The 55952-nt window shown below is 63.5% G+C and carries 54 protein-coding genes, 3 tRNA genes and 1 pseudogene (1 of these 58 running past the window's edge); 27 read left to right on the top strand and 31 right to left on the bottom strand.

Going from position 1 to position 55952, the window contains the following annotated elements:
• Together NFJ07_RS21710 and NFJ07_RS21705 are read left to right on the top strand one after the other, a co-directional pair.
• Positions 1 to 346 carry the final stretch of a GTP pyrophosphokinase gene (locus NFJ07_RS21710; RefSeq protein WP_269997737.1) on the top strand. Its footprint begins 758 nt before the window's first position, so only the last 346 of its 1104 coding nucleotides appear in the window; the start codon falls outside the window, past its left edge; the stop codon is at positions 344 to 346.
• A 6-nt stretch (positions 347 to 352) separates the two neighbouring features.
• Positions 353 to 1852 (top strand): SulP family inorganic anion transporter, encoded by a 1500-nt coding sequence (locus tag NFJ07_RS21705; protein ID WP_269997735.1) that lies wholly within the window; start codon positions 353 to 355, stop codon positions 1850 to 1852.
• 96 nt (positions 1853 to 1948) lie between these two features.
• On the opposite strand, the gene NFJ07_RS21700 is transcribed toward NFJ07_RS21705, so the two are convergent.
• From NFJ07_RS21700 to NFJ07_RS21685, 4 genes are all read right to left on the bottom strand, one after another.
• The gene (locus NFJ07_RS21700) at positions 1949 to 2569 is read right to left on the bottom strand and encodes a LacI family DNA-binding transcriptional regulator (RefSeq protein ID WP_269997733.1); all 621 of its coding nucleotides are present in this window, start codon (positions 2567 to 2569) and stop codon (positions 1949 to 1951) included.
• A 3-nt stretch (positions 2570 to 2572) separates the two neighbouring features.
• Positions 2573 to 3307, bottom strand: coding sequence for a LysR family transcriptional regulator substrate-binding protein (locus NFJ07_RS21695; protein WP_442865383.1), 735 nt, complete (start codon positions 3305 to 3307; stop codon positions 2573 to 2575).
• Positions 3308 to 3376: 69 nt separating this feature from the next.
• Positions 3377 to 4441, bottom strand: coding sequence for a sulfate/molybdate ABC transporter ATP-binding protein (locus NFJ07_RS21690; RefSeq protein ID WP_269997731.1), 1065 nt, complete (start codon positions 4439 to 4441; stop codon positions 3377 to 3379).
• Positions 4438 to 5241, bottom strand: coding sequence for an ABC transporter permease (locus tag NFJ07_RS21685; protein ID WP_269997729.1), 804 nt, complete (start codon positions 5239 to 5241; stop codon positions 4438 to 4440). Before NFJ07_RS21685 ends, NFJ07_RS21690 begins: the two co-directional genes overlap by 4 nt.
• 133 nt (positions 5242 to 5374) lie before the next feature.
• Between NFJ07_RS21685 and NFJ07_RS21680 the strand changes: the two genes are divergently transcribed.
• Positions 5375 to 5824, top strand: coding sequence for a DUF5997 family protein (locus NFJ07_RS21680; RefSeq protein ID WP_269997728.1), 450 nt, complete (start codon positions 5375 to 5377; stop codon positions 5822 to 5824).
• 151 nt (positions 5825 to 5975) lie between these two features.
• Positions 5976 to 6593 carry a hypothetical protein gene (locus NFJ07_RS21675; protein ID WP_269997727.1) on the top strand — a complete coding sequence of 206 codons (618 nt, stop codon included), beginning with the start codon at positions 5976 to 5978 and terminating at the stop codon, positions 6591 to 6593.
• A 45-nt stretch (positions 6594 to 6638) separates the two neighbouring features.
• Here the strand turns inward: NFJ07_RS21675 and NFJ07_RS21670 are convergent, their stop codons facing one another.
• From NFJ07_RS21670 to NFJ07_RS21650, 5 genes are all read right to left on the bottom strand, one after another.
• The gene (locus NFJ07_RS21670; protein ID WP_269997725.1) at positions 6639 to 7325 is read right to left on the bottom strand and encodes a GntR family transcriptional regulator; all 687 of its coding nucleotides are present in this window, start codon (positions 7323 to 7325) and stop codon (positions 6639 to 6641) included.
• Between the two features lie 34 nt (positions 7326 to 7359).
• On the bottom strand, positions 7360 to 9093 hold the full coding sequence (locus tag NFJ07_RS21665) for an acetyl/propionyl/methylcrotonyl-CoA carboxylase subunit alpha (protein WP_269997723.1): 1734 nt from the start codon (positions 9091 to 9093) through the stop codon (positions 7360 to 7362).
• Positions 9090 to 10718: a 5-oxoprolinase/urea amidolyase family protein gene (locus NFJ07_RS21660; protein WP_269997722.1), complete on the bottom strand. Its 1629-nt coding sequence runs from the start codon at positions 10716 to 10718 to the stop codon at positions 9090 to 9092. Before NFJ07_RS21660 ends, NFJ07_RS21665 begins: the two co-directional genes overlap by 4 nt.
• Positions 10715 to 11473 (bottom strand): LamB/YcsF family protein, encoded by a 759-nt coding sequence (locus NFJ07_RS21655; RefSeq protein WP_269997721.1) that lies wholly within the window; start codon positions 11471 to 11473, stop codon positions 10715 to 10717. Before NFJ07_RS21655 ends, NFJ07_RS21660 begins: the two co-directional genes overlap by 4 nt.
• 177 nt (positions 11474 to 11650) lie before the next feature.
• A complete protein-coding gene (locus NFJ07_RS21650; RefSeq protein ID WP_269997720.1) occupies positions 11651 to 13042 on the bottom strand; it encodes a flavin monoamine oxidase family protein in 1392 nt (463 codons plus the stop codon).
• A gap of 139 nt (positions 13043 to 13181) precedes the next feature.
• Here NFJ07_RS21650 and NFJ07_RS21645 point away from each other — a divergent pair, with 139 nt between their 5' ends.
• Positions 13182 to 13865 carry a TetR/AcrR family transcriptional regulator gene (locus NFJ07_RS21645; RefSeq protein WP_269997719.1) on the top strand — a complete coding sequence of 228 codons (684 nt, stop codon included), beginning with the start codon at positions 13182 to 13184 and terminating at the stop codon, positions 13863 to 13865.
• A 124-nt stretch (positions 13866 to 13989) separates the two neighbouring features.
• Here the strand turns inward: NFJ07_RS21645 and NFJ07_RS21640 are convergent.
• A tRNA-Leu gene (locus NFJ07_RS21640) sits at positions 13990 to 14072 on the bottom strand.
• Between the two features lie 362 nt (positions 14073 to 14434).
• On the opposite strand from NFJ07_RS21640, the gene NFJ07_RS21635 reads away from it, so the two are divergent.
• Genes NFJ07_RS21635 through pknB form a run of 7 tightly spaced genes read left to right on the top strand, consistent with a single transcriptional unit; the run spans position 14435 to position 23970 of the window.
• Entirely contained in the window at positions 14435 to 15178 is a 744-nt protein-coding gene (locus NFJ07_RS21635; RefSeq protein WP_269997717.1) for an FhaA domain-containing protein, read from the top strand.
• 5 nt (positions 15179 to 15183) lie between these two features.
• A complete protein-coding gene (locus NFJ07_RS21630; protein WP_269997758.1) occupies positions 15184 to 15666 on the top strand; it encodes an FHA domain-containing protein FhaB/FipA in 483 nt (160 codons plus the stop codon).
• 3 nt (positions 15667 to 15669) lie between these two features.
• Positions 15670 to 17373 (top strand): PP2C family protein-serine/threonine phosphatase, encoded by a 1704-nt coding sequence (locus NFJ07_RS21625; RefSeq protein WP_269997716.1) that lies wholly within the window; start codon positions 15670 to 15672, stop codon positions 17371 to 17373.
• Positions 17370 to 18737 (top strand): FtsW/RodA/SpoVE family cell cycle protein, encoded by a 1368-nt coding sequence (locus tag NFJ07_RS21620; protein WP_269997714.1) that lies wholly within the window; start codon positions 17370 to 17372, stop codon positions 18735 to 18737. Before NFJ07_RS21625 ends, NFJ07_RS21620 begins: the two co-directional genes overlap by 4 nt.
• Complete coding sequence (locus tag NFJ07_RS21615) at positions 18734 to 20191, top strand: penicillin-binding transpeptidase domain-containing protein (protein ID WP_269997712.1); 1458 nt, start codon at positions 18734 to 18736, stop codon at positions 20189 to 20191. The genes NFJ07_RS21620 and NFJ07_RS21615 overlap by 4 nt, the downstream gene beginning before the upstream one ends.
• Positions 20188 to 21990: a protein kinase domain-containing protein gene (locus NFJ07_RS21610; RefSeq protein WP_269997711.1), complete on the top strand. Its 1803-nt coding sequence runs from the start codon at positions 20188 to 20190 to the stop codon at positions 21988 to 21990. Before NFJ07_RS21615 ends, NFJ07_RS21610 begins: the two co-directional genes overlap by 4 nt.
• Positions 21991 to 22044: 54 nt before the next feature.
• Positions 22045 to 23970, top strand: a complete 1926-nt coding sequence (pknB, locus tag NFJ07_RS21605) for a Stk1 family PASTA domain-containing Ser/Thr kinase (protein WP_269997709.1) — start codon at positions 22045 to 22047, stop codon at positions 23968 to 23970.
• Here pknB and NFJ07_RS21600 read toward each other — a convergent pair.
• The 3 genes from NFJ07_RS21600 to NFJ07_RS21590 are packed head-to-tail and all read right to left on the bottom strand — an operon-like array spanning position 23967 to position 25507.
• Entirely contained in the window at positions 23967 to 24608 is a 642-nt protein-coding gene (locus NFJ07_RS21600; RefSeq protein WP_269997708.1) for an aminodeoxychorismate/anthranilate synthase component II, read from the bottom strand. The genes pknB and NFJ07_RS21600 overlap by 4 nt on opposite strands.
• Positions 24605 to 24775 (bottom strand): hypothetical protein, encoded by a 171-nt coding sequence (locus NFJ07_RS21595; RefSeq protein WP_269997707.1) that lies wholly within the window; start codon positions 24773 to 24775, stop codon positions 24605 to 24607. The genes NFJ07_RS21600 and NFJ07_RS21595 overlap by 4 nt, the downstream gene beginning before the upstream one ends.
• A 3-nt stretch (positions 24776 to 24778) precedes the next feature.
• On the bottom strand, positions 24779 to 25507 hold the full coding sequence (locus NFJ07_RS21590; RefSeq protein WP_269997757.1) for a class E sortase: 729 nt from the start codon (positions 25505 to 25507) through the stop codon (positions 24779 to 24781).
• Positions 25508 to 25816: 309 nt separating this feature from the next.
• Here NFJ07_RS21590 and NFJ07_RS21585 point away from each other — a divergent pair, with 309 nt between their 5' ends.
• The 9 genes from NFJ07_RS21585 to NFJ07_RS21545 all read left to right on the top strand — a co-directional run bounded on the left by NFJ07_RS21585 (position 25817) and on the right by NFJ07_RS21545 (position 32338).
• Positions 25817 to 26068 (top strand): cell division protein CrgA, encoded by a 252-nt coding sequence (locus tag NFJ07_RS21585; RefSeq protein WP_078107039.1) that lies wholly within the window; start codon positions 25817 to 25819, stop codon positions 26066 to 26068.
• 42 nt (positions 26069 to 26110) lie between these two features.
• Positions 26111 to 26620 (top strand): methylated-DNA--[protein]-cysteine S-methyltransferase, encoded by a 510-nt coding sequence (locus tag NFJ07_RS21580; RefSeq protein ID WP_269997706.1) that lies wholly within the window; start codon positions 26111 to 26113, stop codon positions 26618 to 26620.
• Positions 26620 to 27126 carry an RNA polymerase sigma factor gene (locus NFJ07_RS21575; protein ID WP_269997704.1) on the top strand — a complete coding sequence of 169 codons (507 nt, stop codon included), beginning with the start codon at positions 26620 to 26622 and terminating at the stop codon, positions 27124 to 27126. The genes NFJ07_RS21580 and NFJ07_RS21575 overlap by 1 nt, the downstream gene beginning before the upstream one ends.
• A complete protein-coding gene (locus NFJ07_RS21570; protein ID WP_269997702.1) occupies positions 27123 to 27743 on the top strand; it encodes a methylated-DNA--[protein]-cysteine S-methyltransferase in 621 nt (206 codons plus the stop codon). Before NFJ07_RS21575 ends, NFJ07_RS21570 begins: the two co-directional genes overlap by 4 nt.
• Entirely contained in the window at positions 27740 to 28435 is a 696-nt protein-coding gene (locus tag NFJ07_RS21565) for an alpha-ketoglutarate-dependent dioxygenase AlkB family protein (protein ID WP_269997701.1), read from the top strand. The genes NFJ07_RS21570 and NFJ07_RS21565 overlap by 4 nt, the downstream gene beginning before the upstream one ends.
• Positions 28436 to 28491: 56 nt before the next feature.
• Complete coding sequence (locus NFJ07_RS21560) at positions 28492 to 29094, top strand: DNA-3-methyladenine glycosylase I (RefSeq protein ID WP_269997699.1); 603 nt, start codon at positions 28492 to 28494, stop codon at positions 29092 to 29094.
• 308 nt (positions 29095 to 29402) lie between these two features.
• The gene (locus NFJ07_RS21555; RefSeq protein WP_269997697.1) at positions 29403 to 29765 is read left to right on the top strand and encodes an ArsR/SmtB family transcription factor; all 363 of its coding nucleotides are present in this window, start codon (positions 29403 to 29405) and stop codon (positions 29763 to 29765) included.
• Positions 29762 to 30841, top strand: a complete 1080-nt coding sequence (locus NFJ07_RS21550) for a cation diffusion facilitator family transporter (RefSeq protein WP_269997696.1) — start codon at positions 29762 to 29764, stop codon at positions 30839 to 30841. Before NFJ07_RS21555 ends, NFJ07_RS21550 begins: the two co-directional genes overlap by 4 nt.
• 141 nt (positions 30842 to 30982) lie before the next feature.
• A complete protein-coding gene (locus tag NFJ07_RS21545) occupies positions 30983 to 32338 on the top strand; it encodes an FtsW/RodA/SpoVE family cell cycle protein (protein WP_269997695.1) in 1356 nt (451 codons plus the stop codon).
• A gap of 42 nt (positions 32339 to 32380) precedes the next feature.
• Here NFJ07_RS21545 and NFJ07_RS21540 read toward each other — a convergent pair whose 3' ends face one another.
• Genes NFJ07_RS21540 through NFJ07_RS21515 form a run of 6 tightly spaced genes read right to left on the bottom strand, consistent with a single transcriptional unit; the run spans position 32381 to position 38996 of the window.
• Positions 32381 to 33124 carry a GolD/DthD family dehydrogenase gene (locus tag NFJ07_RS21540; RefSeq protein WP_269997694.1) on the bottom strand — a complete coding sequence of 248 codons (744 nt, stop codon included), beginning with the start codon at positions 33122 to 33124 and terminating at the stop codon, positions 32381 to 32383.
• A 5-nt stretch (positions 33125 to 33129) separates the two neighbouring features.
• Positions 33130 to 33591, bottom strand: coding sequence for a ribose-5-phosphate isomerase (locus tag NFJ07_RS21535; protein WP_269997692.1), 462 nt, complete (start codon positions 33589 to 33591; stop codon positions 33130 to 33132).
• Between the two features lie 27 nt (positions 33592 to 33618).
• Complete coding sequence (locus tag NFJ07_RS21530) at positions 33619 to 35316, bottom strand: dihydroxyacetone kinase family protein (protein WP_269997690.1); 1698 nt, start codon at positions 35314 to 35316, stop codon at positions 33619 to 33621.
• Positions 35317 to 35332: 16 nt separating this feature from the next.
• Positions 35333 to 36394, bottom strand: coding sequence for a substrate-binding domain-containing protein (locus tag NFJ07_RS21525; protein WP_269997687.1), 1062 nt, complete (start codon positions 36392 to 36394; stop codon positions 35333 to 35335).
• A gap of 47 nt (positions 36395 to 36441) precedes the next feature.
• Entirely contained in the window at positions 36442 to 37434 is a 993-nt protein-coding gene (locus NFJ07_RS21520) for an ABC transporter permease (RefSeq protein ID WP_269997685.1), read from the bottom strand.
• The gene (locus tag NFJ07_RS21515; protein ID WP_269997684.1) at positions 37431 to 38996 is read right to left on the bottom strand and encodes a sugar ABC transporter ATP-binding protein; all 1566 of its coding nucleotides are present in this window, start codon (positions 38994 to 38996) and stop codon (positions 37431 to 37433) included. Before NFJ07_RS21515 ends, NFJ07_RS21520 begins: the two co-directional genes overlap by 4 nt.
• 188 nt (positions 38997 to 39184) lie before the next feature.
• On the opposite strand from NFJ07_RS21515, the gene NFJ07_RS21510 reads away from it, so the two are divergent.
• The 4 genes from NFJ07_RS21510 to NFJ07_RS21495 all read left to right on the top strand — a co-directional run bounded on the left by NFJ07_RS21510 (position 39185) and on the right by NFJ07_RS21495 (position 42928).
• A complete protein-coding gene (locus NFJ07_RS21510; protein WP_269997683.1) occupies positions 39185 to 40126 on the top strand; it encodes a sugar-binding transcriptional regulator in 942 nt (313 codons plus the stop codon).
• A 1-nt stretch (position 40127) separates the two neighbouring features.
• Entirely contained in the window at positions 40128 to 41531 is a 1404-nt protein-coding gene (locus NFJ07_RS21505; RefSeq protein WP_269997682.1) for a xylulokinase, read from the top strand.
• A 547-nt stretch (positions 41532 to 42078) separates the two neighbouring features.
• Positions 42079 to 42483, top strand: a complete 405-nt coding sequence (locus NFJ07_RS21500; protein WP_269997681.1) for an ArsR/SmtB family transcription factor — start codon at positions 42079 to 42081, stop codon at positions 42481 to 42483.
• Positions 42458 to 42928 (top strand): SRPBCC family protein, encoded by a 471-nt coding sequence (locus NFJ07_RS21495; RefSeq protein ID WP_269997680.1) that lies wholly within the window; start codon positions 42458 to 42460, stop codon positions 42926 to 42928. The genes NFJ07_RS21500 and NFJ07_RS21495 overlap by 26 nt, the downstream gene beginning before the upstream one ends.
• A gap of 15 nt (positions 42929 to 42943) precedes the next feature.
• Here NFJ07_RS21495 and NFJ07_RS21490 read toward each other — a convergent pair whose 3' ends face one another.
• Together NFJ07_RS21490 and NFJ07_RS21485 are read right to left on the bottom strand one after the other, a co-directional pair.
• On the bottom strand, positions 42944 to 43813 hold the full coding sequence (locus tag NFJ07_RS21490) for a rhomboid family intramembrane serine protease (RefSeq protein WP_269997678.1): 870 nt from the start codon (positions 43811 to 43813) through the stop codon (positions 42944 to 42946).
• A 21-nt stretch (positions 43814 to 43834) separates the two neighbouring features.
• Positions 43835 to 44377 carry a peptidylprolyl isomerase gene (locus NFJ07_RS21485; protein WP_269997677.1) on the bottom strand — a complete coding sequence of 181 codons (543 nt, stop codon included), beginning with the start codon at positions 44375 to 44377 and terminating at the stop codon, positions 43835 to 43837.
• A 153-nt stretch (positions 44378 to 44530) separates the two neighbouring features.
• Here NFJ07_RS21485 and NFJ07_RS21480 point away from each other — a divergent pair, with 153 nt between their 5' ends.
• Both NFJ07_RS21480 and NFJ07_RS21475 read left to right on the top strand, forming a co-directional pair.
• Positions 44531 to 45511, top strand: a complete 981-nt coding sequence (locus NFJ07_RS21480) for a hypothetical protein (RefSeq protein ID WP_269997675.1) — start codon at positions 44531 to 44533, stop codon at positions 45509 to 45511.
• Positions 45512 to 45633: 122 nt separating this feature from the next.
• Positions 45634 to 46518: a glycosyltransferase gene (locus tag NFJ07_RS21475; protein WP_269997673.1), complete on the top strand. Its 885-nt coding sequence runs from the start codon at positions 45634 to 45636 to the stop codon at positions 46516 to 46518.
• Positions 46519 to 46557: 39 nt separating this feature from the next.
• Here the strand turns inward: NFJ07_RS21475 and NFJ07_RS21470 are convergent, their stop codons facing one another.
• The 10 genes and pseudogenes from NFJ07_RS21470 to NFJ07_RS21425 form a co-directional block, all read right to left on the bottom strand.
• Positions 46558 to 47466 (bottom strand): DMT family transporter, encoded by a 909-nt coding sequence (locus NFJ07_RS21470; RefSeq protein WP_269997671.1) that lies wholly within the window; start codon positions 47464 to 47466, stop codon positions 46558 to 46560.
• Between the two features lie 67 nt (positions 47467 to 47533).
• Positions 47534 to 47609, bottom strand: a tRNA-Ala gene (locus NFJ07_RS21465).
• Between the two features lie 72 nt (positions 47610 to 47681).
• Positions 47682 to 47798 (bottom strand): DLW-39 family protein, encoded by a 117-nt coding sequence (locus NFJ07_RS21460; protein ID WP_269997669.1) that lies wholly within the window; start codon positions 47796 to 47798, stop codon positions 47682 to 47684.
• Positions 47799 to 47855: 57 nt separating this feature from the next.
• A tRNA-Ile gene (locus tag NFJ07_RS21455) sits at positions 47856 to 47929 on the bottom strand.
• A 113-nt stretch (positions 47930 to 48042) separates the two neighbouring features.
• Positions 48043 to 48717, bottom strand: a complete 675-nt coding sequence (locus tag NFJ07_RS21450; protein WP_269997667.1) for a DUF3566 domain-containing protein — start codon at positions 48715 to 48717, stop codon at positions 48043 to 48045.
• Positions 48714 to 51455: a DNA gyrase subunit A gene (gene gyrA, locus NFJ07_RS21445; RefSeq protein WP_269997665.1), complete on the bottom strand. Its 2742-nt coding sequence runs from the start codon at positions 51453 to 51455 to the stop codon at positions 48714 to 48716. Before gyrA ends, NFJ07_RS21450 begins: the two co-directional genes overlap by 4 nt.
• A gap of 62 nt (positions 51456 to 51517) precedes the next feature.
• Positions 51518 to 53593, bottom strand: coding sequence for a DNA topoisomerase (ATP-hydrolyzing) subunit B (gene gyrB / locus NFJ07_RS21440; protein WP_269997663.1), 2076 nt, complete (start codon positions 53591 to 53593; stop codon positions 51518 to 51520).
• A 397-nt stretch (positions 53594 to 53990) separates the two neighbouring features.
• Positions 53991 to 54545 carry a DUF721 domain-containing protein gene (locus NFJ07_RS21435; protein WP_269997661.1) on the bottom strand — a complete coding sequence of 185 codons (555 nt, stop codon included), beginning with the start codon at positions 54543 to 54545 and terminating at the stop codon, positions 53991 to 53993.
• On the bottom strand, positions 54532 to 55725 hold the full coding sequence (gene recF / locus NFJ07_RS21430; RefSeq protein WP_269997660.1) for a DNA replication/repair protein RecF: 1194 nt from the start codon (positions 55723 to 55725) through the stop codon (positions 54532 to 54534). Before recF ends, NFJ07_RS21435 begins: the two co-directional genes overlap by 14 nt.
• 23 nt (positions 55726 to 55748) lie before the next feature.
• A pseudogene (locus tag NFJ07_RS21425) lies at positions 55749 to 55952 on the bottom strand (6-phosphogluconate dehydrogenase); the annotation flags it as partial.

Below are 55952 nucleotides of genomic sequence, written 5' to 3'. Positions count from 1 at the left end.
CAACCGTGTGCGGGACGTTTGGAGGACGCTGCTTCCGCATGTTGACCGTAAAGTTGATGACGACTGGGGTTGGGCTGCGGAGCTCCTTGCGGCCCACGGACTGAACAAGACCGTGGAACTCGCCGGACTCCTCAGCGCCAACCGGATCACCGAGGTCCGCAAAGCCCTGGACCACCGTTACTCCCCCGGACCGGACCGCCTCCTGGATGACCTCCTGCTATGGCAGTACGGCACTGAACACATCGACCTCACCGCTGAGGCGCCCGACGTCGTCCCCCACCCCCGGCGGGACAGCCTCCAGCGGCGTCTCAAGCAGATTGAGCGGTACCGCCTGACCAACAGCTAAGGACCCATGACACCCGAGCAGCTCCAGTCCCTCCGTTTCACCCTGCGCTCGCCCCGCAGGCTAAAGACGGAAGCGTTGGCTGGCTTGGTGGTGGCGCTTGCGCTCATTCCAGAGGCCATCGCGTTCTCCGTGATTGCCGGCGTGGATCCACGGATCGGGCTCTTCGCGTCCTTCACGATGGGAGTCACCACCGCGATCGTAGGTGGCCGGCCCGCCATGATTTCCGCAGCCACGGGCGCCGTCGCGCTCGTGATTGCCCCCGTCATGAAGGATCACGGGCTCAACTACTTGATTGCCACGGTCATCCTGGCTGGGGTCTTCCAGATCGTTCTGGCGGTCCTGGGCGTCACGCGGCTCATGCGCTTTATTCCGCGTTCGGTGATGATCGGATTCGTGAATGCCTTGGCCATTCTGGTGTTCACGGCGCAGTTGCCTGAGCTCATCGGCGTTCCGTGGATGGTCTACCCGATTGTGGCCGTGGGGCTCTTGATCGTCTTCGGGTTACCCAGAATCACGACGGCGGTGCCCGCGCCATTGGTGGCGGTCGTCGCCCTCACCGTCTTCACGGTGCTGGCCGGGATCAATGTTCCTACGGTGCATGACAAGGGCGAACTCCCCAACAGTCTTCCCGGTTTCTTCCTGCCCAACGTGCCTTTGACCTGGGAGACCTTCCAGACGATTGCCCCGTTCGCCCTGTCTATGGCGCTCGTGGGCCTGCTCGAGTCGCTCATGACGGCCAAGCTCGTGGACGACATCACGGACACCCGCTCCAACAAGACCCGGGTCTCATGGGGCCAGGGCATTGCCAACATCATCACCGGTTTCCTGGGTGGCTTGGGCGGCTGCGCCGTGATTGGCCAGACGATGATCAATGTGAAGGGTTCGGGTGCCCGCAGCCGGCTGTCGACGTTCCTGGCCGGAGCGTTCCTACTGGTCCTTGTAGTGGCGCTCGGGGACGTGGTGGGCATGATTCCCATGGCCGCTTTGGTGGCTGTGATGATCTTCGTTTCCCTCATCACCTTTGACTGGCATTCGATCCGGCCCACCACGCTCAAGCGACTCCCGAAGTCCGAGACCGGCGTCATGCTCGTGACGGTGGCCGTGGTGGTGGCGACGCACAACCTGGCCATCGGGGTAGGAGCCGGCGTCCTCACGGCCATGGTGCTGTTTGCCCGTCGAGTGGCCCATTTCGCCACGGTGGAGCGGAGCGAACTCGAGCTCAACGGCCGGACCGTGGCCAGCTACGCGGTGGATGGCGAGTTGTTCTTCGCCTCCTCCAATGACCTCTACACTCAGTTCGACTATGCGAAGGATTCCTCGGAGGGAATCGACCATGTGGTCATCGACCTTCACGCCTCGCACATCTGGGATGCTTCCACCGTCGCCGTACTGGATTCCGTAACCGAGAAATACCGCAGACACGGCCGAGAGGTGCAGCTGGTTGGCCTCAACGCGGCGAGCGTTCGGATGCGCGAACGGCTGGCAGGCAAGCTCAACGGAGGCTAACGTCGCCGGCTCACCCAACCAGCACGGCCCCAACTGACTCGCATTAGATGTCGTTAAGAGCCGCCAAAACGACAACAACTGCGAGTCAGTTGGGCCCTACGGAGCCTTGAACTCCCAAGGCGCGGCCTTGGTGGTTCCCGCGCCAATGGTACGCCCGGCGAGCCGGTCCAGAAGCAGGGTGATGGCGCCTTCGAGGGCTTCCGGTTCCGGAGTCCCGCCCGCGGAACCAGGTGCCAGGACATCGAAGCCGGCAGGCTGCATGGTGTCCGAAATGATGACTTGGGCTACTCCACGCCGGGCCAGCTCGCCCACCGTGAGGTCAAGAAGCGTGCCGGGCGGTAGTGCCCCGATGATGGCGCCGTCGGCACCGCCGGAGAGCATGAACCGCCGCCACCCTTCTCCGATGAGGATCACGGGCAGGTAGCCGTGCTGGGGCAGAATGCGTGCCGCGGCCGTTGCCAAGGCCCGGTCCCACGGCCATTCCAGGTCGCCAATGGCAATCGCCACCAGGTCGGTCTTGCCTCGGCGCATTCCGCGGGCCGCCTGGTTCGGTACGTAACCCAGTTCCTTGGCCGCGGTTTGGACACGCTCTTGTGTCGCTTCGCTTATGCGGGTGGTGCCACCGAGGCGCCCGGACAAGACATAGGACACCGTGGTGAGGGAAACGCCGGCGCTCTTGGCGACGTCCCGGATGGTCGGCTTCGCTCCAAGTCCCATGGCCTAGCGCTTTCCTTTCTTGCGGGAGCCCTTGCCCCGGCCCTTGTCCGGGTTCGGCGCATAGCGCTGGGCCACCGCTGGCTTTTTGGCGCCGGTGCCGCGCCGGTCCGGCTTGGGCGCCTTCTTAGGCTTCTCTAGCTGCGCCGAAGGCTGCCGCGAGCTCTGCGCGGTCCGGCCACGGACAATGCCAATGAATTCCTCGATGACCTCGCTGGTGGAGTCACTCGGCCAGGCAAGGGCGATCTGCGTACCTTCGGCCCCGGTCAGGCGACGGGCCACTGTGTCCTTGACGTTGAAATGCCGGGCCACGGACATCGGCAGGATCACGAGACCGGCACCCGAGGCCACCACCTGCATGGCCATCTCCGGCCCGCCCATCTCGGCGACATCCAGGAAGTTCTCCTCCGCGAGATCCGCCAGCGCCACCTCTTCGAACACCGAGATTTCGTGTCCTTTCGGGGCCACCACCATGGGCTGCTCTTCGTAGAGCGGAATGACGTGGAGTCCATCGCGATCCACTGGCAAGCGCACAAAGCTGAGATCCGCCGAACCATCGCGCAGAACCTCCAACTGCGCGCCGTCGTCGGACATGAACGAGTGCAGCGGAACATCGGGCATGCGCTCTTCCCAGCGCCGGATCCATTTCCCGGGCGTCACGCCGGCGACGTAAGCGAAAGTAAGCCCCTGGGGGCCGCTTGTTTCAGCGTCGGAAGCGTCGGGGACGCCGACGGTGGGCACGGATTCTTGATCGGATGGCACCAGTTCACAGTACCGCGCACGCGGTAGCCAACGTAGCGCCGGCCAAAGCTACGCCGCGTACACCTGGACCGCCGTGGCCTTGACCACAAAGTGGACGCGCGAGCCGGGTTCCAGTCCCAGCTCGGCGGACGCAGAGGGCGTGATGTCCGCTGCCAAATCGCCGGCCCGGACCCTGATGTGGTCCCCATGCGGTTCAAGATCCGTGATTGCAACCGGGAAAGAGTTGCGCGGGCTGCCGTGGGCGGCGTCCAGGAAGATGGAAACGGCCGACGGCGGGAAGGCGGCGACGCCGGGCTGGCCCGGTTCCGCTTCGTCATCGAGGTGTCCCGCGACATGCAGGCTGGGAAGCTCGGCGGTAACGAACGTCCTGAGTCCGTCCTCCGTGACTGTGCCCGCCATGAGGTTCACCCCGGCCAGGCCCGCGGCGAATTGGCTTCGTGGACGCCTGAAGACCTCACGGGTGGCGCCCTCCTCCACAATCCTGCCCCTTTCCATGACGATCACGCGGTCCGCGAGCATGAGGGCGTCCAGGACGTCGTGGGTAATGATCAGGGCGCGACGCCCGGACAGGACGCGTTTGAGGAGCCGGCGCAAGTGCGGAGCGGCGTGGATGTCCAGGGCGGACATCGGCTCGTCAAGGAGCAGCAACTCGGGACTGGCCGCCAGCGCACGGGCCACCGCAACACGCTGGGCTTGTCCCCCGGACAACTGCCCGGGCTTCCGCCCGGCGAACTCCATCACGTCGACTTCGGCAAGCCAGTGCCGCGCAGTTTCACGTGATTCCGCCCGGGAAGCGCCTGCGCTGCGCGGGCCGAAAGCCACGTTGTCCAGGACGCTCAGGTGCGGGAAAAGCAACGGTTCCTGGGCCAACAGCGCCGTACCGCGAAGATGCGGAGGGGTCCATACCCGGCTGCCGCCGTCGAGGTTGAACAGGACCTGCTCACCCAGGCGCGCAGAGCCGGCGTCGGGCCGCAAGAGTCCCGCCGCCACGGAAAGAAGCGTCGACTTTCCGGCCCCGTTGGGTCCGAGGATCGCCACGGTTTCCGCTTGTCCAAGGCTCAATGACACGTCCAGGTTGCGGGCCCGGACGGTGGCGTCGATGTGGAAACTCACGCGGCCGCCTCCGCAGGAATGTCCGCGCGGCGCGGACGCCGGTAAGACAGCCCGACGACGATTACCGCCACAGCGACGAGAACCAGCGAAAGGGCGACGGCGGCGTCCGCGTCGGTCTCGCGCTGCAGGTAGATCTCCAACGGCAGGGTCCGAGTGACACCCTGCAAGCTCCCTGCGAAGGTCAGCGTTGCCCCGAATTCGCCCAGGCTGCGGGCAAAGGACAACACCGCCCCGGACGCGAGCCCGGGGAGGACCATAGGTACGGTCACACGCCGCAGGATGGTGGTGGGGCGGGCGCCGAGCGTCGCGGCAACAGCTTCGTAACGGTTGCCGGCCGTCCGCAAAGCGCCTTCAAGGCTGACCACTAGGAACGGCAGGGCGACGAAAGTCTGGGCCAGGACCACCGCCGTCGTCGAAAAGGCGATCTGGATGCCCGCGAGCTCAAGGCTTTTGCCCAGAAGACCCTGCCGCCCGAACGTGTAGAGCAGCGCAATACCGCCCACCACCGGAGGCAATACCAAGGGCAGGAGGACGAAGGCACGGAGGAGCCGCTGCCCGCGGAAGGGCCGGCGGGCAAGCACAAGCGCAAGGGGGATGCCCAAGACGACGCAGAGGGCGGTGCTCGCGGCGGAGGTACGGAGGCTGAGCCCCAACGCCGTGAGCGAGGAATCGGAAGTCACCAGCGGGATGAACTGCCCCCAATTGACCTTTGCGACCATGGCAGCCAGCGGCAAGAGGACGAACAAGCCGCCCACTACCGCAAGGCCATAGACCCACCGTGGAATCCCGCTGAAGTTCATCAACGCCTACGGTACGCCGAGGCTTGCGTCACCAGGACTTTCCGGGCGGCCCCGGCGACTCTTATGTGCGGCATGGATTCATCCTAGAACAGCGTCTGTGCCACTTCCCTGCGGCGGCGGATACCCTTGAACCATGACCTCTGCAAACTCCCAGTCCATGAAGCCGGCCACCGTTGCCAAGAAACTTGGCATCTACCTGCCTGCAACACCCCAGGAGTTCCAGGATTCGGAAATCACCCGCGCCGATTTCGCCGAGCTCCAGGCCAACACCCCGGAGTGGCTCGCCGAGCTCCGCCGGACGGGTCCGCACCCGCGTCCCGTGGTGGCACAGAAGCTGAATATCTCCATCAGCGGCCTCGCCCGCGGCGGCATCACCGAGGCCCTCACGACGGCGGAAATCACCGAACTGCTGGCAGCTCCCCCGCAGTGGCTCGTCGTCGAGCGCGCCACGCACGCAGCCGTACGCTCCGAGGCTAAGCGCATCAAGGAAGACGCTGCCAAAAAGGAAGCTACGAAGGAAGCCAAGTCCAACGCCTCCGCCAAGCGGGACGCACCCAAGGCATCCAAACGGGACCACGCTTAAGCTCCAACCGGACTTCCGCAGGAAGGCAGGTCACCCCAGCCAGGGTGCTCTGCCTTCCTGCATTTACCTGCAAATCGGGCTCTCGCCTCCGAGGCTTCCTCGGCGCATACTGAATTTGAAAGCGGTGCGCATTCGCTTGGAGGTGGTCCGATTGCCCGCCACAACTGGAATCCAGCTGACGGTCTGGGAGATCGGGCTGTGGGCGATTTTGCTCATGTGCGCGGTGGCCTTTACGGTCAACGTCGTCCGGAAAGCCGTCTTCCACGGAGCCCCCGACGGCGGACGTGTCGCCTTGGCCGGGCCCCTCGGCCACCGCGATCGGGACCTGGTCAAAGAGCCGGACGCGACCTTCTGGAACATCTTCGCCGGACTCGTGGTGATTGTCCCCGCGGTGGTCATCCCCGCGCTGGCCTCGCCCGTCGTCGGGCTCTTGATGCTCTTCCTCGGCATAGGTGCCGCTGTTGCCGCATTTGCCCTCGGCCGGAAACTGGAGCAGAAGCGTCAAAACCGCAGCGGTTTCACGGAAGCGGCAGCCCGTCACGACGCCCTCCTGGCTCGTTGGCAAAGGTATGAACTGGATCCTGCCAAGGGCATCGACTTCCCCGGCATGAGCGACGTCAACGTTCCGCAAACCGCCGCCTTGGTCCGTGCGTTGCAGGAAGCCCAGCGCTGCCGCGTCACTGCCGGGACGGACTATCCCCGCGCCGTCGAGCGGTTGGATGTGGCGATGGCCGAAGCCGAAGCAGCGGCGGGCGCTTCTGCACCGTAACTGGATCGCGCTCGGCGTGGTCGCACTGTGTGGTGGCGGAGGCGCCTACGGAATTGCCCCGATGTGAATCAGGAGTTCGTGTTCGGCACCGTCGAGGTAGCGGCGCAACTCGGCTGCGGCCTCTTCGCGCTGTCCGTTACGGATCTGGGCAACCAAGGCGGCGTTGCGTTCCACGTAATGGCCGTGGAAGTCGGGAGTGGTGGCCATGGCGTGAAAGACCAATCGCATCTCGGCCAGCACCTTCTCCATCAATGCGTCCAGGGAGGCGCTTCCGGACAACGACACCAGGGCCTTGTGCAGCTCCTGGTTGGCATCCGCCATGCCGGCCACCGATCCCTCCGCGCGGGCAGCCCGGGCTTTGTCGACGATGACGTCCATGGCGTCCAGGGCTCCAGCCGGGACATCACCCCACAACACGGCAGCCGGCTCGATCAGGCGGCGCACCCGGTAGATTTCGCGGACGTCGTCGGCTCCGGGGGCGGCCACGAACACACCGCGGTTGGGGATGCGCTGGACCACGGATTCGCCGGCCAGGACGGTAAAGGCCTCCCGCAGGGTGTTCCGGGAAACGCCGAGGGCCTCGGACAAGGTTTGCTCGGAGAGCTTCGTGCCGGGCGGCAACAAGCCATCGGAGATGCGCTGGCGAAGCTGGGCGGCAACCCACGCTCCCGTATGGGCGTGGGTGGCGTGGCCGGCGTCGGCGATTCCTTGAAGCGCAGCGTTCATGGGCATGCCCCAAATCTACCGAACAGCTGGCCCACGGAGCTCAGCCGATGCTCGCGATCACCTCTCCGCGCCCGACGGCGGTGCCCGGCCCTTGCGGACCCCTTGCCACAGTGCCTGAACGGTGGGCCGGAACGATGGTTTCCATCTTCATGGCCTCCAACACGGCCACGGGCTGCCCGACTTCCACGGCAGCACCGTCGTCAACCAGCCACTTCACCAACGAGCCGGACATCGGGGAGGCCAGTCCGGAGTCGTCGGCCACAACCGGCGCCGGGACAGCTGCGACGGAACCGCCACCGCCACTCATCAGCGCTTCGAACAGGCGAACGGGGAGCCCAAGCTGCACCGCCTTGCCATCCAGCTCCACCGTGAACGTGCTGCGTTCGGAACCGGGGGCCCCACGGGCGATCTCCGGAGACCCGGCCAGCTCTTCGGCGAACTCGGTCTCGATCCACGTGGTGTAGACGCCCAGCTTGTCCTCCGAAGTGAAGGCCTCGTGGCGGACCACGGCCCGATGGAAGGGAAGCACTGTGGGCAAACCCTTGATCCGCATCTCGTCCAGCGCAGCCCGGGCGCGGCGCAGGGCCTGCTGCCGGTCCTCGCCCCGGACGATCAGCTTGGCCAGGAGGGAATCATATTCCCCGGGAACCACTGATCCGGAGCGAACCCCCGAGTCCACGCGGATGCCCGGCCCTGTGGGGGCTTCGAAGACCTCTACCGTGCCCGGGCTCGGCAGGAAGCCGCGCGCGGGATCCTCGGCGTTGAGGCGGAACTCGAAGGCGTGTCCTTTGGGCTCGGGGTCTTCCGTCAGGGAGAGGATGCCGCCTGCGGCGATCCGGAATTGTTCGCGGACCAGGTCCACCCCGGACGTTTCCTCGGTGACGGGATGCTCCACCTGCAGCCGCGTGTTGACCTCCAGGAAGGAGATGGTGCCGTCCACAGCCACAAGGTATTCGACGGTTCCTGCACCGTAGTATCCGGCCTCGCGGCAAATGGCCTTGGCCGATTGGTGGATGAGCGTGCGCTGTTCAGGGCTCAGGAAGGGAGCGGGGGCTTCTTCCACGAGCTTCTGGTTCCGACGCTGCAGGGAGCAATCGCGGGTTCCGAGGACCACAACGTTGCCGTGCATATCGGCCAGGACCTGCGCCTCGACGTGCCGCGGCTGGTCCAGGAAGCGCTCCACGAAGCATTCGTCGCGTCCGAAGGCCGCCTTGGATTCACGTACGGCCGATTCGAACGCGTCCTCGATGTCCTCCAGGCGCCGCGCAATCTTGAGCCCGCGGCCTCCTCCGCCAAAAGCAGCCTTGATGGCTACCGGCATACCGTATTCCAGGGCGAAAGCAAGGACTTCAGCGGCGTTGGCCACGGGACCGTCGCTGCCAGGAACAAGGGGAGCCCCGGCGCGGACGGCGATCTCGCGGGCCGTCACCTTGTTTCCTAGCTCCCTGATCGACTGGGGCGCAGGGCCGATCCATGTAAGGCCTGCGTCGATCACGGCCTGCGCGAAGTCGGCGTTCTCGGACAAGAAGCCATATCCGGGGTGCACGGCGTCGGCACCGGCGCGGCGGGCGACATCGATCAGTTTGGCGATGTCCAAGTACGTCTCGGCGCCGCTGGAACCGCCCAGCGCGTAGGCCTCGTCAGCAAACCGCACGTGGAGGGAATCGGCGTCGGGGTCCGAGTACACGGCAACGGACTCCAAGCCCTCATCGGAGCATGCGCGGGCAATCCGCACGGCGATCTCGCCGCGGTTGGCGATCAGGACCTTTTTCATGGCTGGGTTCCTTCGGGGACGACGCCGGCAGCGGCAAGTTCAAGTGGTTCAAGGGTTGCGGGGTCCACGATCGTGAACCGCACGCTGTGGCCGGGCGGCAATTGCGCCGCCGTCGGCAGGTCTTCGGGTACGACGACGGCAATCACCGGATACCCGCCGGTCACCGGGTGGTCGGCCAGGAAGAGGACGGGGTGCCCGTTCGGTGGCACTTGGAGTGCGCCGGCAACTGCGCCTTCGCTGGGGAGCTCCCCCGCGCCGCGGCCGGGGTTTCGTTCGAGGGCGCGTTTGCCTCCGGGCCTGAGCCTGACACCGATCCTGTTGGACCGCTCGGTGGTGATCCAGTCCTCCCCCGTGAGAGCATCCAGGGCTCCGGCGACGAACCAGTCGTCCCGCGGGCCCAAGGTGATGCGGAGTTCCGCGGACGCCACTCCCAGCCGCAGCGTGGATTCCTCGGGAGCGCCGACCATCTGGAACAGCGGCGCCCTTCCCACCGGGAGGCGAGTCCCGGCCGACAACGGTGCGGGACCGATTCCGGACATCGAGTCGCTTGAGCGGCTGCCGAGCACCGGATGCACATCAATCCCACCGCGGACGGCGAGGTAGCTTCGGGCCCCGAGCGTCGGCTCCCCCAAGCTGAGGGTTTCGCCGTCCAGGAGGGCGAAGGGTGCGAACATCGCGGCGCACCGACCTGGAGCCCCCGATGCATCGCGGATTTCCAGCGGCACCACCGCTCCGGCAACAGCGAGCACCTGGTCGCCGACGGCCTGAACCGAGAGTCCGCCCAGCACCGTTTCCACAACCGCCGCGCCGGCTTCGTTGCCCACCAAGCGGTTGGCCTGGCGGGTCGATTGCTGGTCCACGGCACCCGCGGCGGACACTCCCAGGTCCCCCAGTCCGGGCCGGCCGAGATCCTGGATCAGCGATTGCAGACCGGGTGAGCCAACCACCAGGGCGGGACCGGTGACCTCCCCGGCAACGGGCTGCTGCACGCGAGTCAGGGCAACGGTTTCGCGGACGGCCGCATACCGGACCCTATCTCCCGGACGAACCAGCGCCGGTGACTCCCGCTCAAGATCCCAGAGGACCGCCGTCGTACGTCCGATCAGCTGCCAGCCGCCTGGGGATTGCCGCGGATAGACGGCGGAAAACGTCCCGCCGAGAGCCACGGAACCCGCCGGAACTGCTGTGCGGGGCGAGCTGCGGCGCGGCACGTCGAGGCTGTGGTTCTCGCCGAGCAAGTACGTGAAGCCCGGGGCGAAGCCGCCGAAAGCCGCCGTCCAGAGCTGGCCAGTGTGGGCGGCCACGACGCCGTCCCGGCCCAGACCGGTGAGCATGCCCACCGCGGTGAGGTCCTCGCCGTCGTACACCACTTCAATCGTGACGTCGCGGGAACCGTCGCACGGCACCGCGCCCAGGTCAACATGCCCGACGGCGGTACGCGCCGCGAGTGCCTCGGCGTGCGTGCCGAACTTAAGCAGTACGGTGGCTGCCGCGGCGACCGCGTCGAGCTGGCCGGGCAGGGGCTCGGCAAGCAGCCGGGAATGAAACGCCAGCACGGAAGGGAGATCGGAAAGTTCCACCAGCAGGGCACGCGGACCCGCCCAGCGTATTCCAGTGACGCTCACGCGAAACTCCGTACGGTGACGCCGGCGGCTTCGAGTCCCGCGCGGACGGCGGCTGCCATGGCCACGGCGCCGGGAGTGTCTCCGTGGACGCAGATGCTTTCGGCGTTGACGTTAAGGATGGAACCCTCGCGGGCCACGATTTTGCCCTCCGTTGCCAGGCGGACCATGTTCTCCGTGATGGCAGCGTGATCGTGCAGTACGGCGCCTTCTTCGCGGCGCGATACGAGGGTGCCGTCCGCGTTGTAGGCGCGGTCGGCGAACGCCTCGGCTACTCCGCGGAGTCCCTTCGCTTCGGCTTTGGCGAGTGCAACGGAGCCCGGCAGGAGGAGGAGTGGGAGTCCGGGACTGAAGGCATGGACGGCGTCGGCCACTGCCTGGGCGTGGACCTCGTGATGGACGATCGTGTTGTAGAGGGCGCCGTGCGGCTTGACGTACTTGATCTCGGAGCCGGCGGCACGGGCCAGGGCTTGGAGAGCGCCGAGTTGGTAGAGAACGTCGTCGGCCAGTTCTGTTGCGGAGCAGTCGAGGAAACGGCGCCCGAAACCCGCAAGGTCGCGATAACCCACGTGGGCACCGATGGTTACTCCAGCTGCGACGGCCTCGCGGCACGTGCTGGCGATGGTGCTGGGATCTCCGGCGTGGAATCCGCAGGCCACATTGGCACTCGACACGTAGCGGAAGACTGCGGCGTCGTCGCCCATGGTCCAGTTGCCGAACGATTCTCCGACGTCGCTATTGAGGTCAATAAAAGGCATTGTGATCCCCGTCTCAGGTTGAATACCTCACTATCATGCCTGAAACGCCAAGATTGTTCAACAATCTTGCTTACGGACCAGTTGCCCGGATTCCAAAAGTGAGGTCCCGTCCCTTTCGCCGAGCGACTTCAAGCAAGCGAAAGAGACGGGACCCCACGTGTGGATTAGTTCAGCTTCCTAGGCCACCGGCACCGCAGCCACAAGGTTGTTGGCGGTGACGATCCGGGCGGCCGTTGCCTGGCCCATCCGGACTGCGCCGTCCACGTGCTGGTAGCCTTCCGCGGCCAGGTCGGAGGAGGACCAGTAGATGGGTCCAACGTTGGCATGCTGGTCCTTGCCGTAGCGGTGCAAACCGCCCAGGTCGTAGCTGGCCGCATAGGCACCGCGGGTCCACTCCTCGGAACCCCAATCGGATTCGTAGTAGACCTCGGCATCCAGGGCCTTTTCGCCCAGGAAGCTTGCGATGGACTCAAGGACCTTCTTCTTGCGGTCCTCGGCGCTGAGCTCGAAGACGGCGTCTGCCTTTTCGTCCGAGATGAAGCCCACCAGGGTCCCGCGGGTGTCCCCGTGGTTGGTGTTGTCGTAGACCTCCTGGACCAGGGCGTCGGCGCCGAAGCCCGTGCCGGACAGGCCGTCTTCGCGCCAGAACGGCGTGCTGTAGACGGCATGGACCTTGATGACCAAGCCCAGGGACTGGTGCTGGTGCATCTGGTGCTGGCGGCGCGGCAGCGGCGGGTTGAAGGACACGCGGGAGTACAGGTTCGGCGGGACGGCCATGATCACGAATCGTGCGTTGACGGTTGCAAGCTCGGACTCAACGGTGACGCGGTGGCCTTCGCCGGCCGGCTCCCAATTGATGGTGCGGACCGGGCTGTTAAGTACGACGTCGTCACCCAGTTCCGCGGCGATCAGCAGGGAGACCTGCTGCATGCCGCCGATAACCCGCTTGTCCAGGATGAAGTCTTCGTCCGTCAGGTTGGAGAAGGAACCTGCCGAAGCCGCCATCAGCACCGCTTGCAGCGCCGAGAAAGCATGGGCCGGCTTGGTCAGCATGCCGCCGGCGATGAAGAGGCCGATGTTGTTGCAGGCTTCCTCGTCCGTGGAGTTCTGGCGCAGCCAGTGGTGGAAGGAGATGGTGTCCAATTCGCGGGCCTTGGGGTGGGCCCAGGGCTCCTCCGGGCCGATCTCGGCGGCGAGGCCGTCCAAGATGGCGGTGAGCTTGTCCATCTCGGCGGCCGTGGTCTCGCTGACCGGGAAGGAAGCCCCGGTGTAGCGGGTGCGGCTGCCGTCCGCCGCCAGGTAGACAGATTCTCCGTCGCGGTAGCGGGAGTACATCTTGAGGCCAAGTTCGTCCAGGAGCCCCATGAGGGCGGTCTGGTCCGGGGACACCCATTGTCCGCCGATTTCCAGCATGGCTCCGTCAATGGTGTCGGTCCAAGTGCGGCCACCGACGCGGTCGCGTGCTTCGAGCACGGCAACGCTGAGTCCGGCCTTCTTCAATTCGCGTGCGGCCGTCAACCCCGACGGACCGGCACCGACAATTACGACGTCGCGATCAAGATTCAACATGATGTCCTTTCTGTGGCCGTCCCCGTTGGCTGACCAATAAATGAATGACGTTCATTTATCTCAACTGTAGCTGTCTTGGCCCCGGCTGTGAAGACCCAAATGGAATAATGCTTTGACATAACCTCCAGAAAGGTCAGCGATGCCTGAACCCACCCCCGCTCCCGGCGAGACCAAAGCGCGTCGCAGGGCAGGTCGGCCAATGGCGGCGGTCCTGGGCCAGGACGGCATTACTGCAGCGGCACTGGAACTGATCAGCAAGAAGGGCTACGACGGCCTCACCATGGCCGCACTTGCGCGCTCCCTGGGCGTGGCGCCGTCGGCCCTTTACAACCATGTGTCCTCCAAGGATGACGTCCTCAAGCTCGTGGAAGAGGATCTGATGTCCAAGGTCGACTTCGGCGGTTTCAGCACGCTCCCCTGGGAGGAGTCCGTCCGGCAATGGGCCTATTCCTACCGCGGCATCTTCGCAAGGCACACCCCGCTCATCTCGGTGATCGCGGTACTTCCGGTGACGGACGCCCCACAGACGCTCGCCATGTACGAAGCCGTCACGGAGGGATTCCTCCGCGCGGGTTTCCCGGAGAAGCAGATCATCCCGAGCATCGTGGCCCTCGAGGCGTATATATTCGGCGCCGCTTTCGACGCGAACGCGCCGGCGGACATTTTCGATTCGGGCCGGTTGGCCGACTCTACGCCGCACTTCACTTCGGCGGTCCGCAGCCTTGGACCCGAGCGGAACAACTACCCGTCCGACCTCGCGTTCAACATGGGCTTGGACGCGCTGATCACAGGCCTCGGGGCGCTGCGTACCCAGCCCAAGTAGCTCGCATTTGTTGTCGTTATGAGCCCCCAAAACGACAACAACTGCGAGCTAGTTGGGAGTTACGAGCGAGTTGGGGAGTTAAAAAAAGGAACCCCGGTCAGAGACCGGGGTTCCTTTGATTGCGTGCGCGAGGGGGGATTTGAACCCCCACACCCTTTCGGATACTGGCACCTGAAGCCAGCGCGTCTGCCGTTCCGCCACTCGCGCGCAACTTCTTTCACCCGGGCCGTACCAGGTTTCCCCGGCCTCACCCCTGCGAAAGCAGCGAGATCAAGCATAACGGACAACCCGTTGAAAACGCCAATCGACCAAGGACGGGGCTGTAAAACCCCGGAACCCCACGGATTGTCGGTCCCCCACATGATGCGGAAATCACGCGAGAAGCGTCCCGAAATGACGCAGGCAGGCGAACTTTTCCGGCGTTCCAGGCGTTGTGGAATAAGGCCATTCACAGTCTTGCCCAGTAGTATCGGGGTTGAAGACAGGCTCCTTGCGTGCGCTCCGGCCACTGCGGGGATTCGTCTTGGCTACTGACACTGCAGGGTCAACGAAACGGAAGGAGAAGGACCATGGGCTTGCTTGACAAGGTTGAACGTGGCATCGAAAAGGCCGTCCGCGGCGTCTTCTCCACCGGGTCGCGGGCGCGGGTGGAGCCGGTGGAGATAGCCAGCAGGCTTCGCCGTGAACTGGACAACAAGTCCATCACCATTTCGGCCGGCCGTACGTTGGCTCCCAACGTCTTCGACGTCCTCTTGAGCGATGGAGACTTTGCTCGCGCCCAAGACTGGGGAACTCCCCTGGCCGAAGAATTGTGCGACGTCGTCATCCAGCACGTGCGCAGCCAGGGTTACATCCTGCAGGGTCCGGTACGGATCTCCTTCCGTCACGACGAAGCCCAGCGCGAAGGCCACTTCGAAATCACGTCCAGCACTGAGAAATCCAACGGGGCGGCCGCGCCTGCTGCTCCGCGGCCCGTTGTCCCCGCCGCGCCAAGCCGCGAACCCACACGGCTCCAGCCTGTCCTGGACATCGGCGGACAGCGCTATTCACTCAACGCGCCTTCCATCGTGCTGGGCCGGTCCTCCGAGGCCGACATCCTGGTGGATGATACCGGCGTCTCGCGCAAGCACTTGGAAATCCAGACAGAGGCCGGGGTCATCCGCGCTGTCGACCTCGGTTCCACCAACGGAAGCTACGTCAACGGCCACAAAGTGGACGGCAGCGTGGAACTTACTGACGGATCCACCATCACCATGGGACGGACCAAGATCATTTTCAGACTTCTCCCCCAGCCCTCTGGTGGGCGCCCGTGAGCGACATCAGCGAACTGACCATCACCGCGCTCCGCTTCGGCTTCCTGCTGTTGCTGTGGGTACTGATCTTCAGCATCGTCTCGACCATGCGTCGCGATCTCGTAATCGGCCGCAAGGCAGCCATGGGAACTCCGACGGCGCGCGAAGTACGCAAGCACCCGGAACTCGCCCCCGCGCCACCCCAGCCCGTGAAGCAGCAGGCGCACCAGCTGGTGGTCGTCGAGGGCCCGCTCAAGGGGACCACCCTTCCTTTGGCCGCGAGCCCGATCCTGCTGGGCCGCGCACAAGAGGCCACGTTGGTCCTTGAGGATGACTATGCTTCGGGCCGCCACGCACGCCTGTTCCCCCAAGGCAGCCGATGGTTCATCGAAGATCTCGGCTCCACCAACGGCACCTACCTCGCCGACCAGCAATTGACCCGCGCCCTGCCGGTGGAGCTTGGCGTCCCCGTGAGGATCGGCAAGACGGTCATCGAATTGAGGCCGTAGCCCATGGCTTCCCCTCCGACTTCCGAGGGCAAGGCACTGCCTCCGGAACTCCCCCTGATCATGCGCTATGCGGCGCGGTCCGACGTCGGGCGTGTCCGCTCGAAGAACGACGACTCCGCGTATGTCGGCCGGCATCTTGCCGTCGTTGCGGACGGCATGGGCGGGCATGCGGGCGGGGACGTTGCCTCGGCATCCACCGTGCTGGACATGATCCACCTCGATCACGATTCCTACCCGGACGGCGCAGAAACCGTCCTGGCAGATGAAATCCAGACCGCAAATTCCCTCCTCTCCGAGCTTGTCCACGTAGACCCGAAGCTTGCAGGCATGGGCACCACGGTCACCGCCCTGCTGCTCGAAGGCAGGCGGCTGCATTTCGCGCACATTGGCGATTCCCGCGCCTACCGCCTGCGTAACGGCAAATTCGAACAAATCAGCGTTGACCACACTTTCGTCCAGAGGCTCATCGATGAAGGCCGGCTGCGCCCGGAGGAAGCCGAAACCCACCCGCACAAGAACGTCCTCATGCGCGTTCTGGGCGACGTGGACGCGAGCCCCGAGCTGGACCTGGACGAGCTCGACATCGAGCCCGGCGAACGCTGGCTCCTCTGCTCCGATGGCCTGAACTACGTCCAAGGCGCAGTCGTGGAGCAAGTAGTCCGCGAAACCAAGGACCTTGCCGAATGCGCAGATCTCCTCGTTGAGCTCACGCTCGCCAACGGCGCTCCGGACAACGTCACCGTGGTGCTGCTGGAAATCGTGGAAGAGACCGGCGACAACCTCAGCACGGCCGCGGTCGACGTCGTCCCAGAAGCGCCAGCCCCGCCGAGCAAGGACGGCACGCACGGCAGCGATGCGGCAACCCCGGCCAAAGGGTCCGGGGCCAACAGCCCCGCGGCCGGCAGGGTCACACCGCGGGAAACAACGTCCGACGCCGGGCCTTCCGCCGCCGCGGCAAAGCCCACCGCCGCCACGGAGCCCGCAGCGGCGGGTCCCGCAAAACCGGCCGGGATCACTGAGCCGACGACGGCGACAGACCCGCACCTTGGCGAACACCTGTCGGCGGAGATCCTCCGCGAAGAGCTCGCAAGCCGTCCGCACGAACTGGTCGGCGCTGCCGCAACCGCAGCCGAAACGGGTTCGATCCCCACCATAGCCGGACGCAGCGTTGCACGCCGGGCTGCCACCGTGCTGACCCACAAGGCTGACCAGGACCGCCAGGATCCACAGCCGCTTGCCGCCCGGAAGCGGCGCTGGTTGACGCCGGCTATTGCCGCGGTCTTGGCCATTTTCGTCGTCGCCGGGCTGTGGCTCGGTTATGCGTGGACCCAGACACGCTACTACGTCGGTGAATTCAACCAGCACGTCGCAATTTTCAACGGCATCTCACAGAGCCTTGGCCCGTTCCAGCTCTCAAAAGTCGAGACCGTGACAAATATCCGCATGGACTCTTTGCCCGAATACACGCAGCAAAGCCTTCGCCAAACCGTTCCGGCGCGCGATCTCGGCGACGCTCAGCAAATTGTGAAAAGCCTGCAGGACAAGGGCACTACCGGCCTGCCGGCCAATTGCCCCACAAGCACAGCTAAGCCAACGGCAAGTCCCACCCCCACGCCAAGCCCCACGCCGGCAAGCCCAAGTCCCTCGAACCCGCCAACATCGTCACCCACGTCTACGCCGGTCCCTACGTGCGCGGTGTCCCCATGATTCTGGCCATAACCACACCCAAGCCGCGCCGCAACGTCGAGCTCATCCTGCTGGTCCTTGCCCTTGCTGTGGGAATCGGCGCCAGCGCCATGGTCGGGCTCAATAGTACGGCCGCTTTCGACAGCGACTTCTGGTTCCAGTCGAGTCTCTTGATCGTGGCCGCATTCGCTTTCCACATGATCCTCAGGTTCCGCGCAAAATATGCCGATCCGATCATGCTTCCGATCGTCGTTGCCCTCAACGGCTTGGGACTCGCCCTCATCCATCGCATGGACCAGCCAGGCGAGGATACGGGTAACAACCAGCTGCGCTGGACCCTCCTGGCCATGGCCGTGTCAATCGTCGTGATCTGGTTCCTCAAGGACCACCGCCTCCTCCGCCGCTTCACCTTTATCTCGCTGGCGGCCAGCGCAGTTCTCCTTGTATTGCCGCTCGTTCCCGGTATCTCCGCTGGCGAGGTGCTCGGCGCCAGCGTCTGGATCCGGCTCGGTCCCATGACTTTCCAGCCAGGCGAAATCGCCAAGATCACCCTGGCTATATTCTTCGCGGGTTATCTATCCTCCAACCGGGACCTCATCCTGCTTGCCGGCCGCAAAATCGGCCCCGTTCAATTGCCGCGCTTCAAGGATCTTGGCCCCATGATCACGGCTTGGCTCGTGAGCATCGGCATCCTCGTCTTCCAGCGGGATCTCGGCACATCGGTCCTCTTCTTCGGCTTGTTCATCGTCATCATTTACGTGGCAACAAGCCGAATCAGCTGGGTGGTCATCGGCATCGCGCTGATCCTTGGTGGCGGATTCCTCGCGTCCAAGTTCTTCTCGCACGTCGCCTTCCGGCTGGACAGCTGGTGGAACGCGTTCACCCCGGAAGTCTTCGACCGGTCCCCGGGCGGCAGCGGACAGATCGTCCAAGGTCTCTTCGGGATGGCCGACGGCGGCCTTGTAGGCACAGGGCTCGGACAAGGCCGGCCGGATCTGGTGCCTTTCGCCAACAGCGACATGATCGTAGCCCTCATCGGTGAGGAACTGGGACTGATCGGCCTCTTTGCCGTCGTGATGCTCTACATGCTGCTCTTCACCCGCGGGTTCCGCGCAGCTCTTGGCGCGCGGGACGCATTCGGCAAGCTCTTGGCTTGCGGCCTCTCCTTCGCCATAGCGTTGCAATGCTTCGTGGTGATCGGCGGCGTCACGCGGCTGATCCCGCTGACGGGGCTCACCACTCCCTTCCTTGCGGCAGGCGGTTCCTCCTTGCTTGCCAACTGGATCATCGTGGGCTTGCTGCTCATGATTTCGAACACCGCGCGCGGCCCGGTGGACACTACGCCCATTACCCATGCCCCCACAGAGGCGGTGCAGACCTCATGAACCATTCCATACGCAATGCGTGGATGGCAGCCGTTGCCATGTTCGCCCTACTCTTTGGCGCGATCAGCTATGTCCAGGTCATCGGCGCCGGCGACCTCAATGACAATCCGTGGAACCAACGCGCCGTCCTGGCGAACTACTGCAACGACCGCGGTGCCATCATCGTGGGCGGCAAGCCAATCGCCGAATCGGTTGCCGGAGACGAAACCTGCAAGTACCAGCGCAGTTATGCCCAGCCGGAGCTCTATGCGGGGATCACGGGCTACTTCTCCAGGACCTATGGGTCCACCGGGCTTGAGCAGCAGCTCCGGGATGAGTTGGCCGGCAGCTCCGACCAGCTCTTCCTGGACCGAGTCAGCCAGATATTCCTTGGCAGCCAGCCGAAGGGCGCGTCTGTGGAATTGACGCTCGATCCCGTGATCCAGAAGCTCGCCTACGATCTCATTCCTGACGGTCAGCGTGGCTCGATCGTCGTCACCAACCCGAAGACGGGCGCCATCATCGCTATGGTCTCCAAGCCGTCCTACGATCCCAACCTGATTGCCACGCACGATCCCGCCAAGGAACAGGCAAGCTACAACCAAATCAACCAGGTCCCCGGCATCAACCTCAACCAGTCCGTGAGCGGACCCACCGGTGAGCTACTGGCGCCTGGTTCGGTGTTCAAGCTCGTGGACACGGCAGCTGCATTGAGCTCCGGAAAGTACAACAAGGACAGTGTTTTGCCGAACCCGGACAGCCTGCCGTTGCCCGGTTCGAGCGCCTCGTTGCCCAACTATGCCGGTGGCAACTGCTCAACCCGCAACACGGCCGATTTCCCATTCGCTTTGGAGCAGTCGTGCAACACGCCCTTCGCCAGCATCGCCCTGGACCTGGGCCAAAAGGCCATCGCGGACCAGGCCAGCAAGTTCGGCTTCGGGCAGGATTTCGGGGACCAACTCAAGCTCCAGTCGGCTGTCAGTGTCTTCCCCACGAATCTGGACCAGGCAGCGCTCGCCCAGTCCGCCGTCGGGCAGCGTGACGTCAGGGCCACTCCGCTGCAAATCGCGATGATGACCGCGGCTATTGCCAATAAGGGTGTCCAGATGAAGCCGAACCTCATCAAGACCGTGCGGGCACCTGACCTCCGGGTCATCAGCGAGCCCAAGCCCGAGGCACTGCGTACTTCCACCACGCCTGATATCGCCAGCCAGATCACGCAGTGGATGACCGACGTCGTATCCCAAGGAATCGCGAGCGGTGCCGCGATACCAGGAATCCAGGTGGCCGGCAAGACCGGTACGGCGCAACTCGGCGATACAGGCTTGAACAACTCATGGTTTACCGGGTTCGCCCCGGCCAACGACCCGCAGGTAGCCGTCACCATTGTTATGGAAGGCGTTAATGTGTCTACCGGCGCAAAGCTAACCAGTCCGAACGCGAAGAAGATTTTTGAGGCGGTGTTGAATAAGTGAGACCTACGTCAGGAATCACCCTCGGCGGCAGGTTCCAGCTGACCAGTCGCATTGCGATTGGCGGCATGGGAGAGGTCTGGAGGGCCAAGGACCAGATCCTTGGCCGGATCGTCGCCATCAAGGTACTCAAAGAGGAATACACGGGTGACCCCGGGTTCCTCCAACGGTTCCGTGCCGAGGCCCGCCACACCGCGTTGCTTAATCACGTGGGGATCGCCAACGTCTTCGACTACGGAGAGGAAGACGGCTCGGCCTACCTGGTCATGGAGTTGGTGCCGGGTCAGCCGTTGAGCAGCATCCTGGAACGCGAGCAGGTCCTTTCGCCGGACCGCACCCTGTCCATCATTTCCCAGACCGCCCGGGCGCTGGCCCCCGCGCATGCCCAGGGTTTGGTGCACCGGGACATCAAACCGGGCAACCTCCTGATCACGCCGGACTTCCGTGTCAAGATCACCGACTTCGGCATCGCCCGCCTGGCAGACCAAGTTCCGCTCACGCAGACCGGGCAAGTCATGGGTACGGCCCAGTACCTTGCTCCGGAGCAGGCCACGGGGCAAACGGCCACGGGCGCCTCGGACATATATTCCCTCGGGGTTATTGGCTATGAGTCCCTCACGGGGCATCGTCCGTTCTCCGGTGAATCCCAGATCGCCATCGCGCTTGCCCAGGTCAACGACGCTCCGCCGCCGCTGCCTGAGAGCCTGCCCACTCCCGTACGCGCCCTGCTGATGTCCATGCTCGCCAAGGATCCGAAGAACCGTCCTGCGGATGCGATCAAGCTGGCTGAGGCCGCGGAAGCGATCCGCGCGGGCGATATTGCCACGGCACACGCCGCCGTACCGGGAATGTTGCTGTTCGAATCCACCACGGGCCCTATCACAGCGCCTACGGACATCGCCACCGCGCCTACCGGCATTGTCACCTCGCCGTACGGCAGGGAAGCACGTTCGACGTCGACGTCGGCGCTCCCAGTGATCGGCGCCGCCGCGGCGGGAGCCGCAGCGGTAGGGGCTGCAGCCGAAGGTGGAAACGCCCTGGCGCGTGCCAATGCCCTGGCCGCCGAGCGCAGTCTGGATCAGGCCGACGAGCACAACCAGTACATCCATGAGGAAGAGGAGTACCAGGAGGAGCCGCGGCGGAAGAAGCGCAGCGCGTGGACGTGGCCGCTCATTGTCTTGATCGTGCTCGTGGTGCTCGCCTTGGTGGGTGCGATCCTGACCCAGTCCGGACTGTTCTCGCCCAGCAGTCCCGCGCCGGCCACCACAACCCCTCCTGCCCAGGTCTCGAGCGCACCGCCAACCTCGGCAAGTCCGAGCGCCACGGAGACTTCGGCGACCCCGACGCCCAGCACGACCACCGCGGAGGCCATCAACCTGATCCCGGAGCAGTACAAGGGACAGCCGTACGACAAAGTGCGCTCTGACCTCATCGCTCTGGGCATGAGTGTCAACGGAGTCCAAGTCTTCGATCCTTCGACGGCGGGTACGGTCATCGACATCAACCCGTCAGGACCCCAGCCCAAGGGGACCACCATCACTGTCAGCTACTCCAAGGGACCGCAAATGGTTACGGTGCCGACCATCGGCCAGGGGGCCGCCGAGTCGCAAGTGCAGGCCGCCATCGAAGGCGCCGGCCTGCGCTGGGTCACTGGAGCCCCCGTTGATGGAGCAACCGGCCAGGCGCCGGGAACTTTCGTGAGTTCGGATCCCGCCGCCGGGCAGAAAGTAGCTTCCGGGTCCGTAGTGACCTATCACCTGTCCAAGTCGACCGCGTCCGCTTCTCCTTCCGCCAGCCACTAAGACACCATGCCAACCGGACGTTCCACCCCTGCCCACAGAGAGGACAGCACTCCAATGACATCCCAGCGCGTCCTCAACGGGCGGTACGAACTCGGTGAATTGCTCGGCCGTGGTGGCATGGCCGATGTCTACAAAGGCATCGACACTGTGCTCGGACGAACCGTGGCGGTGAAGCTGCTCCGTGCCGATCTTGCCCGCGATCCGCAGTTCCATGCTCGCTTCAAGCGCGAGGCTCAGGCGGTGGCGGCCCTGAACCACTCCTCCATCGTGGCCATCTATGACACCGGGGAGTACACGGTGTCCGGTGGCCCGGGCGAGGACGTCCGAGTCCCTTACATCGTCATGGAATACGTGTCCGGCCGGACTCTCCGCGACCTGATCCGCGCCAAGGAACTGGACATCGATCAAGCTATCGAGTTCATCCTTGGCGTCCTTGCCGCGCTGGAGTACAGCCACAAGGCCGGGATCGTCCATCGCGATATCAAGCCAGCCAACGTCATGGTGACCGGCGAGTCAAACGATGTGAAGGTCATGGACTTCGGAATCGCCCGGGCGATGGCCGATTCCGCGGCAACCATGACCCAGACGCAAGCCGTGGTTGGTACCGCCCAGTACCTGTCGCCCGAGCAGGCCCTCGGCGAGACCGTGGATGCCCGTAGCGATCTGTACTCCGCGGCATGCCTCCTGTTTGAAATGCTGACGTCCCGCCCCCCGTTCACGGGCGACAGCCCTGTCTCGGTGGCCTACCAGCACGTCCGCGAGATCCCCGAGCCCGCCAGCACATTCAATCCGGCCGTTTCGGAGGCACTGGACAGCGTCCTGGCCAAGGGCCTGCAAAAGAATCGCGCCGATCGTTTCCAAGATGCGGCTGCCTTCCGCCGTGCCTTGCGTGCGGCCAAGAACGGCGTGGCAGTCCCGGCCTTTGCCGCCGGAACACCCACAGACGTCCAGGACGTCGTGCCGTCGACACAGCAGATTCCGGAAAATGGCTTGGCGCGCGGCCTGACGGGCGCCGAATTCCTGGACAGCACACTGACCGGAGGGTCGGGCAATGGCCATGACGCCCGCGACCAGGACACGATGCTGGCCCTGCAGGCCGGCGAACCGCAATCTGAACCAGACCTCGACGGCGGCATGCCGCTTGGTTTCGCCCCTGAACGCGAGCGGACCCCCCGGCAGAAGTCCCGCCGTCGTGCATGGGCCGCCGTTTTGATCATCTTTACGCTGCTTGTCCTGGCTGGCGGTGCATTCTGGCTGTACAACACGGTCAATGCGAAGCCGGCACCACCGGCTTTGGTCGCAGTACCGCAAGTGGTCGGAATGAGCGAGGCCATGGCATTGCAAACGCTGTACGGCGCCAATCTCAGCCCGGAGTCGAACCATGTCCCGGATGACAAGGTCCCCAAGGGGACAGTGATCAGCACCGACCCTGGCGTCGGGTCCCAAGTGGCGCTGAAATCGCAAGTCATGCTGAACGTTTCGGATGGGCCGGTCTCCGTGACCGTCCCGGCAGGCCTGAGCGGCCTCACCGAAGCCGCGGCCCGCGATCTCCTGCGTCAGGCCGGCCTCGTAGGTGGGTCAAGTACCTTGGCCAATAGTGCCACGGTTCCCGCAGGCTCCGTCATCAGCACCAAGCCGGCTTCCGGGGCTGTAGTAGGCGTGGGCAGCACCGTTGACTTGGTGGTGTCCACGGGCAAGGTATCGGTGCCTCAACTCGTTGGTTTGAGTGAGGCCGATGCCGAAGCGTTGCTCAAAGCGAACGGCCTGGCCATCGCGGTCACCGAACAGGAGAATTCGCAAGTAACCCCCGGAAAGGTGACGAGCCAGGGCGACGCTTTCAATTCCCTTGTGGAGCAGGGCAAGACCATCAGCGTGATTGTCGCGAAGGCTCCCGCCCCGTCCCCGAGTCCCACTCCGACGTCCACGCCGTCTCCTAGCGACACCCGGGGCGGCGGAGGCTTGGGCGGATTAGGCGGCTAGCGCTGGATCAGCGGGCTAAGGGTGGCCGCACGGGCGGCCGCCCCGGACATCCCGAGTGATTCAAGCCAGTTGCCGAGCATGAGGTAGCCACCTTCGGTGAGCACCGATTCCGGGTGGAACTGCACACCGCACAGCGGCGCCGAACGGTGCTGCAGGCCCATGACAACCCCGCTGGCGGTTTCGGCAGTGATCTCCAGGACGTCGGGGATGCTTTCCCGTACGGCCGCCAGGGAGTGGTAGCGGGTGGCCGTCACCGGCGAGGGCAGCCCGGCGAAAACGCTCTTGCCTTGATGCAGCACAGGTGAGGTCTTGCCGTGCATCAGCTCCGGTGCGTGCGTGACGGTCCCACCGTAGGCCTCGGCCAGCGCCTGGTGCCCGAGGCAGACCCCGAACATCGGCTTGTTGTTGTCTCCGCACCACTTGATCAACTCAATGCAGACGCCGGCTTCGGCAGGGGTGCCGGGGCCGGGGGAGATCAGCACGCCGTCGCGCGCGTCCGCCAGCTCGATCGCTTCGGCGAGGGTGACGTCGTCGTTCCGGACCACCGTGGTTTCAGCACCGAGTTCCTGCAGGTAGCCGACCAGGGTGTAGACGAAGCTGTCGTAGTTGTCCACGACGAGGATTTTTGTTGTGCTCATGGCTGCTGTGCTGAACCAATCGTTGAGTCGGTGAGGGTAGTGAACTGTGACATCCAGGGGAAGAGGAACTGGACCATCAGGACAAGCGCGCATGCCACGAGGGCTGCTGATGTCAGGATACGCACCCACAGGGGTCCCGGGAGGTGGCGGAAGATCCATCCGTACATGGCTTAACCCTTTCCGCGCGTCTGGGCGACTTGCTTGGCGATGTCCTGTGGTGGCCCGGCGGATGCCGGTTGCCAGCTTTCCAGCAGGGAGTACGCGATGATGCGCTCTTGCGCACCGAAGCGCGGATTGCAGCTGGTCATGGTCAGGTAGCTTTCGGTGGGCGTCGCACCGGGCTGTGTGGGGACCGGAAGAAGGACGTCAGTGCGCGAAGGCAGCACGATCTGGTTGTTGCGGAAGACGTACGTGTAGTAGCCGTCTTTGGTCTGCACGTAGATTTTGTCGCCCGGAACCAGGAGATGGATGTTGTCCAGTACAGCACCATGCGTCTGGCGATGTCCGGCGACGGCGAAGTTGCCGGGGGCTCCGGGCATGCCGGTGGTTCCGTAGTGACCGAGGCCCAGTGTGTCCAGGATGTCGGAACCGGTTCCCTCGATGATGGGCCGCGAATAATCCGGACCGAATCGCGGAATGTACATGATGCCGATCATTCCGCCGTGCTCGGGAGCCTGGGCAACCACGGGCTTCCCGTAGTTGGGCGGTCCGGCAGGGTTGGCAGGGGCAACCGGTGCCACAGGTCCCGCTAAAGTCTTGGCAAAACCCTGGACGGCCTGGCTTTGCTTGGCGTCGGCTTCGACGTTGGTCCACCACAGCTCCCAGGCCACGAAGAGCAACAGGATGACTCCCGCGGTGAGGAGGAGCTCGCCCACGATCTGGACGATCTTCCGCACAATGTCGCCCGTGCGTGGCCGTCCCTTGCGCCTCGCCGAGCGCGGCTTGTGTCCCGCGGGGCGGGAACCCTCCGCGCCGGTTCCTGTGCCGTCGTCCGGCACGGCAGCGGCTTGCTGCGTCTGCTGCTGCGCCACTGGATCTCCTCTTAACAGGCGCGGATGCCCGACGACGAGCAGTCTCCGAAATCCGGCTAGACTTGACTGCTAGTACGAACCCGGAATTGCCGCGCGCGCGTTGACCGCTGGAATTTTCCTTCCTGCAGGATATCAAGCTGGCGCGTGGCCTTTCATTCAGCCGGCCAAGGAGGATCCGTGCCCGAGTCCAAGCCCCGTAAGAGGGCCGCCCGCCCCACCGAAGCGGCCACCGCGCAGCAGTACAAGCCGAACCCCATCTGGTACAAGCCCGTCATGTTCGGTCTCATGATCATCGGCTTGCTGTGGATCATCACGTTCTACATCACCAGCGGCCAGCTTCCCGTGCCCGCATGGGCGTCCTGGAACATCGTGGCCGGCTTCGGCATTGCGATCGTCGGCTTCCTCATGACCACGCGCTGGCGCTCCTAAGCGGCGACCTCACATTTCGAGCGCCTGTACCGTCTACAAGACATGACCACCAGGCACACCACCATTGATTCGCCACTGGGCCAGCTCACGCTGACTGCCCAGGACGGGCAGCTGACCGGCATCTTCTTCGAGGGTCATTGGCATATGCCGCCTTCGGAATTCTTCGGTGAAGCCGTCCCCGCCGAGGACCCCTTGTTCCAACAGACCGCCGCTGAACTCGGCGAATACCTGGCTGGCGAGCGAACGGTGTTCGACGTACCTTTCAAGGCTTCAGGGAATCCGTTCCAGCAGCGAGTCTGGGCCAGGCTGGAAGAAATTCCGTATGGCGAAACCGTCAGCTACGGAGAATTGGCCACCGAACTGGGCGATCGCAACCTTTCCCAGGCCGTCGGTTCGGCGGTTGGCCGCAATCCGCTGAGTATCGTCATCCCGTGCCATCGGGTTGTGGGGCGCGACGGGAGGCTCACCGGATACGCCGGAGGCCTGGAAAACAAACGGTTCCTCCTGGAACTCGAGGAACCAGCGGCGGCGAAGGAAAGCAAGCTCTTCTAATGGAGCCCAAGAAGCCGTTCGAGCTGGTCGTCCGGGAGCACGGACCCACGGTCCTGCGTGTGTGCCGCGCGGTTCTCGGCGCCCACGACGCGGAAGACGGCTGGTCCGAGACTTTCCTCTCCGCCCTGAAGGCCTACCCCGAACTTCCGGCCGACGCCAACCTCCAGGCCTGGCTCGTCACCATCGCCCACCGCAAATCCATCGACATCGTCCGGGCCAGGAACCGCCAACCGGTTCCCGTGGATGAGCTGCCCGTGCGACCGTCCGGACTCGGCATCCCCGGCGACGGTCACCAGGACATGCTCGACGCCGTCGGGCAGCTTCCGCCGAAGCAACGCCAGGCGGTGGCGTACCACTACCTTGCCGGGCTCCCCTACAAGGATGTCGCCGGGCTTCTCGGCGGAACCCCCGACGCCGCGCGTCGAGCGGGAGCGGACGGCGTCAAGGCCCTGCGCACCATTCTCGTCGATAGCTCCGTGAGCTACGTGAAAGAAGAAACCCCATGACCATCCACCACGACGAACCGGACGTCTCCGAGCTGCTCGCACCCCTCGATTCCGTTGAACCGGCCGTCATGCAGCGGCTCCATGACCGCCTCGCAGCGGCGGCCGCCGAGCAGCACACGCTCGATATCGCCTACCGCACGGTGGATTCCCCGATCGGCAAACTGCTCCTTGCCACCACGGAGCGAGGCATGGTGCGCGTGGCGTTCGAAGTGGAAGACCACGACGCCGTATTGCAGTTGCTCGCGGAAAAGCTCAGTCCGCGGATCCTCTTCTCAGCGAGCCGCCTGGATCCCGCTGCCCGCGAATTGGACGAGTACTTCGCCGGGACCCGGCACCAGTTCGACCTGCCCTTGGATTTCAGCCTTTCGCGCGGCTTCCGGCTCAGCGTCCTGGAACATTTGCCGCAGATCGCCTACGGCCACACGGAAAGCTACGCGCAAGTGGCCTTGGCGGCCGGCAGCCCGCGAGCCGTGCGCGCCGTCGGCACTGCGTGCGCCACCAACCCGCTGCCGGTGATTGTGCCTTGCCACCGGGTGGTGAAATCCGATGGATCGTTTGGCAACTACCTCGGCGGCACGGAAGCCAAGCGCGCCTTGTTGGCTCTCGAGGCAGCATGAGCCCAGGGTGGACGGAACCGCTGTTTCCGCTTGAGTTGCCGGCCGCGCCCGACGCCGGTCCACGGGAGGTCGCGCCGGGTGCCGTGCACGTTCCGGGCTGGCTGAGCCTTGGGCAGCAGCGGTGGATCGCGGCCCGTTTCGAGGAGTGGACGCGGGGTCCCGTCCCCTTGCGCGCCGCGGTCCTTCCCGGCGGGCACCCGATGTCCGTCCAGACTGTTTGCCTCGGCTGGCACTGGCAGCCCTATAGATACACACGCGAGGCCTTTGACGTCAACGGGCGGCGGGTCCTCGACTTTCCTGACTGGATGGCGCGCGTGGGCCGCAAAGCACTGTTCGAGGCATACGGTGACGCCGCCGAAGCCGCCGGCTACACGCCGGACACCGCGCTGGTGAATTTCTATAACGACGCCGCCAAGATGGGGATGCACCAGGACAAGGACGAAAAGTCGCGGGCCCCTGTGGTGTCACTCAGCATCGGAGACAGTTGCGTCTTCCGCTTCGGGAACGCGGAGACGCGCACCAAGCCGTATACCGACGTCGAACTGTCTTCAGGGGACCTGTTCGTTTTCGGAGGCGCATCCCGTTTTGCGTACCACGGCGTCACTAAGGTGCTCCCCGGAACGGCCCCCGAAGGTTGCGGGCTGCCCAGCGGGCGGATCAATATCACCATGCGTGTCACTGGAATGTCGTAGGACCGGGGCACAATGTCAACAACAGCTTCTGCCCGTCTTCCTGTGGAGGAATACCTATGACCCCGCCCGAGAACGGCACCATCATTGGCGACGACGGCCTTGCGCGTCCGCCCTGGGCATCCGTTGACCCACTCATGCGCGAGTACTACGACCACGAGTGGGGCATGCCTGTACGGGACGAACAGGGCCTGTATGAGCGCATCAGCCTCGAGGGATTCCAAGCGGGCCTGTCCTGGGCCACCATCTTGCGCAAGCGCGAGGCATTCCGGTCCGCTTTCCTGGACTTCCACCCTGAAAGCGTCGCGGCTTTCACGGAGGCGGACGTCGAACGGCTGTTGCAGGACCCGGGAATCGTGCGCAACCGCCTCAAGATCCGCGCCGCCATCACCAATGCCAAAGCCACCATCGCCCTGCGCAGCGAGGGCGGCTTGGTGGACTTCGTGTGGTCGTTCCAACCGGAGTCGACGCCGGAACCGCGTACGTTTGCCGACGTCGCTACCCAATCGCCTGAGTCGATCGCTCTGTCCAAGGCCTTGCGTAAGAAGGGCTTCGCTTTCGTGGGCCCCACCACCATGTATGCGCTGATGGAGGCAATCGGCATGATCGATACGCATCTGGTTGACAGCCATCGTCGGGGCAGCTCCGGAGTTTGGCTCTGATACCCACTTTCTTTCCACAGAAGTGTGTAACTTTATCCACAGCTGTGGACAATTCATGTGGACATCCACGCACATGAAGCGAAGATCCCCGGCATTCAGGTGATAACCAGGCCCACGCACCTTGGAACCGTGGTTTTACCCAGTGTGCACAAAGCTGTGGATAGTGTCCGCGGGTTCATTGAAAGTTCACCGCGAAAGCATTGAGAACTTCATTCAGGCCCTTCAGACCATGGCACCTGATCGGCTTCCGGTTCGCTATCCCGAGTCCCCGATGTGGGTTTGGCCGGGATGTGTGAAAGAATCTGCGTATGAATGCAGATAAGAATGCCTGCTCACTGGGAGTCGACAGCCAATACGTTGAATTGGCTGTGGAAGTGTTCGCGATGCTGGCCGATGCCACGAGGGTCCGGATCGTCCTGGCGCTCCGGAACGGCGAAATGGCCGTCGGCGCGCTGGCGGATCTTGTAGGGAAGTCCCCGGCGGCAGTATCGCAGCACCTTGCCAAAATGCGCTTGGCGAGAATGGTTTCCACGCGACAGGACGGAACCAGGGTCATGTACCGGCTGGAGAACGAGCACGCCCGCCAGCTGGTCGCAGATGCAATATTCCAAGCAGAACACGCCCTTGGCGGCACCCCTGCACACCACCGCGCAGAACAGGAATCGGCATGAGCGGTCACCAGCAAGTTGGCCATCACGAGGACCACGTGCACGATCACCACGACCACGCACATGAGCACCACGATCACAACCATGACCATGACCATGACCATGACCATGACCATGACGGACACTCCCACGAGCATCACAAGGGTTTCAAGGGGTGGCTGTATGAGCTTTTTGTCCCACACACCCACGATGCCGCCGATTCAATCGACGATGCCCTTGAGTCCAGTACACAGGGCGTTCGGGCACTGAAGATCAGCCTTTTCATACTCCTTGGCACCACCGTCCTGCAGTTTCTTGTGGTCCTCATCAGCGGCTCCGTCGCGTTGCTGGCCGACACCATCCACAACTTCTCGGACGCGCTCACCGCAGTGCCACTGTGGATTGCGTTCATTCTGGGACGTCGCGCGGCAACTCGCCGCTACAACTACGGATACGGGCGGGCGGAGGACCTTGCCGGACTGTTCATTGTCGGCGTGGTTGCGCTTTCGGCAGTGGTCGCCGCCTGGCAATCCATCGATCGCCTGTTCCATCCGCAGCCCCTGCACAACCTGTGGTGGGTTCTTGCGGCCGGACTCATCGGCTTTGCGGGCAACGAAATCGTTGCCGTCTACCGGATCAGGGTCGGCCGGCAGATCGGGTCCGCTGCGCTGGTGGCCGACGGCGTGCATGCGCGCATTGACGGATTCACCTCCCTCGCCGTGGTGCTTGGCGCCGGCGGCGTGCTGCTCGGCTTCCCTTTGGCGGACCCGATTGTCGGCCTGCTGATTTCGGCGGCCATCATCGTCCTGCTCTGGGGTACGGTACGCAGCATCGGACGACGCCTGATGGACGGCATAGAACCCGAACTGCTAGACAGCGCCCAGACGGCGTTGGAAACGACGCCGGGCGTACTCTCCGTGCCGAGGCTGCAACTGCGTTGGGTTGGCCATCGCCTGCAGGGCGCCGCCACCATCGTCGTCGCCAACGCGTCACTGTCAGCGGTGGAAGAAACTGTCCGTGAGGCCAGGCATCAGCTTGAGCACGCGCTCCCAAAACTCGACGACATGGTGATACAGCCTGTTACGGAACTTGGCCGCTGATCGACGGGGTCCTGTTCCCAACCGCTGCCCAGCCGCTGCGGCTATGATGGCCCACTGAACCTTATGTTGAGCCACTGACCTGATCTCGAGCCACTGAACCGGACCCGCCCGGCCGCCCGAGATCCACGAAAGAAGATGCCCATGAGCCAGCAAGCGATTCTGGCGAAGCCTCGCCGAAACGTGGAGATGGTGCTGTTGGTGCTGGCACTCGGCGTCGGCATTGGTGCCCTTGCAATGACCAGCGTGGACAAAAAAGAAGCCCTTGACATTGGATTCTGGCTTCAGGCGGGCACCTTGACGGCGCTGGCCGGCATCTTCCACGTTGTCCTGCGGTTCAAGGCCAGGTATGCCGATCCGGTGATCCTCCCGATCGTGGTGGCTTTGAACGGCCTCGGCATCGCCATGATCCGACGCCTGGATGCGTCAAACGGCACTACTGCTGGCAATAATCAGCTGACCTGGACGATCGTCTCGGTCCTGGTCGCGGCAGCAGTGCTGTGGCTATTGAAGGATCACCGGCTTTTGCGCCGGTACACCTTCATTGCACTCGCGGTCAGCGCCGCCCTTCTCATCCTTCCCCTCGTTCCGGGCATTTCCGCCGGCGACATCAACGGCGCGAATGTCTGGATACGCCTCGGCTCCCTGCAGTTCCAGCCCGGCGAGATCGTGAAGATTACGCTCGCCATCTTCTTCGCGGGCTACTTGTCCTCCAACCGGGACTTGATCTTGTTGGCCGGCAGGAAATTCGGGCGCCTGCAGTTCCCGAGGATCAAGGACACAGGGCCGATGATCACCGCTTGGGCCGCGAGCGTTGGCGTACTGGTCTTCCAGCACGATCTCGGCATGTCCATACTGCTGTTCGGCCTGTTCATCGTGATGATCTACGTTGCCACGAGCCGGGCGAGCTGGCTCGTCCTCGGCGTCGTGCTCATGCTTTTGGGCGGATACGCCGCCGCAAAGATCTTTTCCCATGTCGGCTTGCGCATTGACGCCTGGATCAATGCCTTCGACCCCCAAGTCTTCACCCGCTTCCCCGGAGGTAGCGCCCAGATTGTCCAGGGCCTCTTCGGAATGGCCGACGGCGGCCTGATCGGAAAAGGCCTCGGGCTCGGAAGCCCGGACCTTGTACCTTTCGCGAACAGCGACATGATCATCGCTTCCCTTGGTGAAGAACTCGGCCTGATCGGGCTGTTCGCGATCGTTCTCCTCTATCTGCTGCTTTTCACAAGGGGATTCCGGGCCGCCCTGGGCATCCGGGATGCGTTCGGGAAGCTCCTTGCCTGCGGGCTGGCCTTCTCCATGGCTCTTCAGTGCTTCATCATTATCGGCGGCGTCACCCGCCTTATTCCCCTCACCGGACTGACGACGCCGTTCCTCTCCGCGGGCGGATCCTCCCTCCTTGCCAACTGGATCATCGTCGCCCTGCTGTTGCGGATCAGTGACGCAGCCCGCAGGCCCCAAACAGTTGCTTCCCAGACCGAACACGTTCCGGTCTGACGCCGGTCCGCGATTCAAGCTGCCGCCACTGGCCCAAGGCACTCAGACGGTCGTAAAACCGCCGTCGATCAAGACGTTCGTGCCGGTGATCATGGCTGCGACGTCGCTGGAGAGGTAGGCGATGAGGGACGCCACTTCTTCCGGCTGGGCGAAGCGCCCAACGGGAATATCGCGTTTCGCCTTTTCGCCTTTTTCGCCGGCCCAGGCCTTCTTGCCGAGTGGCGTCTCAACCACTGTGGGTGACACGGCGTTGACGGTCACACCCTTGGGTGCCCACTCCAGGGAAAGGACATGGGTAAGCCCGACGATCCCCGCCTTCGAGGCGCAGTAGGCCGCATGCTGGTCGAGGCCGATCACTGCGGCCTGCGAAGCGAGGTTGACGATCCGGCCGTATCCTGCCTCGACCATGACCCGGCCGGCAGCTTGTGCCATGTAGAAGCTCGCGCTGAGGTTGACATTGATCGTGGCCTGCCAGCGGGCGGCCGGTACGTCTATTGCGGGATCCAGCAGCGCAATACCTGCCGAATTCACCAGGATGTGGGGGGTGCCCGCCACGCGCACGGCTTCGGCAACAACCTCCCCTGCGGCTTCAGGTGCCGTCAGGTCGCGGGCAATGCCGTGGTGGCCCGTACCGGGGAGTTCGGCCATCAGCGCGCCAACGCTCTCAGAGAGATCGACGCCGACCACGCGTGCGCCGCGGGAAGCGAAATGGTGGGCGACCGTGTAGCCGATGCCGCTCGCGGCTCCGGTGACGATGGCGATGCGGCCTTCAAATTCCTGTTCCATTGTTGTCATCCTTCGTAAGCGCAGATTTCCTGGACCTTTTCGGCCGAGGGGCTGCTGGTATCGAATCGGTAGGTGAGCCATTCCTTGGCGAGGCGTCGGGCGAGTTCGAGGCCAACAACGCGCTGGCCGAAGCACAGTACTTGGGCGTTGTTGCTGAGAACGCTTCGCTCGACCGAGAAGGAATCGTGGGCCGTGATGGCACGTATGCCGTGCACCTTGTTGGCGGCGATGGCGACTCCGAGGCCGGTGCCGCAGACGAGGAGTGCCCTGTCGGCCTCCCCATTGGCGACCATCCGCGCCGCGTTGACCGCTACATGCGGATAGGCGGTGTGACCGTCGGCGCCGACCCCCACATCAACCACCGACGCCACAAGGCCATTCGCTTCAAGATCCCTCTTGAGTATTTCCTTGTAGTCATATCCTGCGTCGTCGCTACCGACGACGATTCGCCACTTTGTGTCGCTCATGGTGTTGTCCTTTCTATTCTGTCGCGGTCAGCGTCCGATGGCACTGACGATCATCCCGAAGGACGTCGCACCGGCGTCCGGAGTGCCGATGCTCTTCGCTGCGAGTGGGCGGGCTCGTCCGAGTTTCGGGGTCAGGGCGGCGGTTTCCGCTGCCGCTGTGGCCGCAACATCGGCCGCCTTTGCCCAGGCCTTTGCGGTTTCCTCGCCACTCATCAGTGCCAGCTCGAGAGTGTCGACAAACGGCAGAAGTGCATCAACGAGTGTCTTGTCTCCGGGCTTCGCCCTGCCCAGGTCCGTGATTGCCGTGGCGAAAGCGTGTACGGCCGCCGCGAGCTCACCACGCCCGAACGCAATGGCCTCGTCGTCCAGGGCTGCCCCCGCGCTCTCCAACCCGGCTCCCCACAACACTCCGGAGGTTCCACCCGCGGCGGCTGCCCAAGCTTGGCCGGCCTTACGTAGAATCCATGCCGGACCTGCGGATGCTCTTACGGCACTCTCTGCGGCAGCGAGGGCCGCGTCCGCCCCCTTGACCATGCCGCGGCCATGATCGCCGTCGCCCGCTATTGCGTCGATGCGTCCCAGCTCTAGCTCGTTCTCGCGCATGGTGCGCGCCAGGGCACGAAGCCCTTCCAGGACGAGTCCGGCGACGGGGACAGCGGCGATGCTGGGGGTGGGCGCGTCGTCGTGCTCTTCGGCGGTGGCGGTCCCGCTGAGCGAGGGGCGGAGACCCATGAGCGCGGACTTCTGCTTCCGGTAGGCCGGTGTGTAGGCGTCCGCGGTCCATAGCCACTCGAGCTCCTTGTCGAGCCACATGAGGGTGAGTGAGATGCCACCCATGTCCAGGCTCGTGACCAGTTCGCCGACCTCGGGATCGACGATCTCCAGACCAGCCGCCCGGAGCATCGGTGCCACGGATTTCCACACGAGGAACAGTTCTTCGTACTTGGTGGTGCCCAGTCCGTTGAGAATGACAGCGACGCGTGAGGAATCGGTGGAGGGGGCGTGGGCGAGCAGATCGAGGACGAGGAGGTGCGCTAGCTCATCCGCGGTCTTCAATGGTTCGTCGCGGATGCCGGGTTCGCCGTGGATCCCGAGTCCAACGCCCATGTGTCCTTCGGGGACCGTGAAGAGCGGTTCCGTTGCACCGGGCATGGTGCACCCGGAGAACGCGACGCCGAAACTGCGGGAAGCCGCATTGGCTGCCCGACCGATCCGTTCGACCTCGTCGATGTCCAGCCCTGCGGCCGCTGCCGCCCCGAGGGCTTTGAACACGGTGAAATCGCCTGCGATGCCCCGGCGTTCAGATTCATTGGGCGAAGAGGCAATGTCGTCGGTGACCACGACGATTCGGGTGTCGATGCCTTCTTTCCGGAGGCGTTCTGCGGCGATACCGAAGTTCATGTTGTCACCGGCGTAGTTGCCGAAAGTGAGGATGACGCCTTTGCCTTGGTCGGCGGCTTTCGCTACCGAGTAGACCTGTGCGGCGCTGGGAGAGGTAAAGATGTTTCCGACGACGGCTCCGGTTGCGAATCCGGGACCAACGATTCCGCAGAAGGCTGGATAGTGCCCGGAACCGCCTCCGACGACGACGGCGACCTGGGGCGTCCCGCCGCGGTGGGCGACGGCTCCGCCCGGGACGCCTTGCAAGCGGTCGGAATAGAGGTCCAGAAAGCCTGTGAACTGGTCTTCGGCGAAATCGGCGGGGTCGTTGTAGAGGACAGTCATGGTGGTGCGCTCCTGTTTACTTCTTCTGGCCCGGAAGGCCTTCGTAGGCGATGTCGCCGCTCTTGAGGTTGTCGTCGATGAGTGCGGGGAGGCCTTTCAGGAAGGCATCCTTGTCCGTCACGACGTTCTTGAAGGCGTCGTTGACGTTCGCCGCGGTAATGGCAGGCATCGTGTAGACAGGCTTCTTGTTGACGCTCTCGCCGCGCGCGATCTTCGCGGCGACTGCGAGCCCGGTGGCAAGCTCTACCGTGCCGTGCTGCAGCGAGGTGCCGATCATTTCGCCGGACTGTACCGCCTTAAGACCGTCCTCGATGCCGTCGATGCCGACCACCGGCGTGCCCTTTACCCCGGCTTCGCGGAGGGCCTGGATTGCACCCAGGGCCATGTCGTCGTTTTGGGAAATGACACCGTTGATGTCGCCCTTGAATGCGGAGATCCAGTTGCTCATCTTGTTGACGGCCTGGTCGCGCTTCCAGTTGGCTGTGTCCTTGGCCAGGACCTTGATGTTCGGGTTCTTGTCGAGCACGTTCTGGATGCCCTTGCCCCGGCCGATCTGCGGCGAGGAACCGAGCGGCCCTTCAAGCACCACGACGTTGCCCTTGCCTCCGAGCTTGTCCACCATCATGGTGGCTTCCTGCTCTCCCGCGGCGACGTCATCGGGCTGCACGCTGGCAGTCAGGTCCGCACCGGAAAGAGCGGTGTTGACGTCGATAACGGGAATGCCTGCCGCCTTCGCCGCGGCTACTTGAGGCTGGAGGGAGTCGGCCTGAACTGGAACAATGATGATTGCGTTGACCTTGCTGTTCACGTACTGCTGCATCTGGTTGGCCTGGGTGGAGACGTCTCCGCCTGCCGAGTTCCATTGCAGGTTGATGTGGTTGGCCTTGGCATAGGCCTCCATGCCTTCCTTGCCTTGGGTGATGAACGAGGACATGTCATACACCGTCACTCCGATGGTGATGTTGTCGTTACCGGCGCTTGGGTCGCCTGCGCCGCAGGCGGTGAGGCCAAGAGCAGCGACGGCGGCAAGCGCCGTGCCTGTGAGCAGCTTCTTCGTCGTTGAGGACGCCTTCTTCATGGTCTTCCTTCTGATTGTTGAGTTTGGTTGTGCTGGGGACAGGACGATCAACGGCGGCCGCGGCGGGCGGCCCAGACGTCGACGCCGACGGCGGCGACGATGATGACCCCCTTGATCACGCTCTGCCAGTAGGCGGGGACCAGGAGGAGGTCCAGGCCGTTGTTGATGGTCTGGATCAAGAGGAGGCCGACGGCGGTCCCCCATACCGTGCCCCTGCCGCCCATGAGGCTCGCTCCGCCGATGACCACTGCGGCAATGGCGTCCAGCTCGTAACCTTGGCCAAGGTTGGGGGCGCCGGTAATGACGCGGGAGGCGAGCATGAGTCCGGAGAGCCCGGCGAGCACGCCGCTGATGGCATAGACGCTGAACAGGATGCTGCGTGAGCGGACGCCGGCGATCTCTGCTGCGAGCCTGTTGCCGCCGATCGCATAGACCCGGAGGCCGTAGTTTGTGCGCTTCATGATGAAGGCGAGAACAAGGATGGCGATGATCATGAGGATGACGGGGAAGGTCAGGCCCAGGATCTGAGTGTTGGCGAAGGAGCCGAAGCTCGTGGGAAGGCCGTTGATGGGAGCGCCGTCGCCGATGACGTAGGCGATTCCGGAGGCTAGTGTCAGCATCCCGAGCGTGGTGATGAAGGGCGGGACTCCGAACCTGCTGACGATCAGTCCGTTGATGGAACCCGCGAGCAGGCCGGTGACCACTGCAGCGAGGAGTGGCAGCATGAGATTGTCGCCTGCATTCTTCGCGGTCCAGGCCGCGGCCATGGCACTGGCTGCCATGACGCTGCCGACGGAGAGGTCGATGCCTCCGGTCAGGATCACGAGCGTTTGTCCGAGGGCGATGAGCGCGAAGGGTGCCGCCGCGATGAGGATGTTGGTGAGGTTGTCGGGCGTGGCGAACCGTGCGCTGCGGTATGCGAAGAATGCGACGATGAGCAGCATCACCACCACCATGATGTGGCGGATGAGGAATCCGCCGGTGAGTTCTTTCCAATCTCGGCGTTGCGGTACAGGGATTTCTTCGATGGTGGTGTTCATGGGGTGGTGTCTTTCACGGGTGCGGCGCTCTGGCCGGAGGCGAGTCGGAAAATGGTGTCCTGCACGTTGGGGCAGTCGAGCTGGGCGCGGTCGAGTTCGCCGACGACGCCGAGTTCGCGCATCACGAATGCGCGGTGGGAGAGGCTGAGGATCTCGGGCATATCGCTGGAAGCCATGACGACGGCCATGCCGGCGGAGGACAGTTCGGTGATGATGCGGTAGATCTCGCTCCGCGCCCCGACGTCGACGCCGCGTGTGGGCTCGTCGAGAAGCAGCGCGTCTACCTGCCCGGTGAGCCAGCGGCCGAAAACGACTTTCTGCTGATTGCCGCCTGAGAGGTTCTCGAGGTGCTGGTCAAGGCCGTCACTCTTCAAACGCATCGACTTCATGATGGCCCCGATGGTTTCGCGGCGCTTACGCCCTTGAATGATCCCGAATTTCGAGAAGGCCGCGATGCGCGGGAGTGTCGCGTTGTCCAGGACACTCAAGGAGAGAACGGCACCGGCGCCTTTGCGGTCCTCGGGCACAATCGCGAGCTTGCGAGCGATCGAACTGAGGGGCGCACCGGCTTTGAGCGGTGTCCCGGACACACGGACCGTGCCTGAGACTGGTTTGCGGATGCCGTAAATGCACTCGATCAGCTCGGTGCGACCGGCTCCCACCAAGCCGGCGAGGCCCAGGATCTCTCCTCGCTTTACCGAGAAACTGATCGGCTCGGAGCCTTGGGCGATAACGACGTTGTCGACCTCGAGAACAGTGTCTGCGCCGGACTCCGGACGGTCCGGAAACAGCTGGTCGAGTTCGCGTCCGATCATCGCCGTAACGATGCCGTCGTCGGTGATGTCGGCCAGAGGCGTATCGCTGACGAGCTTTCCGTCGCGCAGCACGACCACGCGGTCTGCCATAGCCCGGATCTCCTCCATCTTGTGGGTGGTGAAGAGGATGGCGACGCCTTGGTCGCGCAAAGAGCGCACGATCCGGGCCAGTCGTGCGACTTCGCGTTCGGCGATTGCACTCGTGGGCTCGTCGAGCAGGAGGACCCGGGCTCCGCGGTTCGTAGCCTTGATGATCTCGATGATCTGCCTTACCCCTACGGGCAGGGCGCCCATGCGGGTCTTTGGGTCAGTATCAAGGCCGAAGTCCTCTAGGTATCCGCTGGCCGCTTTGATCATTGAGCGGCGGTCGAGCACGCCGAAGTTGTTCCTCAGCTCGCGGCCGATGAAGAGGTTTTCGTAGACCATCAGCTCCGGAATCGAAGCAAGCTCTTGGGGGACGATGGCCACTCCCAGGGAGTAGGCCGCCTGAGTGTTGCCGCTGTGCAGGTGCTGCCCCCGGACCCTCACTTCTCCGTCGTCGGGGCGGTACTGCCCCGAGGCGATCTTCATGAGCGTGGACTTGCCGGCACCGTTCTCGCCCGCAAGGGCTGTGACGGTCCCGGGTTCGAGGGTGAACGTGATCCCTCTGAGTACGGGGATTCCCCCGAAAGACATGGTGATACCCGAACACTCGAGCATGGGGATGACGGGGATGCTGTCGTCTGAGCGGACGGTCGACACCTTCATCGAGCTCCTTTGCTTGCCGTCTCATTGCCACGTGGAGGGTGGCCGATATCGACTATACGAGGCGACTGCTCACATGTAAATATCTACTGCTCATATGAGCATAACTTCCAAGGGTGATAGAATATTGCTCATTAGAGCACCGGAACGTCGACTCGAAAGTGTGCTCAAATGACTAGCGGAGGTGTTTCATGGCACAGGCGCCAGGACCGGGCAAGCAAGTACAGATCGCCCACATCGCAACCCAGCACTACCTGCAGAACAAGACCAGGATTGAGATCGCCAATGAGACCGGCCTCAGCCGCTTCAAGGTAGGCCGCCTGCTCGACGAGGCCGTAAGTTCAGGCATCGTCAAGATCCACATCGCGAGCCCCTCGGGTGTAAGGCTCGATCTTTCCGTGCAACTGCGAGAGCGTTTTGGCCTTGAACACGCAGTGGTCGTCGATGTCCCATCGGACGCCGATGAAGTCATTCAGGCCAAGCTGGGGTCCACGGCAGGGGACCTCTTGCGCGAAATCCTGACAGACGAGGACGTGCTTGGCCTGACATCTGGGCGTACCCTCAATGCCATGGCGCGGTCACTGAGTGAGCTACCCAAGTGCGGCGTCGTCCAATTGGCAGGAGTCGCCGGCCCCATCCAAGAAACCGGTCTTGAAATCATGCGCCGGGTAAGCGCCATCGCGGGTGTCCGGCCTTGGACCATCTATTCGCCGCTCGTCGTCAGCGACGCCCAGGCCGCCGTCGGCATCCGGAGGCAGCCCGATACCCGGCAAACATTTGAGCAGTTCAACAAAGTCACAGTGGCGGTCGGCTCAATCGGCTCTTGGAAACCGGAAAACTCACAGATGATCAAGAACCGCGCTTTGGACCCGAGCGACCGCGAGAAACTCCTGGAACGGGGAGTTGTCGCCGAGTTCGGAGCGACTCTAATCACGGACACAGGTTCGGTCGTTCACGACATCGACGACCGCTGCATCGCGATCTCGGAAGAACAATGGCGGGCCATTCCCACCGTCATAGCCGTAGCTGGGGGTCCCACGAAAACCCGGGCGATCCGGGCGGTGCTGGCTTCAGGGCTTCTCAAGGGCCTAGTCACTGACGCAGCAACGGCCGAAAGACTACTCGGAGGCTAGGATGCCGCGTCCACTCCTCGTCGCCGGCGTTGATTCGTCGACGCAAAGCTGCAAATACATCACAGTGAACGCGGCAACGGGCGAGATCCGGACTTCCACCGCGCTCCCACACCCCGACGGTACCGCCGTCGATCCCAAGGCGTGGTGGGATGCCTTCACCGGCGTCGGGGCCACCGCATTAGGCGGAGTCAAGGCCGTTTCGGTTAGCGCACAGCAGCATTCCACCATCTTCCTTGGAGCGAACGAAGAGCCGGTCAACGAAGCAATCCTGTGGAACGACCAACGCGCAACCTCGTCGGCCCTTGAGCTCCGCCGCGAGTTCGGCCCGGACTGGTGGGCCCGGGAACTGGGTATGATCCCTACGGCTGCCCACCCTGTATCGAAACTCCGTTGGCTCGCCCGAACAGCTCCCGAGACCGCGGATCGAGTACAGCGCGTGGTTATCCCGCACGATTGGTTGACCTGGCGGCTTCTCGGCGCCCAGGGAGATCCGACCACAGACCGCTCCGACGCATCCGGAACCGGTTATTGGGCTTCGACGGGAGCTGGATATAGGACCGATATCCTGGAAGCGGCTTTCGGCCGTCAGCTATCGGTGCCCCGCGTTTTGGGACCCGGAGAGCGTGCAGGCGTTACTTCCGGGGGCGTGGTAGTCGGGGCAGGGTGCGGGGACAACGCCGCTTCGGCCTTTGGCCTTGGCACCGTCCAAGGTGAAGCCGTCGTGTCGATCGGCACCAGCATGACGGTATCCATGGTCGATACCCTGCACGTGGTTGACGTGACGGGGCATGTTGCCGACATGGCCGACGCGGCAGGCGCCCAGCTACCTATAGTCGCCACTCTCAACGGCGCCCGAATCCTCAACTCAGCAGCCCATATGCTGAGCCTCAGCCTCGGCGAACTCGACGAACTTGCGTCCCAAGGGCCGCCTGACGCCCAGGGGCTCTGCTTCCTCCCATACCTGGACGGGGAACGTACCCCGCTATTGCCCGCGTCCCAAGGAGCGCTGATCGGTCTCACGCGATTCTCGATGACACCCCAAAACCTCGCGCGCGCCGCCATACTCGGCCTGGCATGCGCGATCGCCGATGCCATCGATGATTTGTCCCGGGCCGGTCTCGTGATTGAAATAGTCACCCTGGTGGGCGGCGGATCGCGGTCCGCGGCTCTCCGCCAAGCAGTTGCCGACCTCACAGGACGCACAGTGGGCTGGCCCGAATCCCGGGAATACGCGGCACTCGGAGCCGCCCGTCAAGCGGCATGGGCGCTGACTGGTGAACTGCCTGATTGGCCACCGGCCAAACGGCAGGCCGTCGATCCCGCCGAACGCGCGGAATGGACTACGGAAGTACGCGAGCGGCACCGAAATACGGCGGCGGTACTCTATGGCGCTGAACTTACGTAGCCAGCCCGTCGGCACTGTAGTTACACACTTAACAACAGGCAGCTACCCACAAGTTATCCACAGTTGGGGAAAAACTGTGCCTACAAAGTGGAAAACTCCCAGAACGGCGGGCCTCAAGCGCTAGGAAGGACACCGAACTACAGCACTGTGAGTTATTAACAATGTTGATAACTCTGTTGATACCGCGCTCATGCCGCTGCCAACGCTGAGGTTGTCCACACACCCCCGAATAACGCACTTCTTATCCACATACCCACAGGCGCGTGGGCAAAAGTTATCCACAGATGTGGACGTTAATCCCCAGGGGAACCTGCTGCCCCTGCTATCTCGCCCTGGAGAGTCCATTCATCATCGAACTACACGCTTGTAAGTTACACACATTGTGGATAACCCTTGTGGAAAACATTTCCAAGGGGTCTTGACGGACTCAATGCACAGTTTTAGTCTGATCTTATTCAATGAACTAGTTGATCAACCGATCGCTTGAGTACTGTGGAAAATTCGAAAGTCCGCGATGCTTGAGCCTGGAGCCAGACAGGGGAGACGCATGCCGGAGACGATTGGTACAGCGGTGCTGGATCCGGAAGACCAGCTCAACAGGGCGTTCATGGCCCTCGCCGATCCTGTCCGCCGCAAGATACTGGCGCGGTTGGCCTTGGGCGATGCCACCGTCAACGAGATCGCCCAGCCGTTCAGCGTCACCCTCCAAGCCATTTCGAAGCATCTTCAAGTGCTCGAAGGCGCAGGGCTCATCACCAGGAGCAGGGAAGCGCAGCGCCGTCCCTGCCACTTGAACACCACAGCGCTGGGTCCCTTGGCGGAGTGGATCGAGAGCTACCGTCTTCAGGCCGAGGAACGTTTCGCCCGGCTGGACGAACTATTGGCCACAGGCACAGCCGAAAAAAATCCGGAAAAGGAGAAGAACAATGAGCACCAACACAACAACCATTGACGTCACGGCGGGTACGCCGTTCATCGACACGAGCCGCGACTTCGACGCCGCACCGGAGCGCGTGTTCGAGGCTTTCACGGATCCGGAACTTGTCGTCAAATGGCTGGGGCCGCGTCGGCTCGAAATGCGCCTGGAATCCTACGACGCTCGGACGGGCGGCAGCTACCGCTACACACATTTGGACGGCCAGGGCAACGAGTTCGGCTTCCGCGGGGTCTTCCACGAGGTCCAGGAGCCATTGCGGATCATCCAGACCTTCGAATTCGACGGCGCACCGGGGCAAGTCACGTTGGATACCACCAGGTTTGAAGACCTCGGGGGCCGCACACGCGTGGTTCAGCATTCCGTGTTTCCCTCGGTGGAGGCCCGGGACATGGCAGTAGCCAGCGGCATGGATGCAGGCATCAAGGAGTCGATGGACCGCTTGGAGGAACTCCTAGGGTGAAAGCGTAAAGAGCTGTTAGCCCGCTGTGGCCCGGATGATGGTAGCCAGGACCAGAATTCCGGCCACCAGGGCCATCCCGGCAGTCTGCAACAGCGCCTGGCGGGGCCCACGCGGGGCGAAGGCGATCACGGCGGCGCACAGGCCTCCCGTAACGAGGCCACCCAAGTGGGCCTGCCAGGCGATTCCAGGGACAACGAAGCCAATCACGCCGTTGATGGCAATGAGGATCCACAGCTGCCGGGTGTCTCCGCCGCGTCGGCTTTGGACCACCAACAGTGCGCCAAAGAGCCCGAAGATCGCACCGGACGCACCTTCTACTCCAGTAGGAGGCAAGACAGGCGTCAGGAGCAGGAAGCCGACAGAGCCGCCAATGGCGGACAACAGGTAAACGGCCAGGAAGCGAATGCGTCCAAGAACGGGCTCAAGCACCTGGCCAAAGATCCACAGCATGTACATGTTGAGCACGATGTGCAGGACAAAGCCCTGGGAGTGGACAAAAGCGCTCGTCAGCATCCGCCAGGGTTCGAAGGCCCCGTATTGCGGTGAGGCGTAGACGGACGCGAAGGCGAGTTGATTCTCCACGACATCGCCGGGAATCAGCCATTGCAGCACGTACACCAGGGCGCAGAGCCCAATAAGTACGTACGTCGCCAAAGGACGACCAGTCGCAATGGCGCCGCCGTAGGCGGAACGCACTGCCGGCGTCGAACGCTTCATTTCATTGACGCAGTCAATGCATTGGAACCCGACGGCGGCCGCCCGCTGGCATTCGGGGCATGCGGGACGCCCGCAACGCTGGCACCGCACATAGGAAGGCCTGTCCGGGTGCCGGGGGCACACCGGAATGTCTGCTGACGGCTCCGCCGCCGGGATTCCGTAACTCATATGCTGCTCAGGCTCCGCGGATCAGAGCTGGACGATATCAATGCTGTTGATGACCACGTCTTCAACGGGACGGTCGCCCATGCCGGTGCGGACGGCCTCGATCGCGTCTACAACCTTCTTGGACTCCTCGTCAGCAACCTCACCGAAGATGGAGTGCTTGCCGAAAAGCCAGTCGGTGTTGACCGTGGTGATGAAGAACTGGGAACCGTTGGTGCCCTTGCCCATCTGGACGCCGGCGTTGGCCATGGCCAGCTTGTAAGGGGCGTTGAAGTTGAGTTCCGGGTGGATCTCGTCGTCGAACTTGTAGCCCGGACCGCCGATGCCGCGGCCCAGGGGATCGCCGCCCTGGATCATGAAGTCTTTGATGATGCGGTGGAAAATGGTGCCGTCGTACAGCGGGGTACCGGTCTTGTCTTCGCCGGTCTCCGGGTGCGTCCAGGACTTTTCGCCTGTGGCCAGGCCAACGAAGTTGGCGACCGTCTTCGGCGCGTGGTTGCCGAAGAGGTCAACCACGATGTCACCGAGGTTCGTGTGGAAAGTTGCTTTTGCGGTTGCGATGGTCATAGCGCCATTCTTTCACGCAGGGTCAACGCCGAGGCGGCCAGGAAGGCGGTTCCGCGCTAGGTGAAATCTTCCGTGAATCCGCCGGATGAATAGCCGGTGCCGATCAAGCGACGTAGGCTAACAACAAACGAGCATGTTGATCGGGAGGTAGTTGTGAAGAAATCGGACCGGATTGCCCGCGAACTTGAACACACCGTCGTGAATGGTGTCGAAAATGCCAAGGACTGGGCGACACCGCGCGTCGAAGCAGCTGTGAGCTGGGCGGTTCCCCGCATCCAGCACGGCATCGACACCGCTTCGCCGAAGCTTCAGGAAGGCCTGAAGTCGGCTGCGCACAACCTCGCCGACGGCGTTGCAACCGTCACGCCGAAGCTCCAGGAAGGCTTGGCGAACCTCGCACCGAGGATCCACGACGTCGTCGAGGACGCCTCACCCAAGATCCAGGAAGCCCTTAACAAGGCCACTCCAGCACTCGGCCACGCCCGGGACAAGGTTGTTGAGGAGTACCTGCCCAGACTCTCCGAGCAACTCGGGCAGGCCTCCGTGGTTGTCCACCAAGCCCTTGAGAATGCACCCGCGCAGGTGGATGCCGTCGCACAGAAGCTGGTGGACTCGGGAGTGGTGCACAATCTGCAGGAGCAGGCACAGGCCACAGGGGGCCAGCTGAAAGCAGCGGCTGAGGAAGCATCCAAAACAGTCTCGAAAGAACTTGCCAAGACCCGGAAGCCCAAAAAGCGGGGCTTCCTGATCTTCACGGTTGTAGCAGCAGCTGCCGCGGCCGGCATTGCCGCGTGGAAGGCCAGCCGCCCGGTGGAAGACCCGTGGAAGACTCCAGTCCCGGTAACGCCATCGCCCGTGCCGGCCGCAGCTGCCGCCGAGAAAGTCGCTGACAAGGCCAACGAAACCGCCGGCAAGATAGCTGACGCGGTTGACGACGTGACCCTCAACGTAGCCGACAAAACCCAAGCTGTAGCCGAGAAGGCAAAACACGCCGTCGAGGACGCTACGGACACCGCAGCAAAGGTGGCAACCGACGCCAAGACGGCCGTAAAGAACATCGCCGCCAGCCTGCACAAGGACGAAGCAGGCAATGACCAGGCGGCCACGGACGAAGCGGGCAAACACGAGGCGTAGGCGAAAGCCATATTCGCTCCACGTTGAAGGGATTCCGGTTCGCCGGGGTCCCTTCAATTGTTTGGCCACTTGTCACCGGAGGCTTCCTCTAGGGACACCGGCCTGATGTTAGATTTATGGGGATGCCAGCCGATAGATCTTTCGTAGATGCAGCCACCAACGCAGCCGTCGCACCCGTGAAGCCGAGCGTTTCAATCATCATCCCGGCGTACAACGAGGAAAGCGTCATACGGCAATGCCTGATCGCGGCCATCTACCAGTCAGTGCCTGCGGACGAAATCATCGTCGTGGACAACAGGTCCACGGACCGCACTGCGCAGATCATCCAGCAGATGCAGCAGGAATACCCTGAGAGCCCCATCATCCTGCTGAGCCAGGACAAAGCGCAGGGACTCATCCCCACCCGCAACTTCGGCCTCAATAGCGCCACCTCGGATGTCCTCGGCCGGATCGATGCCGACTCCGTTGTTGAACCTGACTGGGTTGAACAGGTCCAAAAGGCCTTCGCCGATCCCTCAGCGCAGGCGGCCACGGGTCCCGTGGTCTACTACGACATGCCAATGCGTCGATTCGGGCTCAAGGCCGACGACAAAATGCGCCAGCTCATGCTTCGGCTTGCGAAGCACCAGTACCACTTCCTTTTTGGATCCAACATGGCACTTCGCCGTTCGGCCTGGGAAACCATCCGGGACGAAACCTGCCTGGATGAAAAGGACGAGATGCATGAGGACATCGATCTGTCCCTGCACCTTGCCGACCACGATCTCAGGGTCCAGTACTGGCCGCAGATGGTCTCGGGCATGTCTGCCCGCAGGCTCGAAGATTCACCACGCGACTACCGCTACTACGTGACCCGCTTCGACCGCACCTACAAGGCCCACAACGTCAAGAAGATGGCACTGAAGGCCCCCATGGTGGTGTTCTTCTCGGTCTATTTCCCGGCCAAGCTGCTCCGGGCCATCCATACGGCCAATACAAGCCAAGGCATCCGCCGCGGCGGCCTGTAGCCGCACCGAAGTATCCGTCCGGTCATTCGGATACCCGACTCAGTCAGTACCGAGCTCGGCGATCTTGCCCTGAGCGTCGCCCTTGCCGCGCCGCTGGCCGGCGACAACGACCGCGAGTCCAACCAGGATCAAGGCGAGTCCAGCATAGGTCCCGGCCGGCAGGGTCTCGTGCAGAAAGACCGCGGCGAGAAGGGCTGCGCCTGGAATTTCCAGCAGGATGATCATGGACACCAGCAGCGGGCTCATGGTTGCCAGGAGATGGTTGAAGGCGGTGTGGCCCACCAGTTGTGCGCAAACGGTAATAGCTGCGATCCCCAGCCAGCCGCCGGCGTCGAACCCCACAAGCGGCTGGCCGCCCGTGAGGGCCAGCACGGCGACAATGGCCGCGCACATCCCGTAGCAAAGCGTCGTGTATGTTCCAATGCTCATGCTCTGGCGCGCTTTGCCTCCGGCCATGGTGTACAGGCCGGCCAAGGCGCCTCCGGCGAGGGCCAGGATGTCACCAAGGAGGGCTTTCGGGGAGGTTCCCATATCGAAGCCCGTGATGGCTGCGACGCCGCCCAGCGCGATGCCCAGGCCCACCAGGACCGGCCAACGGTGCCTGGTGCCGCGGAGGAGCTGGAAAACGGCGATCCACGCCGACTGCAGGCACACCAGGGCGGTAGCGGCCGCGACTGACGTGAGCTGCAGCGCGGTGATGAAGCAAGCGAAGTGGAAGGCCAGGGCCACTGCCGCGACAGCGGACCAAGTGAACTCGGGGCGGCTGATCTTTCGGAACTGGCGCGGTTCGCGGATCAAGACCGGCGAGGCCATGACGACGGCGGCGATTGCGTTACGCCAGAAGGCGATAGCCAGTGCCGTGACGGAGGTAGCTCCAAGCGTTCCGGCGATGAGGGGTCCGGATGATGCGACGCCGAGCACTCCAAAGGCAGCAACAATGAAGTTCACATTTCAACCTTAGTGGGGTGGTTTAACGCAAAGAGTCCCGGTCATTTCTGACCGAGACTCTTTCTTATGGTGGAGGCACGGGGACTCGAACCCCGAACCCCCTGCTTGCAAAGCAGGTGCGCTACCAATTGCGCCATGCCCCCATAAGAAGCAACCCATCCATACTACCCTAGTTCCTTCGATGGTTTTCACCATCTCCGGGCCGGGGGCCTTTGCTAGTCAACCGTGTCGGTTGCCTTGCTCCAGACTGTTTTCCGGGCTTCGGATGCCTGCACTTTCTTGTAGAGCAGGACGCCTGCGATCGCAGCTGCAACTACCAGCAACTTCTTCACATGCACCCCGTTCCGGTTCGGTATCCCAAACCTTTAGCAAAACCTGTGCAGGTTCCGTGGGCGTACCAGGACTTGAACCTGGGACCTCTTCGTTATCAGCGAAGCGCTCTAACCGCCTGAGCTATACGCCCCGATACCTCTTCGGGCCGAGACATGACTTTACAGCACATCCCGGCCCGATCTCAAATCGAGGTATTTTCACCACTGTTTTCCAGCAGTTTCCCGCAATTTTCGAGCTTTTGGGTTAGTCGTCCGTGAGGGTCACGCCAATGCCACCGACGAGTGTTGCCGAAATGTTATAAAGCACGGCACTCAGCATGGAGAGGGCGGTCAGCAGCACAACATTCACCACGGCAATGATGGTGGCGAAGGAGGCCACCTGTCCCAGCGATGCGACCTTCTTGAGTTCGAAGCCGCCGCTTTCCGAGCCTGCCAGGGTGCCCAGGAGGCTGTCCACCTGGTTGAAAATGCCGGTCAGGTCCAGAACGGTCCAAAGAACGATTGCGGCGATCACGGTCACGATGCCCAAGGCAACGGACAACAGGAACGCCATCTTCAGGACCGACCACGGATCAACCTTGCTGACCAGCAGGCGGGCGCGGCGGACCTTCGCCTTAGGTGCCGGCTTCACAAGACCCGGAGCCCCGGGGGTGGGCCGCTGCTGGCCCTGCACCGGCCGCTGGCCGGGCGCGGCGGGACGCTGACCTGCCGGGCGCGGCGTTCCTGCGGGACGCTGGCCTGGAACGGCCGGACGCTGACCTGGGACCCTTTCGGCGCCAGTTCCTGCCGCACCCGAGGCGGCTGCCACAGGGCGCTGCTGGGGACGGGCCGGTGCGTCTACCCGCGGAGTAGCCGACGGCTGCCGGAATCCTCCAGGGACACCCGTACTCGGCTTGGGATATGAGTCCGAATTGCTCACTCGTTACCTCCGGTGTTGTCTTCGTTCAGCTCGACGCCGGACCCATTATCGGATCCTGCGGCCGATCCCGATTCGGCCGTCGCGGTCGCCTGATCGGCGCCGCCGTTTGCAGCCAACGTTACGTCATCGTCCGCCTCGGACAGTCCTCCGTCGGGATTTTCGACACTATTGACGGTTGAGGCGTCGTCTGTGCCCTCGCCATGTTCGTCGTCGGATTCCTCGCCATCAAGGCCGCGTTCGCTGTTGCGGGCCACCTCGATGATGCGGTCGTTCTTGTCAGGCTTCGCGAAGATGACGCCCATGGTGTCACGGCCCTTGGCAGGAACACCGGCCACGGCGGAGCGGACAATCTTGCCACCCTCCATGACCACCAGGACTTCGTCTTCTTCATTCACGATCAGCGCACCGACAAGGTCGCCTCGCTCTTCCTGAAGCTTGGCCACCTTGATACCCAGGCCGCCACGGCCCTGGAGCCGGTACTCCTCGACCGCGGTGCGCTTGGCGTACCCGCCTTCGGTCACCACGAAGACGAACGAGCCGTCCTGGACGACGTCGGCGGCGAGGAGTTCGTCGTCTTCGCGGAACTTCATGCCGGTCACACCCGAGGTGGCGCGCCCCATGGGGCGCAGTGCCTCGTCGGTCGCCGTGAAGCGGATCGATTGGCCCTTGCGGGAAACGAGGAGGAGGTCGTCCGTTTCGGATACAAGCTGCGCCGAGACGAGCTCGTCCTCATCCCGAAGGTTGATGGCAATGACGCCGGCGGTGCGGTTGGTGTCGTAGTCTTCAAGGCGCGTCTTCTTCACGAGCCCGTTCTTGGTGGCGAGCACCAGGTACGGAGCTTGCTCATAGTCACGCAAGTCAAGGACCTGGGCGATATGCTCGTCCGGCTGGAATGCCAACAGGTTTGCCACGTGCTGTCCCTTGGCATCACGACCAGCTTCGGCAAGCTCGTACGCCTTGGCCCGGTACACGCGGCCCAGGTTGGTGAAGAACAGCAACCAGTGGTGCGTGGTGGTGACGAAGAAGTGTTCCACGACGTCGTCGCCGCGAAGCTGTGCACCCTTGACGCCCTTGCCGCCTCGCTGCTGCGAACGATAGTTGTCGCTGCGGGTGCGCTTGACGTATCCGCCGCGGGTGATGGTGACCACCACTTCTTCCTCGGGGATGAGGTCCTCCATGGACATATCTCCGTCGAAGCCCATGAGGATGTGGGTCCGGCGGTCATCGCCATGCTTGGCCACGATCTCAGCAAGTTCCTGGCTGATGATGTCGCGCTGGCGCTGCTCGGAATCCAGGATCGCGTTGAATTCCGTGATCATGGCTTCAAGCTCGGAGTGCCTGTCCTGGATCTTCTGCCGTTCCAACGCGGCGAGGCGGCGGAGCTGCATGTCGAGGATGGCGCGGGCCTGGAGCTCGTCGATCTCCAGGAGCCCGATCAAGCCATCGCGGGCAGCCTCGGTGGTGTTGGACGCCCGGATGAGCGCGATAACCTCATCCAGCATGTCCAGCGCCTTGAGGAGTGCGCGCAGGATGTGCGCCTCTTCCTCGGCCTTGCGCAGGCGGTAGCGGGTCCGCCGGACAATCACACTGACCTGGTGGGTCACCCAGTGCCGGATGAAGGCGTCCAGGCTCAGCGTGCGGGGAACGCCGTCCACGATCGCCAGCATGTTGGCACCGAAATTGTCCTGCAGCTGGGTGTGCTTGTAGAGGTTGTTGAGCACCACCTTGGCCACGGCGTCCCGCTTGAGCACGATCACCAGTCGCTGTCCGGTACGGCCGGACGTCTCGTCGCGGAGGTCCGCGATGCCTTGGATCTTGCCGTCCTTGACCAGTTCGGCGATCTTGATCGCCAGGTTGTCCGGGTTTGCCTGATACGGAAGCTCGGTGACCACCAGGCATGTGCGGCCCTGGAGTTCCTCCACGTTCACCACGGCGCGCATGGTGATGGAGCCGCGGCCCGTACGGTACGCGTCCTCGATGCCCTTGTGGCCGAGGATGGTGGCACCGGTCGGGAAGTCCGGACCCTTGATGCGTACGAGCAATGCCTCAAGCAGCTCTTCACGGCTTGCCGTTGGGTTGGCCAGGTACCACTGCACGCCCTCGGCAACTTCGCGGAGGTTGTGGGGCGGAATGTTAGTGGCCATGCCGACGGCGATGCCGGAGGAACCGTTGACCAGCAGGTTGGGGAAACGCGCCGGCAGGATGGTGGGTTCCTGGTTCTTGCCGTCGTAGTTGTCCTGGAAGTCGACGGTTTCCTCGTCGATGTCACGGACCATTTCCATGGCCAGCTGGGCCATCTTGGTTTCGGTGTATCGGGGCGCTGCGGCACCGTCGTTGCCCGGGGAACCGAAGTTGCCCTGGCCCAGCGCCAGCGGATAGCGCATCGTCCAGTCCTGGATGAGGCGGACCAGGGCATCGTAGATCGCGGTGTCACCGTGCGGGTGGTACTGGCCCATGACCTCGCCCACCACGCGGGCGCATTTGTTGAAGGAGCGGTCCGGGCGGTAGCCGCCGTCGAACATCGCGTAGAGCACTCGGCGGTGGACAGGCTTCAGGCCGTCGCGGACGTCCGGAAGCGCACGGCCAACGATAACGGCCATGGCATAGTCCAAGTACGAACGCTGCATTTCCGTCTGCAGGTCCACCTGGTCGACGCGGTCGGTCAGCACATCGCCCTCAAGTACGGGTTCCGGAATGCCGGCCGACTCAGCGGGAACCTCGGGTGTTTCTTCACTCATAGTCTATGATTTCCGTTTCAGGTATATATCAGTTCTGGAATATTCCTAGGGCTTTGAAGTCTCTAGATATCCAGGAACCTGACGTCCTTGGCGTTCTGCTGAATGAAGTTCCGGCGCGATTCCACGTCCTCACCCATCAGTACGGAGAAGGTCTGGTCCGCCGCCAGGGCATCGTCCATGGTGACTTGCAGGAGCGTGCGGTGGTCCGGGTCCATGGTGGTGTCCCAGAGTTCGGTGTAGTCCATTTCGCCGAGGCCCTTGTAGCGCTGGATGCCGTTGTCCTTCGGGATTCGGCGGCCGGCGGCCTGGCCGGAGACCAGCTTGGCGTCACGTTCACGGTCGCTGTAAACGTAGTCGTGCGGGGCGTTCGACCACTTGATGCGGTACAGCGGCGGCTGGGCCAGGTAGACATAACCGTTCTCAATCAGCGGACGCATGTAGCGGAACAGCAGCGTCATCAGCAACGTGGTGATGTGCTGGCCGTCCACGTCGGCATCGGCCATCAGGACGATCTTGTGGTACCGCAGCTTGGAGATGTCGAAGTCCTCGCCGATGCCGGTGCCGAAGGCCGTGATCATGGACTGGACTTCGTTGTTGCCGAGGGCCTTGTCCAGCCGTGCGCGCTCGACGTTCAGGATCTTGCCGCGCAGCGGCAGGATTGCCTGGGTCTCGGGGTTCCGGCCACGCTTGGCCGAACCACCGGCGGAGTCACCCTCCACGAGGTAGACCTCGCAGCGCGAGGGGTCCTTTGAAGAGCAGTCGGACAGCTTGCCGGGCATGCCGAAGGATTCCAAGGGGCTCTTGCGACGTGCGTTGTCGCGTGCCTTGCGGGCGGCCATACGGGCTTGGGCAGCCTGGACAGCCTTGCGGATGACGTCGCGGGCCGGGCCGGGGTTTCGTTCCAACCAATCGCCCAGCTGGTCGGTGACCACCCGTTGGACGAAGCCCTTGACCTCGGAGTTACCCAATTTGGTCTTGGTCTGGCCCTCGAACTGGGGTTCAGACAACTTCACCGAGATAACGGCCGTGAGGCCCTCCCGGATGTCGTCACCGGTGAGGTTGTCATCCTTTTCCTTGATGATGGTTTTCTCGCGCGCGTAGCGGTTGATGAGCGACGTCATCGCAGCGCGGAAACCTTCTTCGTGGGTGCCGCCCTCGTGAGTGTTGATGGTGTTGGCGTAAGTGTGGACACTTTCCGAGTAGGCCGTGGTCCACTGCATCGCGACCTCGACGGCGATGTGCCGCTCAGCGTCTTCGGTTTCGAAGGCGATGACGTCCTCGTGGACGATGTCCACCTTCTTGTTCGAGTTCAAGTGCTTCACGTAGTCGAGCAGACCGTCGTTGTACTGGTAAACCACTGTGCGGTGTTCTGCCGCCACTTCGCCGTCGGTAGCAACTGCGTCAAGATCCAGGTCATCGTCACCTACCCCCGCCACAGGACGCTCGTCCGTGAGGGTGATTCGCAGGCCCTTGTTGAGGAAGGCCATCTGCTGGAATCGTGCGCGGAGGGTCTCGAAATCGAAATCTGTGCTCTCGAAGATGGTGCCGTCCGGATAGAACGTCTGGGACGTTCCGGTCTCCTCCGTTGCTTCGCCCTGGACAAGCCCACCCTGTGGCTTGCCTCCGTCGGCGAAGGTCATCCGCCAAACGTGGCCCTGGCGACGCACCTCGGTGTCTACCCTGCGCGAAAGTGCGTTGACAACGGAAATACCGACGCCATGGAGTCCACCGGATACGGCATAGCCACCGCCGCCGAACTTACCGCCCGCGTGCAGAATGGTCATGACGACCTCAACGGTCGGCTTCTTCTCCGTGGGGTGCATATCCACCGGGATGCCGCGGCCGTCGTCCACGACCTTCACGCCGCCGTCGGCCTGGAGGGTCACTTCAATGTGGCTGCAGAACCCGGCAAGAGCCTCGTCCACCGAGTTGTCCACCACTTCGTACACCAAGTGATGGAGGCCGCGCGGGCCTGTGGATCCGATGTACATCCCCGGGCGTTTGCGCACCGCTTCGAGACCCTCAAGCACGGTAATGTCGCTCGCACCGTACTCCTTTGACCCCGAGGGTGTGTCAGGCTTATGGGCGTTCTCCTTCGCGGGATCTACTGCCAAGGTCTCTGCATTGTCGTTAGCCACAGGCGCTTTCGACTCCTCCGTGTTCGATGGTCGCCAGCCGTCACCGCACCAAGGAAGCACGTCCGCCAGGACACACCACAGGGATACGGCAGCCGCCAACAGGGACGTCACTGCTAACGCCGGCTACTTCGCGATTGGCGGATCCGCTTTTACAAGTGCTGTTCAGCGGAGCCAATCAACGTTCACCGGCGCCCAGTTGTCTATGCCGATTCTATCGTGACTGAGCGCAGTTCCTTGCAAAACCCGGCCCATATGCTGAGGAAAGTAGCTCTGGGAGGCCGCTGGCCCCATCTGCAAGCCGCCAAAACGGCACCCTCTAGGGAGCTATACGGTCCGGGGAGGTTTCTCGCTCCTGTGCGCCGTTCAAGGAAATGCGCTGATACCGGTGCCGAAGAAGTTACCCGTAGGTATCCCGGGGGCCCCGTCCATTGACGCTACGGCCGCCCTTGCGCCAGTTCGGTGCGGTGGGCGCGAGCACCTGAATGGACGTCACCACTCCGTCTCCGAGTTCCCTTCGGAACATGTCCAAGAGGCTGGTGCTCAGGAGCCTGAGTTGCGTTGCCCACGCGGTGGAATCGCAGCGGACATGGAGAGTGGTGTCGGTAAAGCTCTCCGGAGTGCAATGCGCGGAAATCTCCGGTCCCACCAGGGCATCCCACTCGGCCATCACGGAACCCACTGCCACTGGAGAAGTCCAACCCCGTTCGGCCACGAGCCTCCCGACGACTTTCCCCAAGCCGAGGGGATCCCGGCCGCTACCGTGGAATTGGCTGAATCCGCGGGTGTCGCGGAGGCCTTTGCGTTTCGGAGCGGCCCCCGTCCGAGGGGCGGCGCGGCGGATTTCGCCCCGCGCGGCGGCTGCTTCGCGCATCCGGTTCAAAGCTGATTGGGCAGCGTCAATCTCGTCAGGGTCCCTGCCCGGCTGGCGTCCGCCGGGGCTATCCTTCTCCATCAATGCCTCCGGGCACAACCTTCACGCGTCGCCCCGCCAGTTCCTCGGGAATGTCGGCGTCGACGGCGGCTGTCACCAAAACCTGTTCGGCGCCGGCCACTATTGCAGCCAGTTTACGCCTGCGCTGCACGTCCAGTTCGGCGAACACATCGTCGAGGATGAGGATCGGAGCAGAACCGCCGGTACGGGTGTCGTCGAGCATGACGTAGTACGAGGCCAGGCGCAGGGAGAGGCACATGGACCATGTTTCGCCATGGGAGGCATAGCCCTTGGCGGGAGCTTGGCCAAGAACCAGCTCGAGTTCATCGCGGTGGGGTCCGACCAGGGAAATTCCGCGTTCCAACTCCTTGCGGCGCGAGGCGGCGAAGGCCTGGACGTAGCGCTCAGTGAGTTGCTCCACGGACAGCAAGCGGAGGTCCTCAACCCCCTCTGAACCTTCAGCGACATGCTCGGCGGGACCGCCGTCGTCGTCCAACACGCCCTGAATGGTGGAGCGGTAGACCGCGCCGGCTTCCTTGGATCCATCCGTGAGTTGCGCGTAGGCGCTCTTGAGGTGGGGTCGGAGCCGTTCCACGAGTTCCAGCCGTGCATGCAGGAGTTCCGCTCCGGCCCGCGCCATGTGCTGGTCCCAAACATCGAGAGTCGCTTCGTGACCAGGGGTGAACTTCCCGGCCCGGGCCGATTTCAGCAGGGCGTTGCGTTGTTTGAGCACGCGATCGTAGTCGCTGCGGGTCGCCGCGTGCACGGGCATGAGGCTAACCAGCAGTTCGTCGAGGAAACGCCGGCGGTTGGACGGATCACCCTTGACCAATGCAAGGTCCTCAGGGGCGAAAAGCACCGTCTGGCAAATGCCCAGGATGTCGCGGGCGCGCACAGGATTTCCGCGGTTGATCCGGCCACGGTTGGCGCGGCCGGCATTGATTTCGAGCTCGACCACCGTCGATTGTTCCCCGCGGACGAGCTTCGCCCGGATCAAAGCGCGATCCGTGCCGAAGCGCAGGAGGGGCGCATCGGTGCTGACGCGGTGTGAGCTCAGGGTGGCCAGGTATCCGATGGCTTCCATGAGGTTCGTCTTGCCAATGCCGTTGGATCCCACCAGGACCGTGGCGCCGGGGCCGAGCTTGAGGTCAACCTGCGCGTAGCTGCGGAAATCGGTCAGCGAAAGATGTTCGAGGTACACGCGTACGGCTGGCGGACCGGGGCCTAGTTGGCCGGACGGGTGGCGTGTCCGCCGAACTGGTTGCGCAGCGCGGAGACCATCTTCATGGCCGGTGAGCTGTCCTCGCGGGAGGAGAAGCGGGCGAAGAGCGCAGCCGTGATAGCCGGCGCTGGAACCGCGTTGGCAATGGCTTCCTCAACCGTCCAGCGACCTTCGCCGGAGTCCTCGACGTAGTCCCCGATCGAGGC

It is taken from the genome of Arthrobacter sp. B2a2-09, from assembly GCF_027587375.1.
Lineage (GTDB): Bacteria > Actinomycetota > Actinomycetes > Actinomycetales > Micrococcaceae > Arthrobacter.
This window is presented reverse-complemented; position numbering and strand designations above follow the sequence as displayed.

What these genes read in the sequence shown, in the direction of transcription:
- NFJ07_RS21705 (WP_269997735.1), top strand. Translation starts at nt 353, where the DNA reads ATGACACCCGAGCAGCTCCAGTCCCTCCGTTTCACCCTGCGCTCGCCC.
- NFJ07_RS21700 (WP_269997733.1), bottom strand. Translation starts at nt 2,569, where the DNA reads ATGGGACTTGGAGCGAAGCCGACCATCCGGGACGTCGCCAAGAGCGCC.
- NFJ07_RS21685 (WP_269997729.1), bottom strand. Translation starts at nt 5,241, where the DNA reads ATGAACTTCAGCGGGATTCCACGGTGGGTCTATGGCCTTGCGGTAGTG.
- NFJ07_RS21680 (WP_269997728.1), top strand. Translation starts at nt 5,375, where the DNA reads ATGACCTCTGCAAACTCCCAGTCCATGAAGCCGGCCACCGTTGCCAAG.
- NFJ07_RS21670 (WP_269997725.1), bottom strand. Translation starts at nt 7,325, where the DNA reads ATGCCCATGAACGCTGCGCTTCAAGGAATCGCCGACGCCGGCCACGCC.
- NFJ07_RS21665 (WP_269997723.1), bottom strand. Translation starts at nt 9,093, where the DNA reads ATGAAAAAGGTCCTGATCGCCAACCGCGGCGAGATCGCCGTGCGGATT.
- NFJ07_RS21655 (WP_269997721.1), bottom strand. Translation starts at nt 11,473, where the DNA reads ATGCCTTTTATTGACCTCAATAGCGACGTCGGAGAATCGTTCGGCAAC.
- NFJ07_RS21650 (WP_269997720.1), bottom strand. Translation starts at nt 13,042, where the DNA reads ATGTTGAATCTTGATCGCGACGTCGTAATTGTCGGTGCCGGTCCGTCG.
- NFJ07_RS21645 (WP_269997719.1), top strand. Translation starts at nt 13,182, where the DNA reads ATGCCTGAACCCACCCCCGCTCCCGGCGAGACCAAAGCGCGTCGCAGG.
- NFJ07_RS21635 (WP_269997717.1), top strand. Translation starts at nt 14,435, where the DNA reads ATGGGCTTGCTTGACAAGGTTGAACGTGGCATCGAAAAGGCCGTCCGC.
- NFJ07_RS21625 (WP_269997716.1), top strand. Translation starts at nt 15,670, where the DNA reads ATGGCTTCCCCTCCGACTTCCGAGGGCAAGGCACTGCCTCCGGAACTC.
- NFJ07_RS21620 (WP_269997714.1), top strand. Translation starts at nt 17,370, where the DNA reads ATGATTCTGGCCATAACCACACCCAAGCCGCGCCGCAACGTCGAGCTC.
- NFJ07_RS21615 (WP_269997712.1), top strand. Translation starts at nt 18,734, where the DNA reads ATGAACCATTCCATACGCAATGCGTGGATGGCAGCCGTTGCCATGTTC.
- pknB (WP_269997709.1), top strand. Translation starts at nt 22,045, where the DNA reads ATGACATCCCAGCGCGTCCTCAACGGGCGGTACGAACTCGGTGAATTG.
- NFJ07_RS21600 (WP_269997708.1), bottom strand. Translation starts at nt 24,608, where the DNA reads ATGAGCACAACAAAAATCCTCGTCGTGGACAACTACGACAGCTTCGTC.
- NFJ07_RS21595 (WP_269997707.1), bottom strand. Translation starts at nt 24,775, where the DNA reads ATGTACGGATGGATCTTCCGCCACCTCCCGGGACCCCTGTGGGTGCGT.
- NFJ07_RS21580 (WP_269997706.1), top strand. Translation starts at nt 26,111, where the DNA reads ATGACCACCAGGCACACCACCATTGATTCGCCACTGGGCCAGCTCACG.
- NFJ07_RS21575 (WP_269997704.1), top strand. Translation starts at nt 26,620, where the DNA reads ATGGAGCCCAAGAAGCCGTTCGAGCTGGTCGTCCGGGAGCACGGACCC.
- NFJ07_RS21570 (WP_269997702.1), top strand. Translation starts at nt 27,123, where the DNA reads ATGACCATCCACCACGACGAACCGGACGTCTCCGAGCTGCTCGCACCC.
- NFJ07_RS21565 (WP_269997701.1), top strand. Translation starts at nt 27,740, where the DNA reads ATGAGCCCAGGGTGGACGGAACCGCTGTTTCCGCTTGAGTTGCCGGCC.
- NFJ07_RS21560 (WP_269997699.1), top strand. Translation starts at nt 28,492, where the DNA reads ATGACCCCGCCCGAGAACGGCACCATCATTGGCGACGACGGCCTTGCG.
- NFJ07_RS21555 (WP_269997697.1), top strand. Translation starts at nt 29,403, where the DNA reads ATGAATGCAGATAAGAATGCCTGCTCACTGGGAGTCGACAGCCAATAC.
- NFJ07_RS21550 (WP_269997696.1), top strand. Translation starts at nt 29,762, where the DNA reads ATGAGCGGTCACCAGCAAGTTGGCCATCACGAGGACCACGTGCACGAT.
- NFJ07_RS21545 (WP_269997695.1), top strand. Translation starts at nt 30,983, where the DNA reads ATGAGCCAGCAAGCGATTCTGGCGAAGCCTCGCCGAAACGTGGAGATG.
- NFJ07_RS21540 (WP_269997694.1), bottom strand. Translation starts at nt 33,124, where the DNA reads ATGGAACAGGAATTTGAAGGCCGCATCGCCATCGTCACCGGAGCCGCG.
- NFJ07_RS21535 (WP_269997692.1), bottom strand. Translation starts at nt 33,591, where the DNA reads ATGAGCGACACAAAGTGGCGAATCGTCGTCGGTAGCGACGACGCAGGA.
- NFJ07_RS21530 (WP_269997690.1), bottom strand. Translation starts at nt 35,316, where the DNA reads ATGACTGTCCTCTACAACGACCCCGCCGATTTCGCCGAAGACCAGTTC.
- NFJ07_RS21525 (WP_269997687.1), bottom strand. Translation starts at nt 36,394, where the DNA reads ATGAAGAAGGCGTCCTCAACGACGAAGAAGCTGCTCACAGGCACGGCG.
- NFJ07_RS21520 (WP_269997685.1), bottom strand. Translation starts at nt 37,434, where the DNA reads ATGAACACCACCATCGAAGAAATCCCTGTACCGCAACGCCGAGATTGG.
- NFJ07_RS21515 (WP_269997684.1), bottom strand. Translation starts at nt 38,996, where the DNA reads ATGAAGGTGTCGACCGTCCGCTCAGACGACAGCATCCCCGTCATCCCC.
- NFJ07_RS21510 (WP_269997683.1), top strand. Translation starts at nt 39,185, where the DNA reads ATGGCACAGGCGCCAGGACCGGGCAAGCAAGTACAGATCGCCCACATC.
- NFJ07_RS21505 (WP_269997682.1), top strand. Translation starts at nt 40,128, where the DNA reads ATGCCGCGTCCACTCCTCGTCGCCGGCGTTGATTCGTCGACGCAAAGC.
- NFJ07_RS21500 (WP_269997681.1), top strand. Translation starts at nt 42,079, where the DNA reads ATGCCGGAGACGATTGGTACAGCGGTGCTGGATCCGGAAGACCAGCTC.
- NFJ07_RS21495 (WP_269997680.1), top strand. Translation starts at nt 42,458, where the DNA reads ATGAGCACCAACACAACAACCATTGACGTCACGGCGGGTACGCCGTTC.
- NFJ07_RS21490 (WP_269997678.1), bottom strand. Translation starts at nt 43,813, where the DNA reads ATGAGTTACGGAATCCCGGCGGCGGAGCCGTCAGCAGACATTCCGGTG.
- NFJ07_RS21485 (WP_269997677.1), bottom strand. Translation starts at nt 44,377, where the DNA reads ATGACCATCGCAACCGCAAAAGCAACTTTCCACACGAACCTCGGTGAC.
- NFJ07_RS21475 (WP_269997673.1), top strand. Translation starts at nt 45,634, where the DNA reads ATGCCAGCCGATAGATCTTTCGTAGATGCAGCCACCAACGCAGCCGTC.
- gyrA (WP_269997665.1), bottom strand. Translation starts at nt 51,455, where the DNA reads ATGAGTGAAGAAACACCCGAGGTTCCCGCTGAGTCGGCCGGCATTCCG.
- NFJ07_RS21435 (WP_269997661.1), bottom strand. Translation starts at nt 54,545, where the DNA reads ATGGAGAAGGATAGCCCCGGCGGACGCCAGCCGGGCAGGGACCCTGAC.